The organism is Aeromonas sp. D3 (genome assembly GCF_027705025.1).
In the GTDB taxonomy this organism is placed as follows: Bacteria; Pseudomonadota; Gammaproteobacteria; order Enterobacterales; family Aeromonadaceae; genus Aeromonas; species Aeromonas salmonicida.
Genome location: NZ_JAPDBE010000025.1, coordinates 1 through 57,671 on the forward strand (window position 1 = coordinate 1; position 57,671 = coordinate 57,671).

50 protein-coding genes and 1 tRNA gene (1 of these 51 running past the window's edge) are annotated in these 57,671 nt (G+C 60.0%); 27 read left to right on the plus strand and 24 right to left on the minus strand.

Features of this window, described 5'->3' with window-relative positions; genetic code table 11:
- Positions 1–43: 43 nt before the first annotated feature.
- The 3 genes from OKC28_RS14590 to OKC28_RS14600 form a co-directional block, all read right to left on the minus strand.
- Entirely contained in the window at positions 44–181 is a 138-nt protein-coding gene (locus OKC28_RS14590; RefSeq protein ID WP_270689936.1) for a hypothetical protein, read from the minus strand.
- A 485-nt stretch (positions 182–666) separates the two neighbouring features.
- A complete protein-coding gene (locus tag OKC28_RS14595; RefSeq protein WP_212539914.1) occupies positions 667–1,257 on the minus strand; it encodes a HEPN domain-containing protein in 591 nt (196 codons plus the stop codon).
- Between the two features lie 75 nt (positions 1,258–1,332).
- On the minus strand, positions 1,333–1,695 hold the full coding sequence (locus OKC28_RS14600) for a VOC family protein (protein WP_256684236.1): 363 nt from the start codon (positions 1,693–1,695) through the stop codon (positions 1,333–1,335).
- A gap of 444 nt (positions 1,696–2,139) precedes the next feature.
- Between OKC28_RS14600 and OKC28_RS14605 the strand changes: the two genes are divergently transcribed.
- The gene (locus OKC28_RS14605) at positions 2,140–2,970 is read left to right on the plus strand and encodes a MetQ/NlpA family ABC transporter substrate-binding protein (RefSeq protein ID WP_270689939.1); all 831 of its coding nucleotides are present in this window, start codon (positions 2,140–2,142) and stop codon (positions 2,968–2,970) included.
- Positions 2,971–3,054: 84 nt separating this feature from the next.
- Here OKC28_RS14605 and OKC28_RS14610 read toward each other — a convergent pair whose 3' ends face one another.
- Positions 3,055–3,777: a phosphatase PAP2 family protein gene (locus OKC28_RS14610; protein WP_256684234.1), complete on the minus strand. Its 723-nt coding sequence runs from the start codon at positions 3,775–3,777 to the stop codon at positions 3,055–3,057.
- Between the two features lie 370 nt (positions 3,778–4,147).
- Between OKC28_RS14610 and OKC28_RS14615 the strand changes: the two genes are divergently transcribed.
- The 7 genes from OKC28_RS14615 (at position 4,148) to dedD (ending at position 13,077) form a co-directional block, all read left to right on the plus strand.
- Entirely contained in the window at positions 4,148–5,281 is a 1,134-nt protein-coding gene (locus OKC28_RS14615) for a 4-phosphoerythronate dehydrogenase (protein ID WP_270689941.1), read from the plus strand.
- Positions 5,282–5,448: 167 nt separating this feature from the next.
- A complete protein-coding gene (locus OKC28_RS14620; RefSeq protein WP_005310564.1) occupies positions 5,449–6,465 on the plus strand; it encodes an aspartate-semialdehyde dehydrogenase in 1,017 nt (338 codons plus the stop codon).
- A gap of 278 nt (positions 6,466–6,743) precedes the next feature.
- A complete protein-coding gene (locus OKC28_RS14625; protein WP_270689944.1) occupies positions 6,744–8,885 on the plus strand; it encodes a FimV/HubP family polar landmark protein in 2,142 nt (713 codons plus the stop codon).
- Positions 8,886–9,051: 166 nt separating this feature from the next.
- Entirely contained in the window at positions 9,052–9,861 is an 810-nt protein-coding gene (truA, locus tag OKC28_RS14630) for a tRNA pseudouridine(38-40) synthase TruA (RefSeq protein ID WP_021140877.1), read from the plus strand.
- A gap of 119 nt (positions 9,862–9,980) precedes the next feature.
- A complete protein-coding gene (gene accD / locus OKC28_RS14635; protein WP_005310570.1) occupies positions 9,981–10,844 on the plus strand; it encodes an acetyl-CoA carboxylase, carboxyltransferase subunit beta in 864 nt (287 codons plus the stop codon).
- 2 nt (positions 10,845–10,846) lie between these two features.
- Positions 10,847–12,106: a bifunctional tetrahydrofolate synthase/dihydrofolate synthase gene (folC, locus tag OKC28_RS14640; protein WP_270689947.1), complete on the plus strand. Its 1,260-nt coding sequence runs from the start codon at positions 10,847–10,849 to the stop codon at positions 12,104–12,106.
- 200 nt (positions 12,107–12,306) lie between these two features.
- Positions 12,307–13,077 (plus strand): cell division protein DedD, encoded by a 771-nt coding sequence (gene dedD, locus OKC28_RS14645; protein WP_256684222.1) that lies wholly within the window; start codon positions 12,307–12,309, stop codon positions 13,075–13,077.
- Positions 13,078–13,135: 58 nt separating this feature from the next.
- On the opposite strand, the gene OKC28_RS14650 is transcribed toward dedD, so the two are convergent.
- The 3 genes from OKC28_RS14650 to OKC28_RS14660 form a co-directional block, all read right to left on the minus strand.
- On the minus strand, positions 13,136–13,477 hold the full coding sequence (locus OKC28_RS14650; RefSeq protein WP_005310577.1) for a TusE/DsrC/DsvC family sulfur relay protein: 342 nt from the start codon (positions 13,475–13,477) through the stop codon (positions 13,136–13,138).
- Between the two features lie 26 nt (positions 13,478–13,503).
- Positions 13,504–15,657, minus strand: coding sequence for a YccS family putative transporter (yccS, locus tag OKC28_RS14655; protein ID WP_270689950.1), 2,154 nt, complete (start codon positions 15,655–15,657; stop codon positions 13,504–13,506).
- A gap of 164 nt (positions 15,658–15,821) precedes the next feature.
- The gene (locus OKC28_RS14660) at positions 15,822–16,478 is read right to left on the minus strand and encodes a Bax inhibitor-1/YccA family protein (RefSeq protein ID WP_011898838.1); all 657 of its coding nucleotides are present in this window, start codon (positions 16,476–16,478) and stop codon (positions 15,822–15,824) included.
- A 185-nt stretch (positions 16,479–16,663) separates the two neighbouring features.
- Here OKC28_RS14660 and OKC28_RS14665 point away from each other — a divergent pair.
- Positions 16,664–16,751, plus strand: a tRNA-Ser gene (locus tag OKC28_RS14665).
- Positions 16,752–16,850: 99 nt separating this feature from the next.
- Here OKC28_RS14665 and OKC28_RS14670 read toward each other — a convergent pair.
- The 6 genes from OKC28_RS14670 to OKC28_RS14695 all read right to left on the minus strand — a co-directional run bounded on the left by OKC28_RS14670 (position 16,851) and on the right by OKC28_RS14695 (position 22,345).
- A complete protein-coding gene (locus OKC28_RS14670) occupies positions 16,851–17,312 on the minus strand; it encodes a hypothetical protein (RefSeq protein ID WP_270689953.1) in 462 nt (153 codons plus the stop codon).
- A complete protein-coding gene (locus tag OKC28_RS14675; RefSeq protein ID WP_270689955.1) occupies positions 17,240–17,530 on the minus strand; it encodes a hypothetical protein in 291 nt (96 codons plus the stop codon). Before OKC28_RS14675 ends, OKC28_RS14670 begins: the two co-directional genes overlap by 73 nt.
- 69 nt (positions 17,531–17,599) lie before the next feature.
- The gene (locus OKC28_RS14680; protein WP_270689957.1) at positions 17,600–17,791 is read right to left on the minus strand and encodes a hypothetical protein; all 192 of its coding nucleotides are present in this window, start codon (positions 17,789–17,791) and stop codon (positions 17,600–17,602) included.
- Positions 17,792–18,037 carry a hypothetical protein gene (locus tag OKC28_RS14685; protein ID WP_270689959.1) on the minus strand — a complete coding sequence of 82 codons (246 nt, stop codon included), beginning with the start codon at positions 18,035–18,037 and terminating at the stop codon, positions 17,792–17,794. It abuts the gene before it with no gap.
- Between the two features lie 18 nt (positions 18,038–18,055).
- Entirely contained in the window at positions 18,056–21,175 is a 3,120-nt protein-coding gene (locus OKC28_RS14690) for a multidrug efflux RND transporter permease subunit (protein WP_270689961.1), read from the minus strand.
- A gap of 15 nt (positions 21,176–21,190) precedes the next feature.
- The gene (locus OKC28_RS14695; protein ID WP_270689963.1) at positions 21,191–22,345 is read right to left on the minus strand and encodes an efflux RND transporter periplasmic adaptor subunit; all 1,155 of its coding nucleotides are present in this window, start codon (positions 22,343–22,345) and stop codon (positions 21,191–21,193) included.
- Positions 22,346–22,502: 157 nt separating this feature from the next.
- Between OKC28_RS14695 and OKC28_RS14700 the strand changes: the two genes are divergently transcribed.
- The 3 genes from OKC28_RS14700 (at position 22,503) to OKC28_RS14710 (ending at position 25,989) form a co-directional block, all read left to right on the plus strand.
- Positions 22,503–23,231 carry a response regulator gene (locus OKC28_RS14700; RefSeq protein WP_270689965.1) on the plus strand — a complete coding sequence of 243 codons (729 nt, stop codon included), beginning with the start codon at positions 22,503–22,505 and terminating at the stop codon, positions 23,229–23,231.
- Positions 23,228–24,298 carry an ATP-binding protein gene (locus tag OKC28_RS14705; protein ID WP_270689967.1) on the plus strand — a complete coding sequence of 357 codons (1,071 nt, stop codon included), beginning with the start codon at positions 23,228–23,230 and terminating at the stop codon, positions 24,296–24,298. Before OKC28_RS14700 ends, OKC28_RS14705 begins: the two co-directional genes overlap by 4 nt.
- Positions 24,299–24,435: 137 nt before the next feature.
- Entirely contained in the window at positions 24,436–25,989 is a 1,554-nt protein-coding gene (locus OKC28_RS14710; RefSeq protein WP_270689969.1) for a methyl-accepting chemotaxis protein, read from the plus strand.
- Positions 25,990–26,123: 134 nt separating this feature from the next.
- Here OKC28_RS14710 and OKC28_RS14715 read toward each other — a convergent pair whose 3' ends face one another.
- Positions 26,124–27,707 (minus strand): GGDEF domain-containing protein, encoded by a 1,584-nt coding sequence (locus tag OKC28_RS14715; protein WP_270689971.1) that lies wholly within the window; start codon positions 27,705–27,707, stop codon positions 26,124–26,126.
- An 89-nt stretch (positions 27,708–27,796) separates the two neighbouring features.
- Between OKC28_RS14715 and OKC28_RS14720 the strand changes: the two genes are divergently transcribed.
- From OKC28_RS14720 to maiA, 6 genes are all read left to right on the plus strand, one after another.
- Positions 27,797–28,456, plus strand: coding sequence for a TIGR01621 family pseudouridine synthase (locus OKC28_RS14720; RefSeq protein WP_125600530.1), 660 nt, complete (start codon positions 27,797–27,799; stop codon positions 28,454–28,456).
- A 17-nt stretch (positions 28,457–28,473) separates the two neighbouring features.
- Positions 28,474–29,106, plus strand: coding sequence for an HAD family hydrolase (locus tag OKC28_RS14725; RefSeq protein ID WP_155604063.1), 633 nt, complete (start codon positions 28,474–28,476; stop codon positions 29,104–29,106).
- 258 nt (positions 29,107–29,364) lie between these two features.
- The gene (gene hppD / locus OKC28_RS14730; protein ID WP_270689976.1) at positions 29,365–30,477 is read left to right on the plus strand and encodes a 4-hydroxyphenylpyruvate dioxygenase; all 1,113 of its coding nucleotides are present in this window, start codon (positions 29,365–29,367) and stop codon (positions 30,475–30,477) included.
- A complete protein-coding gene (locus OKC28_RS14735; protein ID WP_270689978.1) occupies positions 30,470–31,627 on the plus strand; it encodes a homogentisate 1,2-dioxygenase in 1,158 nt (385 codons plus the stop codon). Before hppD ends, OKC28_RS14735 begins: the two co-directional genes overlap by 8 nt.
- Before the next feature lie 8 nt (positions 31,628–31,635).
- The gene (locus OKC28_RS14740; protein ID WP_270689980.1) at positions 31,636–32,634 is read left to right on the plus strand and encodes a fumarylacetoacetate hydrolase family protein; all 999 of its coding nucleotides are present in this window, start codon (positions 31,636–31,638) and stop codon (positions 32,632–32,634) included.
- Between the two features lie 73 nt (positions 32,635–32,707).
- The gene (gene maiA / locus OKC28_RS14745; RefSeq protein WP_256684149.1) at positions 32,708–33,346 is read left to right on the plus strand and encodes a maleylacetoacetate isomerase; all 639 of its coding nucleotides are present in this window, start codon (positions 32,708–32,710) and stop codon (positions 33,344–33,346) included.
- A gap of 98 nt (positions 33,347–33,444) precedes the next feature.
- On the opposite strand, the gene OKC28_RS14750 is transcribed toward maiA, so the two are convergent.
- From OKC28_RS14750 to OKC28_RS14770, 5 genes are all read right to left on the minus strand, one after another.
- Entirely contained in the window at positions 33,445–33,945 is a 501-nt protein-coding gene (locus tag OKC28_RS14750) for a thioredoxin family protein (protein ID WP_270689983.1), read from the minus strand.
- Positions 33,946–34,161: 216 nt separating this feature from the next.
- Positions 34,162–35,826 (minus strand): asparagine synthase B, encoded by a 1,665-nt coding sequence (gene asnB, locus OKC28_RS14755; RefSeq protein ID WP_270689985.1) that lies wholly within the window; start codon positions 35,824–35,826, stop codon positions 34,162–34,164.
- A gap of 193 nt (positions 35,827–36,019) precedes the next feature.
- Positions 36,020–36,388, minus strand: coding sequence for a cupin domain-containing protein (locus OKC28_RS14760; RefSeq protein WP_265456000.1), 369 nt, complete (start codon positions 36,386–36,388; stop codon positions 36,020–36,022).
- A gap of 89 nt (positions 36,389–36,477) precedes the next feature.
- Positions 36,478–38,097: a cation:proton antiporter family protein gene (locus OKC28_RS14765; RefSeq protein ID WP_270689988.1), complete on the minus strand. Its 1,620-nt coding sequence runs from the start codon at positions 38,095–38,097 to the stop codon at positions 36,478–36,480.
- Between the two features lie 20 nt (positions 38,098–38,117).
- Positions 38,118–38,867: an HAD-IIA family hydrolase gene (locus OKC28_RS14770; RefSeq protein WP_021140410.1), complete on the minus strand. Its 750-nt coding sequence runs from the start codon at positions 38,865–38,867 to the stop codon at positions 38,118–38,120.
- Between the two features lie 219 nt (positions 38,868–39,086).
- Here OKC28_RS14770 and OKC28_RS14775 point away from each other — a divergent pair, with 219 nt between their 5' ends.
- Positions 39,087–40,106, plus strand: a complete 1,020-nt coding sequence (locus OKC28_RS14775) for an adenosine deaminase (protein WP_270689992.1) — start codon at positions 39,087–39,089, stop codon at positions 40,104–40,106.
- A gap of 101 nt (positions 40,107–40,207) precedes the next feature.
- On the opposite strand, the gene OKC28_RS14780 is transcribed toward OKC28_RS14775, so the two are convergent.
- The 3 genes from OKC28_RS14780 to OKC28_RS14790 all read right to left on the minus strand — a co-directional run bounded on the left by OKC28_RS14780 (position 40,208) and on the right by OKC28_RS14790 (position 44,254).
- On the minus strand, positions 40,208–41,329 hold the full coding sequence (locus tag OKC28_RS14780; protein WP_270689994.1) for an alkene reductase: 1,122 nt from the start codon (positions 41,327–41,329) through the stop codon (positions 40,208–40,210).
- Between the two features lie 176 nt (positions 41,330–41,505).
- Complete coding sequence (locus tag OKC28_RS14785) at positions 41,506–43,041, minus strand: TerC family protein (RefSeq protein WP_219615541.1); 1,536 nt, start codon at positions 43,039–43,041, stop codon at positions 41,506–41,508.
- Positions 43,042–43,327: 286 nt separating this feature from the next.
- Positions 43,328–44,254: a cation diffusion facilitator family transporter gene (locus OKC28_RS14790; RefSeq protein ID WP_059169658.1), complete on the minus strand. Its 927-nt coding sequence runs from the start codon at positions 44,252–44,254 to the stop codon at positions 43,328–43,330.
- A 169-nt stretch (positions 44,255–44,423) separates the two neighbouring features.
- Between OKC28_RS14790 and ydiJ the strand changes: the two genes are divergently transcribed.
- From ydiJ to phnE, 7 genes are all read left to right on the plus strand, one after another.
- Complete coding sequence (gene ydiJ, locus OKC28_RS14795; protein WP_270689997.1) at positions 44,424–47,501, plus strand: D-2-hydroxyglutarate dehydrogenase YdiJ; 3,078 nt, start codon at positions 44,424–44,426, stop codon at positions 47,499–47,501.
- Entirely contained in the window at positions 47,501–47,989 is a 489-nt protein-coding gene (locus OKC28_RS14800) for a hypothetical protein (RefSeq protein ID WP_270689999.1), read from the plus strand. The genes ydiJ and OKC28_RS14800 overlap by 1 nt, the downstream gene beginning before the upstream one ends.
- Positions 47,990–48,093: 104 nt before the next feature.
- A complete protein-coding gene (locus OKC28_RS14805; RefSeq protein WP_265434584.1) occupies positions 48,094–48,555 on the plus strand; it encodes a hotdog fold thioesterase in 462 nt (153 codons plus the stop codon).
- A 181-nt stretch (positions 48,556–48,736) separates the two neighbouring features.
- Entirely contained in the window at positions 48,737–50,614 is a 1,878-nt protein-coding gene (locus OKC28_RS14810; RefSeq protein WP_017412353.1) for a DEAD/DEAH box helicase, read from the plus strand.
- Positions 50,615–50,895: 281 nt separating this feature from the next.
- Positions 50,896–51,729 carry a phosphonate ABC transporter ATP-binding protein gene (gene phnC / locus OKC28_RS14815; protein ID WP_212539941.1) on the plus strand — a complete coding sequence of 278 codons (834 nt, stop codon included), beginning with the start codon at positions 50,896–50,898 and terminating at the stop codon, positions 51,727–51,729.
- Between the two features lie 55 nt (positions 51,730–51,784).
- Entirely contained in the window at positions 51,785–52,768 is a 984-nt protein-coding gene (gene phnD / locus OKC28_RS14820; protein WP_270690004.1) for a phosphonate ABC transporter substrate-binding protein, read from the plus strand.
- A gap of 60 nt (positions 52,769–52,828) precedes the next feature.
- Complete coding sequence (gene phnE / locus OKC28_RS14825; protein ID WP_040094714.1) at positions 52,829–53,626, plus strand: phosphonate ABC transporter, permease protein PhnE; 798 nt, start codon at positions 52,829–52,831, stop codon at positions 53,624–53,626.
- A 70-nt stretch (positions 53,627–53,696) separates the two neighbouring features.
- Here the strand turns inward: phnE and OKC28_RS14830 are convergent, their stop codons facing one another.
- Positions 53,697–55,019, minus strand: coding sequence for a Na+/H+ antiporter family protein (locus OKC28_RS14830; protein WP_099992771.1), 1,323 nt, complete (start codon positions 55,017–55,019; stop codon positions 53,697–53,699).
- A gap of 251 nt (positions 55,020–55,270) precedes the next feature.
- Complete coding sequence (rnt, locus tag OKC28_RS14835) at positions 55,271–55,942, minus strand: ribonuclease T (protein WP_005310637.1); 672 nt, start codon at positions 55,940–55,942, stop codon at positions 55,271–55,273.
- Positions 55,943–56,090: 148 nt separating this feature from the next.
- Here rnt and OKC28_RS14840 point away from each other — a divergent pair, with 148 nt between their 5' ends.
- A protein-coding gene (locus OKC28_RS14840; RefSeq protein WP_125608864.1) for a methyl-accepting chemotaxis protein crosses the window boundary here: on the plus strand, positions 56,091–57,671 show its 5' portion. It continues 393 nt past the right edge of the window; the window shows 1,581 of its 1,974 coding nt (coding positions 1–1,581); it begins with the start codon at positions 56,091–56,093; its stop codon lies beyond the right edge, outside the window.

The window sequence follows — 57,671 nt, forward strand, 5'->3', positions numbered from 1 at the left end:
GAGCCGGCTGGAATGACGACTATCGGGCTCAGTTATTCTTTGGTTAAAATATCAACAAAGTGTGCTCCCACCCTGGGCTGACCATGACGACCGACCATGCAACAAACGCTATCAGGGCCAAAGAAAAAAGCGTCGAAGCGATGAAGATGCCTTTGGCGATCAGCTGTTGTTTGGGGCTCATGAATACTCCTTGAATAGGGTGTGGTCTTGCTCCCTGCTCGTGATTTAGCGTTCCTTCCATGTTGTTCGCTATTGACATGGTGGCGTATAAAATATGAGTCACGGCACCCTGTCGATGAGGCTTATAAAACTACCGGCAATGCCAGCATCAGTCAAAAATAAAGTAATTCAAATTGTAAATTCAGTGACAGCCAGAAAAATTCTAGAACGCCGGTTGAAGTACTCAATCTCGACCTGTTAGCCAGAGAATAATCAGCTTGTTACATCAACCAAAGCGACGGTTAAATGCCTCCTTGCTAACTTTTCTCTCCATCTGAGAGTTGCATTTTGGACAAAGCGTTTGCTTATTTCCATCGATTGTCCATTTATAATATGTCTTCTTTATAGACTGCCCACAAATACTGCAAGATGATGGCTTTCCAAAAAAATACCTATCACGGCAAAAATAATTATTGCAACCAACCATTCCATTCGTATATTCCTCAGTCAAGTTGAAAGCTGGTTATGACGTTCAAAAACAGTTGTGTGGTGCAGATCAATCTTTTCATTGATATAACAGTCGGTAGACTTGACCAGATCTCTGATAAATCTGATCACTTTTTCTAGTTCATCACGCTTTATAAGATGAGGAGCCGGTACGCCAGTGCTGATTGGCTTTGAACGATGTGCTGCATCACCGCGTTTTTTAATCCATTGATTGAGTGTTGAGCGGGCTTTATCTGGTTCGTAATTCGGCCAGCGCCACCCCTCGGTCACATCAAAGCCAAGATAATCCATGAATATTTTTTTCGTTTTATCTGAATTTGGATTATGAAAGGATTTTAAATCTGTATGCAATTTCTTCAGGATGAAGTCCCCCAGGTAACTACCCTGCACTATGGCTAGTTTTTTATGCATTTCCTCAACCAATCTATCTTCCACATAAGTTTCCCAAGCGGTGAGCGCCATTACCAGTCCGGCTCTTTTTAAAACTTCACTGCTGGGTGGTGGTGGGTTGGCGTTGATACTATCAAAATGAGCTAGCAGCTCTTCAGCATCTTTAATTGAATATTCGAATCCTTGAATCGCTTTTGACATATTCCTTGTCCCTGTTTGTAACGTTAGTTTCTTGTTCAGGCATTTAGGACTGCTCAACATCGACATGTATCATCATTAAATATATGCCACTGCCTCTACATTGTTCCCATCAGGATCAAGCAAGAATGCGGCGTAATAATCAGGAGCATAGTGGGCACGAAAGCCGGGTTGTCCGTTGCAGCGAAAACCCGCCTGGATACCCGCCAGGTGAAAAGCATCGACTTGTGCCTGAGTCGTGGCGCTGAAGGCAAGATGGCAGTGTGTATGTCGTTCGCCCCTTTCGATCAAAAAGCTCACCTTGTCACGGCCGTTCAGGCCAAAACCGGCAGCAGCGTCATCTGCCCACTTGAGTTCCACATGCAGTGGATGGAGTACTGTTTGGTAGAAGCGCTTGCAGTCGTCAAAATGCACTGTCTTGATTTCAACGTGATCGATCACGGTAACTCCTCGACGGATTGAATAAGACTATCTCCTGCTATGCGAGCTATCAGGGATCTGTTGCCAAGATAGACGCTACCGCCCCTGAATGACGCTGCCAGTGAGCGCCTTCTTCAGCAAGGTGAGCCTGACAAAGGGCTCTGGCCACCCAGACCCGACTGATGATCACAATAAGCCAGTTGAGGCCGGTTCGGGGAGGGGGCAAAAGCAATACTGTGTGGTTTATCAAAGATTTTCTGCATCAAGGCCAGCAAGGCATGAAGTGTGGGCTTGGCTGTTGCCTGGTTAAGCTTGCCCTGTTTTGTCGCTTGGCGACGGGAAGAGGCTCTGTTATGGTGGCTGAATTAGCCGTTTGGATGGCTAGATGGTTGTGGCGAGAAGCCCATTGTGGTCGTCGCCGTCATCCTGCCACCTTTTGATGATTATTTTGACAGGGAGTTCCTTATGCAGCGTCGTTCCTTTTTTACCCTCTCAGCGCTGGCACTGCTGGCCAGCAGCCTGCCGTTTTCCGTTCTTGCCGCCGATCCGGCCAAGAAAGAGATAGTGATTGGCACGACAGTGGGGGATTTTGCCGACATGGTGACCGACTCCATCAAGCCGCAGCTGGAGGCCAAGGGCTACAAGGTCAAACTGGTGGAGTTCACCGATTACGTGACCCCCAATATCGCCCTGGCCGATGGCTCGCTCGATGTGAACTGCTTCCAGCACAAACCCTATCTGGAGAGTTTTTCAAAAGACAGGGGCCTGTCACTGGCTCCCATCACCCAGGTGCCGACCGGTCCCATGGGTCTCTACGCCGGCAAGCTGGGCGAGCTGAAGGCGTTGAAAGAGGGGAGCACGGTCGCCATCCCCAACGACCCGACCAATCAGGCGCGTGCTCTGCTGATGCTGCAGGATCTGGGTTGGCTCACCCTCAAGGAGGGGATCAACCCGCTCAAGGCAAGCGAGTTTGATGTGGCGAAAAATCCGCACAATATCAAGCTGATCCAGCTGGAAGCTGCGCAACTGCCGCGTTCGCGGGAGGACGTGGACTTCTCCGTCATCAACGGCAACTTCGCCGCCTCCAGCGGCATTGCGTTCAGCGAGGGTCTGTTCCTCGAGCGCAGCTACAACTTCATCAACTGGGTGGTGGTGAAAAGCGCCGATGCCGATCAGCCATTCGCCAAGGACGTGGCGGCGGCTTACAACTCTCCCGAGTTCAAGGCCTATGCCGCCAAGCGCTTCGTTGGTTACAAGTATCCCGAGGGCTGGCAGGGGCAGAGTGCCAGCAACTGAGCATGGCTATCGGTATGTGACGTTATCGCACCAACAAAAACGGGCACCAGAAGGTGCCCGTTTTTGTTGGCATGGTCACAGACGTCAGTAGCGGCGCAGCCACCAGCGGGCGGCAAACAGGGCGGTCAGGCTGCCGAGCAGGGCGCTCGCCAGCACGTCCAGCGGCCAGTGCATGCCGATCAGCATACGCGACAGGCCTATGCCCAGTGCCCACAGTGGCAGCAGCCAGACCCCTGAAGGGGCACGGGCCAGCCAGATCAGGCCGAAGAACTGGGCGAGACTCATGGCGGCGATGCTGTGGCCGGAGGGAAAGGCGTAGTTCACTTCTGCCTGCCAGTGGTCCGTGAGCCATTCGGGCAGGGCCAGCAAGAGGCTCGCCGCATGCACCTGTTCGCTGCGTACCTCGACACTGCCTGAGTAGAACTGCTGGATGGCGGGGATCAGACTCTGGCCCTCCAGCCAGAGCAAATAAGGGCGCGGCTCCTGGGTCAGGTGCTTGATGATGCTTTTGATGGCCCAGTCGCCAGCGAGCATGGCAAACAGGGCGCAGACCAATGCCAGCATGGCGGGCAGGCTCAGCGTCAGCTTGTGTCGGGTCAGCAGCAAGAGGGCGGCAATGCTGATGGCAATGCCGGGCACATCCACCATGCGGGTGAGGGCGTAGGGCCACCACAACCAGCCCGATTGCAGGGCCTGGCTCATAAAGGGTTGCCAGGGCAGGCAGGCCAACAACAGTAGCGGCAGGATCAGGGCGGCGCTGAAACCAAGCACCTGACGGCGCGGTAGCGAAGAGGCATGAGTCGGCATAACAAGGCTCGTAACAGGTGCGCGTTAAACGGGCAGGAAAAAAGAGGCGTCATTGTGCCAGCCTCGGCGGGTCGGTCAAGTCGCGCTGGTCTGGCTGTAACATGGGCTTACAAATGAGTGTCACCCGGGCCGACATGGCAATGCGGGCGTGGGGTCATCAGCATCTGCGCATCTTGGCGGTTTGCCCAGGCACTGTGGTGCGATGGTGGTGAAAGGGGGTCGGCGAACAGGCATCTGAACATCTGGCCGGTTTGGGCAGGCCGGGCGGTGTGATTGTGGTGAAAAGTCATGGGCGAATAAGCATCTGAAAGTTCTGCTGGTTTGGGCTAGAATGGCGCGCCTGTGGCCGGTTGCGAAGTGAGAGAGCCCGATGAAGATCGTCGTTGATGAAAATATGCCCCACGCCCTTGAGCTGTTTGCCGAATTTGGCGAGGTGATCCCCTTGCCAGGACGGCAGATGCAGGCGGCGGATCTGCAAGATGCCGATGTGCTGCTGGTGCGCTCCGTGACCCGGGTCGATGCCGAGCTCCTCGCCACCAGCCCGCGGCTCAGGTTCGTCGGCACCGCCACCATAGGTACCGATCACGTCGACAAGGCGCTGCTGGCGGCGCGTAACATTCCCTTCTTCAGTGCGCCCGGCTGCAACAAGTATTCGGTCGGCGATTATGTGCTCTCTGCCCTGCTGGTGCTGGCCGAGCGTCATGAGCTCAACTTGCGCGAGATGAGCCTCGCCGTCATAGGGGCGGGCAATACCGGTGAATGCGTGGCGTGCAAGGCCGAGGCCCTCGGTATGCGGGTGCTGCGCTGCGATCCGCCGCGGGCTCGAGTCGCCGGGCAGGCAGGCGAGACAGGCGCATTCGTCGACTACCAGACGGCACTCGGTGCCGACATCGTCAGCTTCCACGTGCCCATCACCCGCGAGGGGCCGGATGCTACTTTTCACCTGCTGGATGAGCAGGTGATCGCCGCGCGCCCTGCCGGGCAGATCCTCGTCAACGCCTCCCGTGGCGAGGTGTGGGACAACCAGGCGCTGCTCGCTCGCCAGCAAGGGCTTGAGCCCCTGCGGCTGGTGATGGATGTGTGGGAAGGGGAGCCAGAGCCCCTGCGTGCCCTGGTACCCCATACCGAGATAGCGACCCCTCACATCGCAGGCTACAGCCTGGAGGGCAAGGCGCGCGGCACCTGGATGCTCTATCAGGCGCTTTGTCAGCAGTTGGGCCGCGCGGCGCGCCAGGATCTGCAATCCTTGCTGCCAGCCCCCGAGGTGCGCGCACTGACACCGGGTCAACCGGCGGATCCGGCGCTTATCAAACAGCTGGTGCACCTTATTTACGATGTGCGCCGCGACGATGCCCGTTTTCGCAACCGGATTGAGCTGCCCGGCAGCTTCGATGAACAGCGCAAGCACTATCCGGAGCGGCGCGAGCTATCCTCTTTGCACGTCAGCGGCCCCTTCGCCAGCGATACCCTGGCCCGGCTCGGTTTCACCGTCCAACCCGGCTAAACCAGATTCAACAGATCCAAACGGCTGGGGTAAGCGGCTTCGACGCCGACCCCGCCCGTCTCTGGCTTGGTGTCATGCCGAGCCCTCTATCAGGCAGGTTCGCCTGCCAACGGTGATGCCAGCGTGCGTTGCCGGCACTATTTGCAATACCACAGGAGAGAACATCAGTGAGTCAGCAATTCAACGTAGCGGTATTGGGCGCCAGCGGCGCCGTGGGTCAGGCCATGATTGAAATTCTGGAGGAGCGCGCCTTCCCGGTCGGTACCCTCTATCCGCTGGCATCCAGCCGCAGCGCCGGTGATACAGTGCGCTTTTGTGGCAAGAATCTCGAAATCAAGGATGTGGAAGAGTTTGACTGGAGTCAGGTGCAGATTGCGCTCTTCTCCGCCGGTGCCGAGGTTTCTGCCAAATGGGCGCCGATCGCCGCCGAGCACGGCTGCATCGTCATCGACAACACCTCCTGCTTCCGTTACGACGAAGATATCCCCTTGGTGATCCCGGAAGTCAATCCGGGCGCGTTGGCGGATTTTCGCAATCGCAACATCATCGCCAACCCGAACTGCTCCACCATCCAGATGCTGGTTGCGCTCAAGCCCTTGCACGACGAGGTCGGGATCGCCCGCATCAACGTGGCGACCTACCAGTCCGTCTCCGGCTCAGGCAAGGAAGGGGTAAGCGAGCTGGCCGGCCAGACCGCGCAGCTGCTCAACGGGCGTCCGGTGGAGCCGACCATCTATCCGCACCAGATCGCCTTCAATCTCATTCCGCAGATCGACAGCTTCACCGACAACGGCTACACCCGTGAAGAGATGAAGATGGTGTGGGAAACCCAGAAGATCCTGGGGGATGCCAGCATAGCCGTGAACCCCACCTGCGTGCGGGTGCCCGTCTTCTATGGCCATGCCGAAGCGGTGCACGTCGAGCTGCATCAACCGCTCGATGCGGATCAGGTCAAGGAGCTGCTGCGCAACGCCCCGGGCGTGACCCTGTTCGATGACGAAACGGACTATCCGACCCCGGTGCGCGATGCCACCGGCAAGGATGAGGTGCTGGTTGGCCGTGTCCGTCAGGATATTTCTCACCCCAGCGGTATCAATATGTGGATCGTGGCCGATAACGTTCGTAAGGGCGCCGCGACCAACAGTGTGCAGATTGCCGAACTGCTGGTGCGCGATTACCTCTGATCTGCGGATCTGCCGGCCCGGTGGAGGGCAAGTTCCATCGGGCCTGTCCCTTGCCACCCGCGTGCGGTGTGGATGTGACCGGGGCCGCACTCTATGGCCCCGAGAATTTTTCGTGATATCAACTGATTAAGTTTTTTCCTACACTCAGGAACAAGTTGGGTGCTAAATGTGTCTGACTGCTGGCTTGCAACCTGAGCCTGATTTATATTGAACCGACTGTTTTGGGGTAACTATCCAGATTTTTCAATGTGATAGGGCCGTCATACGAAGGAACGAATATGGGACATTCCCGCATAACATTGGCAATGCTACTCGCATTGGGTCTGCTGGGCACCGCTCAGGCTGAAGACCCGGCGCGGGAGCCTTTTTTTGTTGAGCTCAAAGGCCCGGATGAACCGGCTCCGCCTGCCGTCAATTCCCAGCCGCTGGCACAACCTGTCGCCGCTCCCCGCGCCACGTCCCAGCCCAGCCGTCCCACTGCCCAGCCGATTGTGCGGCAGGTCGCGAGCAATGCCGGCAGTTATGGCCCTGTCCGTCCAACCGATACCCTCTGGAGTCTGGCGAGCAAACATCGCCCCTCCAATCGCGTCAGCGTCTACCAGACCATGGTGGCGATTTACGAGAAAAACCCCCGCAGCTTTGCCGATGGCAACATCAATCACATACTGGTGGGATCCCGCATTCTGCTGCCTACCGCCGCGGAAGCGAGTGTCATCACCGATGCCCAGGCCCGCCAGCGTTTCAATAGCGACAACGCCAGCTGGAAAGGGCTGAGCCCGAAATACCTGGCCAGCAAGCAAACTCAGCCAGCCAAACCGGCCGCGCCCAAGGTTGCTGCCGCGCCCGCCAAGGCACCCGCACCCAAAGCGGCGCCCATTCCTGCGCCGGCCCCCAAGGTCGCTGCGCCTCAACCTGCAACCGAAGTGAAAGAGGTTGCCAAGGCTGCCGAGCCGGTACCAAGCCAGGCACCCGCTACCAGCGCCCCTGCACCACTGCCTGCCGATCTTGGCAAGCCGGTCGGCCAGCCCTCTACCGAAATGGCACTGGCGCTGGAAGATGCCAATGCCCAGCTCGGTCAGGTCACAGAGATGAACCACAGGCTCAAGCTGCGGTTGCAATCCCTGACCGAAGAGGTGGAAACCCTCAAGGCCCAGTTGCTGGAGCAGACAGCGCTGCAAAAAGAGATTGCCGAGCTCAAGACCAAACCTGTTCCGCCGGTTGCGGCGACGCCTGAACCCAAGCAGCACTGGCTGATGGATTTGCTCTCCTCACCGCTCAACCTCGCCATGATCATACTGCTGCCGGTCTTGCTGGTGTTGGCGCTGGTGACGCTCTGGCTGCGTGCCCGTGCCCGCCGCGAGCTGGAAGAGCAGGAGAAGAGCCTCTCCGAATCGACCTCCATGGTGATGGATCAGGAACACAGCGAGTTTGATGACCTGTTCAGCGCCGATATCACCGATGATGAGCCGGTTCGTCCCATGCCGGATCTCAACACTCCGGATGGTTACATGGCGGTGGAAGAGCCGGCGGCCCCTGCTGACATAGTGTTCAGCGATGACGGCGAGATGGAGCTGGCCGGTTTTGAGGCGGAACCTGCGCCCAAAGCGGCCGGTCGTGATCCGGATCTGGTGCCAGACCTGGATCTTGCCGACGATGAAGCCATTGCACTCGATGTTGAGCCGGATCTTGATCTCGCCAACGAGTTCAACCCGCCCGCCAAGGCTGGCAATGAGGTCATGAGTGAAGAGGAGCTGCAGGCGGCGCTGTTTGCCGAGCTGGATGCCGACCTGACCGCCGATCTGGATCTGGATGCGGACGATGATGGCCAGCCGGATGCCGACGCCCCCATCAGTGACGAAGAACTTGCCGCCTTTGATTTGAGCGACTTTGAGAGCGCCTTTGCCGAGGCTGAAGCTGACCAGGAAAGTGCGAAACAGAGCGCCGCCGATACCAGCGCCGACGAGATGCTGGCGGAGCTGGGCCTGGCGCCGACCGAGGCGGTGGAACCGGATCTCGCGTTGGATCCCAACGAGCTGGCACTCTCCGATTTTGAGGATGCCTTCGCCGAGGTGGAATCCCATGAGGGCGATGTGAAGCCCCGTGAACAGGCCAACGAGAGTGGTTATGTCGAGATAGACAAGCTGCTGGCCGAAGCCGATGCCACCACCACGGAGCAGGAACCCTATCAGGGCTTCTCGCTGGATGTGGGACTGGACGGCTTCCCCGAGGTGCTGCCGGAGTCCACCGGCTTTGACGTGGATGCCGACGACGGCGGTGTGGGTGCCAAGCTGGATCTGGCCCGGGCCTACCTCGAGATCGACGACAAAGACAGTGCTCGCGAACTGCTGCAAGAGGCGGCAGAGCAGGGAAGTGATCACCAGCGTGCCGAGGCGGAGAAGTTGCTCAAGCGCCTGGGATAAACGCCTCTCTGGCGTTAGGACCTTGAGAAGGGCAGCCTGCGGGCTGCCCTTCTCTATTGGTGACTGTGCGGGCGGGCTTGCGGTTTTTGGGACTTTTCACCCCGAGCGCGTATAATCCGCCCCGTTTCTTTCATCGCCTCTTTTCACCATAAGACAAGTGTTACCCATGCGAATCGCCCTAGGTATTGAATATGACGGCAGCCGGTATTTCGGCTGGCAGCGTCAGCGAGAAGTGATCAGCGTGCAGGCTGAGCTGGAGAAAGCCCTCAGCCGGATCGCCAACCACCCGGTTTCCATTCAGTGCGCAGGTCGCACCGATGCCGGTGTGCATGCCACCGGTCAGGTGATCCATTTCGATACCCACGCCATCCGCAGCGAATCGGCCTGGACCCTGGGGCTCAACTCAAACCTGCCGCCGGATATCGCCGTGCGTTGGGTCAAGGAGGTGGACGAGACGTTCCACGCCCGTTTCAGCGCCACCGCCCGTCGCTACCGTTATGTCATCTATAACCACAACTACCGCCCTGCCATCCTCGGCAGCGGTGTCAGTCACTATCACGAGACCATAGATGCAGGGTTGATGCACCAGGCGGGTCAATGCCTGCTGGGGGAGCAGGACTTTACCTCGTTTCGGGCCATCGGGTGCCAGTCCAAGACACCGTGGCGCAATGTGACGCACCTGTGCGTCAGCCGCTCCGGCCCCTACATCGTGCTCGACATCAAGGCCAACGCCTTCTTGCACCATATGGTGCGCAACATCACAGGTTCCCTGCTACTGGTGGGGCAGGGGTTAAAGCCGGTGGAGTGGATTGCCGAGCTGCTGGCCGCCAAGGATCGCAACCAGGCCGGGCCGACCGCCAAGGCCGGTGGACTCTATCTGGTCGACGTGGATTACCCGGCGGAACTGGCGTTGCCACAGCTGCCGCTCGGCCCGCTCTGGCTGCCGGACTCGGCACCGGGTACGACCAGTTTTTAGTAACTGGCCCCGAAAATTTGTGGTTTAATGATCCGTCATTTATTGCCATCGAGCTATTAAGTCATTGAACAATCTAGGCTCGATGCGTTTTGTCAGGCACAAAAGCATTAAGGAATTCCATGAGCTGGCTTGAGAAGATCCTTCCCAAGAGCAAGATAACTACACCTCGTCGTCACAACATTCCGGAAGGGGTGTGGACCAAGTGCAGTGCTTGTGAACAGGTGCTCTACCGGGCAGAGTTGGAGCGCAACCTCGAAGTGTGCCCCAAGTGTGATCATCATATGCGCATCAGCGCCCGTGCCCGTCTCGAGAGTTTTCTCGATGAGCAGGGCCGTACCGAAGTCGGTGCCGAGCTGGAGCCGCAGGATATCTTGAAATTCAAGGATTCCAAGCGCTACAAGGATCGTTTGTCCGCCGCTCAGAAAGCGACGGGAGAGAAAGATGCGCTGGTGGTGATGAAGGGGACCCTCAAGGGGGTACCGGTCGTCGCCTGTTCATTCGAGTTCTCCTTCATCGGTGGCTCCATGTCCTCCGTGGTCGGTGCCCGTTTCGTACGCGCCGTCGAGGAGTGCATCAAGGAAGGTCGCGGTCTGGTCTGCTTCTCCGCGTCAGGCGGTGCTCGCATGCAGGAAGCGCTCTTCTCCCTGATGCAGATGGCCAAGACCAGTGCTGCGCTGGACAGGCTCACCAAGGCGGGCCTGCCCTATATCTCTGTGCTGACCGACCCCACCATGGGTGGTGTATCTGCCAGTCTGGCCATGCTGGGTGATATCAATGTGGGCGAGCCCAAGGCGCTGATCGGCTTTGCCGGCCCGCGCGTCATCGAGCAGACAGTGCGCGAGAAGCTGCCGGAAGGCTTCCAGCGCTCCGAGTTTCTGCTGGAGAAGGGTGCCATCGATCTCATCATAGATCGCCGCGAGATGCGTAACCGTTTGGCCAGCCTGCTCGCCAAAATGCTGAATACTCACGTCATCGAAGAGTGAAGATGAGTTCAAACATGCAACAATCCCAAAGCCGGTCGCTGGTCGACTGGCTTTCTTATTTGGAGCAGATCCACCCCGTCAACATCGACATGGGGCTGGATCGGGTCGGTGCCGTTGCCCGTCGCATGGGCCTCACCCAGTTGCCGTTCAAGGTGATCACGGTCGCTGGCACCAATGGCAAGGGTTCCAGCTGCGCCATGGCGGCCAGCATTCTGATGGCGGCGGGCTACAAGGTCGGTGTCTACTCCTCTCCCCATCTGCTGCGCTTTACCGAGCGGGTACGCATCAATGGACAAGAGCTGGCCGACGACGATCATCGCGCTGCCTTTGCCGAGGTGGAAACTGCCCGCGGCGAGATAGCGCTCACCTTCTTCGAGTTTGCCACCCTGGCGGGCCTCTGGCTCTTTCGCCGCGCCGCGCCGGATGTGCTGCTGCTGGAAGTGGGGCTGGGAGGTCGGCTCGACGCCACCAATGTGGTGGAGTCCGATGTGGCCATGATCACCTCCATTGCGCTTGATCACTGCGACTGGCTGGGGGATACCCGCGAAGCGGTGGCCGTGGAGAAGGCCGGAGTGTATCGCGCCGGCAAACCCGCCATCAGCGGTGAACCCAAGCCTCCTGCCACTATCGCCAGCGAGGCGCAGCGCATAGGTGCCTGCCTGCGTCAGGTCGGTGTTGACTTCTCTGGCAAAGAGCATGAGACCAGCTGGGATTACCTGGGTCTGCACCAGTGGCGGGATCTGCCCAAACCAACACTGCCGCTGATGAACGCTGTAACCATGCTGGCGGCGCTGGAATCCCTCGGCTTGCCGCTACCTGAGTCTGCAATCCGTGACGGGCTGGCCAATGCCCGGCTGGCGGGGCGGATGCAGCGGCTGCAAAGCGAGCCTCTGGTCATCGTCGATGTGGCCCACAATCCCCATTCGGCGGCCTACCTTGCCAGCCAGTTGCGCCAGATCCCCTGCAAGGGCAAGCGCCGCGCTGTGGTCGGCATGCTCAAAGACAAGGACATGGCGGGTTCGCTCGCCGAGCTTGATGGTCTGATCGACGCATGGTTTCTGGCCAGTCTCACCGGTCCGCGCGCCGCTACCGCCGAGCAGCTCGCCGCTGCCCTGGGGGAGGGCAAGGGAGAGGCTCTGCGCTTTGATGATGTCAGCGCCGCCTATCAGGCTGCGTTGGCCGCATCGAGTCCTGATGATATGGTCATTGTGTTTGGTTCGTTTTACACTGTCGCCGACATTCTGGCGGGCACTGCGTCCTGATCGGCACAGGGCCGGTTGAACGGCACGGCTTCAGGCTGATTTTGCCAGGTCAAACCTTCTTCGGCGCGCCATCGGCCAAGCAACATGGGTAGGCGTTGACTTGGCTTCGAAGTCTCAACACAGAGTGGCTTGAAGGGACCGTCCATCATTGATGTCCGCAAAATTGCAATTAATTCTAAGTAACATGGGTGGGGATTAACTTGGCTTCGAAGTTTCAAAACAGATTGGTAGGCACCGTCATCCTGGTGGCCCTGGTTGTCATTTTTCTGCCGGATCTGATGGATGGCAACAAGCTGGAGCAAAAGGACGAGGCGTTTGCCAAGATCCCGCTGCGTCCCGAGCTTGAACCCGCCAAACCGGCATTGCAGGTCTCGGCCGCCAGTACCTTGCCGGCGGAACACCTGGCCAGCCAGCAGCAGGCCTCTGCCGCCGAGCAGTGGCAGGTCGAAGAGGTCTCGGATCCCGTGACGCTCGCCACCAACAAGAACCCATCGGCGGCGCAGGCACAGCAGCCAGCTACCAAGCCCGTTGCTCAGCCAGTGGTCAAGCCCAAGCCCGAGGTGATCGCCAAGAAGCCGGTGGAGTCACCCAAGCCCAAGCCGGTACCACCCAAACCGGTGGAAGTGAAAAAGCCGGTGGAAACCAAGCCACAGGTAGGCCAGATCAAGTCGATGGATGACCTCATCGCGAGCAAGATGGCGCCGCAGACACAGGCGCCTGCTGCCTCGTCGCAGGGCAGCTGGATCTTGCAGCTTGGTGCTTTCAAAAACGTGGACAGCGTCAATGCGCTGGTGAGCAAGTTGCGGGCGGCGGGCTATTCGGCCCAGACTTCGCCGCGTACGCCGGTGCAGGGCCAGCTCAACCGGGTCTTCATCGGGCCGGATGTTTCCAGGGCCAAGCTGCAGGGCATGCAGGGCCGGATTGGCCAGATGACAGGACTCAGTGGATCCGTTGTTGCCTATAAACCCTGATAGTTCAACGAGATAAAAAAATACCGCGCTTCATTTCACAGATGGGCGCGGTATTTTTTTAGATGCATTTCACCGGTTTTGGCAGGCCGCCTATCTTGGTGGCCTGTTTGGCTGGCCCCTCAGGAAACAGCTTGTAGAGGTAGCGGCTGTTGCCTTTTTCCGGGCCGTACTGTTTTTCCATCGCCTTGACCAGAGCGCGGATGGCAGGGGAGGTGTTGAACTCCAGATAGAAAGCTCGCACGAAACGCACCACCTCCCAGTGAGGCTCTTCCATCACTATGCCTTCCTGCTCGGCCAGCACTTGTGCCAGTTCCTCGCTCCAGTCACTGCTGTTCAGTAGATAGCCCTTGGCATCGGTTTCGATGGTTTGGCCGTTGAATTCCAGCTGATGCTCAGCCATAAGAGGGCTCCTCGCAAATAGGGCTATCAGGATTGGGCGGGCATGGTAGCGCCTTGGCCCCCGGTGAGCAACCGGCTCTCGTTGGCCAGGGTGAGCAACTCGTCCGCCAGCTGGCTGATCAGGGTGAGCTGCTGGGTCAGCATCAGCTGCTCCTCGCTGCTGTCCGGCGTGATGACGGGGCACTGTCCTTCGATCTGTGCAGGCATCTCGCCCGCCAGATGGCCAGCGGCCCGCTCCAGGGTGTGGCTCAGGTGGCGGCTGATCTCGTCGAGTTCGCTGATGGCTTCCAGCTTGTCGCGATGGGCACCCAGCGCCGAGATGTAGGAGAGCAGGGCGTGGTTGCGCCAGGTGAGCGTGAAGCAGAGATCGAGGAAGCGGCGGCGCTTTTGCGGCTCCACCAGCATGCTCTGCCAGGCCATGGCCAGCTCGCTGTCGGCCAGATGGGCGCTCTTGCGGGCTACCCGGTAGTCGATGGATTCATCCCTTTGCTGTTGCAGGCTGGCGAGCACGGCCGCCAAGTAGCGGGCGTTGGCTGACAGGGAGTTGGCGATAAGCGTCGGCAGCCGTTTGTACTGCCAGTCCGGCCAGAGCCAGGCCACCAGTGCGTAGGAGAGCAGGCAGCCGAGGAAAGTGTCGAGCAGGCGCGGCCCCAGAATGGCAAAGCCGATGCCGTCCAGCAGGTTGAAGGCCATCAGTACATAGAGGGTGATGAAGCAGACGGCGGCGCTGTAGTTGCTGCGTACCTGGGTGAAGAACAGGAAGGCGGCGAGCCCCATTACCACCAGTTGAACATGCAATTCGGGGAACAGCCAGAGCACGGGGACGCCCACCAGCAGGCCGGCGAAGGTACCGAGCATCCGCTGTACCAGCCGGCGGCGGGTGGCGCTGTAGCTGGGTTGGCAGACAAACAGCACCGTCAGCAGGATCCAGTAACCCTTATCAAGGCTGAAGGTCTGCAAGATGCCGTAACCTACCACCAACCCGAGCGACAGGCGCAGGGCATGGCGAAACATCATGGAGTCCGGGCTGAGGTGCTGCTTGAGCTGAGCCAGCAATGGCAGGCGGACAGGACGCGCCAGAGGCGGCAAGCTCTGTGGGGCCTGCGTCGGATTTTGCAGCTCCTCGGCGCTGCCCAGCAGCTGGTTGATGCTGGCCAGATTGCGGCGCAGGAACTTCATCGGCGTCAGCAATGTCTTGGGGTAGTGCTGCTTGAGGTGGGTGAACTCCAGCTGATCGCCGAGAGCCTCCAGGGTCCAGTGGATGCGCTTGTTGTGGGCGTAGGGCTTGTGCACCAGGATGGCGTAACCGAGCCGCTGGCAGGCCTCCGACAGCTGCAGGAACACCTCCTGAAACCCGTCAAGGACGATACCCTGCTTGAGCTCTGCCTCCAGCCTGCTGTAGGGATAGTGGCTGGAAGTGGCACGCTCCTGGATTTCCAGCGCCAGCAGGTAGAGGCGCAGTAGGCTGGCAAGCTCGGGCGCCGCCTGATGGCGGGTGCTGAGGCGGGCGTTGAGCGCCGATTTGGTCAGTGTCAGCGCATTGACCAGATTGATGTTGAGCTGGGCCAGATTGTGGCGAATGGCCTGGGCGCCATGCTCGTCCGCTGGAAAAAAGCGAGATTTCTCCAGCAGATAGCGGCCGAGGGCAAAGTAACTCTGGGCAAGTTGCTCGTGCAGTGTCTTGTAGGGCAGCAGCCAGAGCCAAATGAGGGAGACCAGACCATACCAGAGTGCACCGGCGCACAATGCGAGCGGCTGGTAGAAGAGATCCGGCGCCTTGGCAGCCCCCAGCATGGTGTAGATGGCGATAAGCAGGGAGCCGAAGCTGATGGTGGCGTAGCGCTGACCGAGCGCCCCCACCATCACGAAGAGGAAGGTCGACCCCGCCAGCCCGATAGCAAACAGCCAGGGCGTCGGGAAGAGGTACTGCACACACAGAGAGGCAAACAGGAAGCAGAGCAACGTCATGGCGAGGTTCTTGACCCGGCCCCACAGGCTGTCGTCGGTTTCGGCGATGGCACCGGCCACCACCCCAAGGGAGAGCAGCACTGTGAGCTGGATATCACCGGTCGCCAGGGTGAAGGCGAGCAGCCCCGCCATGGCCAGCAAGACCTTGAGGGCGAAGTAGATGTGACTGTCAGTCAGCAGTCGGCGCAGCAGGCCAGAGAAATCCATCGGCATGAGACAAGAGCAACCCTTGAATGAAACGAGAACGGGATACTAACCCGCCAAGCGCGAAGCGGCCCTGATTTGGATCAGGGCCGCTTAGCTTCATATCCTTGATTTACAACTTATCCTGACAGAAACAGGCACCAATAAAAACCCCGCCGAAGCGGGGTCTTTCATTAGTTGCGGTTGCCGCCGAGCAGGCTCAGCAGGCTCAGGAAGATGTTGTAGATGGAGACATACAGGGTCACGGTGGCGGAGATGTAGTTGGTCTCGCCGCCACGGATGATCTGCTGGGTGGTCAGCAATATGGCGCCGGAGGAGAACAGCATGAACATGGCGGACAGGGCCAGGCTCAGGGCGCTCATCTGCAGGAAGATGTTGGCGACCATGGCCACCAGCAGCACCCAGAAGCCGACGAACAGCATGCCACCGATAAAGGAGAGGTCACGCTTGGTGGTCAGGGCATAAGCGGACAGTCCGAAGAAGGTCAAGGCTGTGCCGCCGAGCGCCGTCATCACTATCTCGCCACCACCATTGTTCATGTACATGTTGATGATGGGGCCCAGGCTGTAGCCGAGCAGGCCGGTCAGGGCGAAGGTGAACACCAGGCCCATGCCATTGTCCTGGTTCTTCTGGGTCAGGAACATCAGGCCATACACACCGATGAGGAACACGGCCCAGTGCAGGGGCGGCATGTTCATCACGGTGGCGATCCCGGCCACAACGGCAGAGAAGCCAAGAGTGAGGGAGAGCAGCATATAGGTGTTGCGCAGCACCTTGTTGGTATCACGCGCGGCACTCTGGGTGCCGGTATAGATAGAACGGGTATCCATCTTGGGTGTCCTCTTGATTTCCGGGGTGAGGCGGTACATTCCGCTTCGTTATCGCATTGTATGCACTCAATGTTGGGATGACGAGCGCTGATTTCAAGCGCCACCCCAGCCTGTTGCCCCCTACTATCCCAGAACAAATATGTATTGCATATGAACATGGGCTTGACGTAGTATGCACGCCGTTCGGAGGGGTGGCAGAGCGGCTGAATGCACCGGTCTTGAAAACCGGCGATGGGCGACCATCCGTGGGTTCAAATCCCACCTCCTCCGCCAGACATTGAAGCCCATCTCATTTCATGAGATGGGCTTTTTCGTATTCGCGTGCCACAGGTCGGCGTCATTGACTGATAACTTGAACGGTTTCTCTCTCACTTAGCCATCTCTTCGATAGCTGCCAAGCATGATGAAAACCACAACGGCAAGGCAACCAGTCAGACCAGCGGATGTCATTAACAAGGTCGAATGGGTCGTCGAGAATGCCGCTTTCGCTGCCTCGATGAGCGCGGTTGCCGGAGGCTCCGCCAGCATCCGTGCGACAAGATAGCTGTCGCCGATGGATTGCACGGCTTGATCCTTGAGTGGTTCGGCCAGCGTGGAGGGCAGCAGGATGGCGCGGCTGAATACACTGGACATAAAGACGCCGAAGAAGGTGATCCCGAGCGCGTAGGCGGTTGCTTCCAGCGAGTCTGCGGCGACCCCCTTGTCTGCCTCCACCGATCCCATGATGGCAATGAAAGAAACCGTCAGGCCGATGCTGAGGGTTAGCTCCAGCAGGGCCAGCAGGTCGGTACCCAGAAATCTGGGCTGTGAAAGTCGGCTTGTGCCAGATAGCACAAAGCCACCGCAGACAATGCCTGCGATGAGCTGGCGACGGTGCGCAGACCGCAGAGGTTGAAGAGGTAACCCGCGACCGGGCCGCCCACGGCGGCTGCGGCCATGATGGGGATCATGAATATGCTGGCTTGCAGCGGCGTATTGCCCAGCACGTATTGCAGCTCCTGCGCCAGCGTCAGTTCGACACCTGCCAGGGCGCCTGTTGCCACCACCGCCATGATCATCCCTGCGAGGATCGCCGGGCGCGAGAATAACGACAGATCCAGCATAGGGGCGGCCGAGCGCAACTACAAGCGCGCAAACAGGGTCAGTAGCCCGGCGCCACCGAGCGCCGCGGCGAGTGCCATCCCCGGGGTGTGAGTGGCGCTGACGGCTGCCCCCGCAGCGCCGACAATGCCCCACAAACCCAGCGCCATGGCGCGCTCATCTTGGTCTTCGAAGGTGCGACGTATGGTGCCAAGCACGCATGGCATGATCATCTATCCTCCCAACGCCAGCAGCCCCGTGCACTGATGAGCATGGCTGGCGTCGGCGCAAAGGCGGCCAGCAGGGAGGCAACCCCGAAGATGGCAAGCCCGGTCGGTGAGCAACACACGCCGGTTGCCGATACGATCCGCCAGAGCGCCCATGGCCACCAGTAGTCCCGGCATCAGCAGCGGATAGATGTCGATGATCCAGAGCATCTGGGTAGTAGAGGCGCCGAGGGCCTGGGCCAGGGAGGGCACAGAGGTGGATCGCCGGCATCATGACGCCCCTCGCCGCGTTGTACGCCAGGCCTGAAGGCGCTCCTGCGCCCCTATGATGAAGACAAAAAACACCGGCACGAAGAAGATGGCCAGCAGGGTGCCGCTGATCATGCCGCCGAACACGCCGGTGCCGATGGCGTGCTGGGTCTCCGCGCTGGCGCCGCTGGCGAGCATCAAGGGCACCACACCGAGGGTGAAGGCGAGCGAGGTCATCAGGATGGGGCGCAGGCGCAGGCGTGCGGCGGTCACAGCCGCATCAAGCAGCGTGCGACCCTCGGCGTGTAACTGGCGTGCAAACTCCACGATGAGGATGGCATTTTTGGCCGACAGACCGATGATGGTGATCATGCCCACCTTGAAGAAGACGTCGTTGGGCATGCCGCGCAGCATCACCGCCGCCACGGCACCGAGCAACCCCAAGGGCACCACCAGCATCACGGAGAGCGGGATCGACCAGCTCTCGTAGAGCGCGGCCAGCACCAGGAAGACCACCAGCCCCGACAGCAGCATCAACAGGGGGGCTTGCGCCGCCGACTGGCGCTCCTGCAGCGACTGTCCCGTCCAGGCCAGGGCAGAGCCCGGCGGCAGCTGTGCCACTAGGCGCTCCATCTCCGCCATCGAGGCGCCGCTGGAAACTCCGGGGGCGGCACTCCCGGAGAGACGCACGGCGGGGAAGCCCTCAAAGCGCATCATCTGCTGCGGCGACTGGCGCCAGGTTGGCGTCACCACCTCCCGTAGGGGCACCATGCCGCCGCTGGCATTGCGCACTCGCAGGCCGAGCACGTCATCAAGCTGCATGCGTGCCTTGGCGTCGGCCTGCAGTATGACCTGCTGCATGTGCCCGCCGTTGGGGAAGTCGTTGATGTAGAGCGACCCCATAGCGGCTGACAGTGTGCTGCTCACGCTGGTGAACGAGAGTCCCATGGCCTCGGCCTTCTGCCGATTGATCTCAAGATGAATGCTCTCGCCGGGGGGCAGGCTGTCGGGATAGACATCGCTTACCACCTTGCTTTGGGCGGCCAGCGCCAGCAGTTGCGCCTGGGCGGCCAGCAGCGCGGTTTCCCCCTGGTTGGCTCTGTCCTGCAGGAAGAGCGTGAAACCCGAAGAGGTGCCCAGCTCGTCGATGGCTGGCGGCAACAGGCTCATCACAGTGCCTTCCTTGCTGTTGGCCATGGCGGCCTGTGCCAGGTCTGCCTCTTCGGCAGCCGTGGCGCCATGGCGCTGGTCCCAGTCTTTGAGCATGGTGAAGGCCATGGCCGCATTGGGGCCGGCGCCGGAGAAGCTGAAGCCCTGCACCACCAGGTTGGTGTCCAGCGCCTCGCGAGAGGCCACATGGGCCTCGAACTCCTTGATGACGGCCAGGGTGCGCTCGCTGGTGGCGCCGGTCGGCAACTGGATGGAGGTCATGAAGTAGCCCTGATCCTCGTCCGGCAGGAAAGAGGAGGGCAGCTGGGCGGCGGCGCTGGCCAGCACGGCGCAGAGGGCGGCAAAGGCCACCATCATGCGTCCGCTACGCCCGACCAGCCGGGTTACCCGGGCGCCGTAGCCTGCCGTGAGCCGCTCGACGCCCCGGTTGAAGGCGCCGAAGAAACCGCGTTTTTCATGGTGATCCGGGCTGACCGGACGCAGCAATGTGGCGCAGAGTGCGGGTGTCAGGGTCAGGGCGAGGAAGGCGGAAATCAGGATCGAGACCGCCATCGACAGAGTGAACTGCTGGTAGATGATCCCCACGGAGCCGCTACCGAATGCCATGGGAATGAACACCGCCGTGAGCACCAGGGTGATGCCGATCACCGCCCCGGTGATCTCTTTCATGGCCTGCGATGTCGCTTCCCGGGGCGAGAGCCCTCGGGTGGCCATCAGGCGCTCGACGTTCTCCACCACCACTATGGCGTCGTCGACTATGATGCCGATGGCCAGCACCATGCCGAACATGGTCAGGGAGTTGATGGAAAAGCCGGCGAGCAGCATCACCGCGAAGGTGCCCAGCAGGGCGATGGGGGCGACGATGGTCGGGATCAGGGTGTAGCGCAGGTTCTGCAGGAAGAGGAACATCACCAGGAACACCAGCACCATGGCTTCCAGCAGGGTGTGGATCACCTTGTCGATGGAGACCTTGACGAAGGGAGCCGAGTCGAACGGGATCGAGTAGGCCATGCCTGCCGGCAGGGTGGGGGCGAGCTGGGCGAGACGGGTGCGCACCGCATCTGCGGTACGCACGGCGTTGGCGCCGGGGGAGAGCTGGATGGCGGCGCTGGTGGCGGCCACGCCGTTCTCCCGGTTGGAAAAGGCGTAGGATTGCGCCCCCAGCTCGACCCGTGCCACATCACCCAGCACCAGCTTGGCTCCATCGCCACCGGCTCGCAGCACTATGGCGGCGAACGCCTCGGGGGTTGTCAGCTGTCCTTGAACCGTGAGGGGAACCGTCAGGCGCTGCCCCGGCAGGGCGGGTTCGTCGCCGAGGCGCCCCGGTGCAATCTGCACGTTCTGCTGCTCGATGGCCTGCGCCACCTCGCTGATGGTTAGCCCGTAGGCGGCGAGTTTGGCCGGATCTACCCAGATGCGCATAGCCTGCTCGGCGCCGAACAGCTGTACTCGTCCCACCCCGTCGATGCGGCGCAGCTCCTGCACAATATTGCGTGCCATGTAGTCGTTGAGGGCAACCTCATCGAAGCGGCCATCCGGTGAGGTCATGCCGACCATCATCAGAAAGCCGGATGAGGCGGACTCCACCTGCAGGCCGGTTTGCCGCACCGCTTGTGGCAAGCGAGGCTCGACCGCCTTGATGCGGTTTTGCACGTCCATCTGGGCAAGCTCCGGATCGGTGCCCGGCTTGAAGGTGGCAGTGATCTGCGCGCTGCCCGAGGCGTCCACAGAGGACTCGAAGTAGAGCAGGTTCTTCACTCCCGACAGCTCGCGCTCGATAAGGCTCACCACCGCATCATTCAGGGTCTGCGGCGTGGCGCCCGGATAGGTGGCATAGAGGGTCACCGACACCGGCGCCACCGAGGGATAGCGGGAGATGGGGAGCTTGGGGATGGCGATGACCCCTGCCAGCACGATGAACAGGGCGATCACCCAGGCAAACACCGGGCGATGGATAAAAAACTGCGGCATGGATAACTCTCCGATTCAGCGAATGCCACCGTCAGCCGGTTGGCCGACAGCGGGTGGTTGCCAGGGGGAAGCTGTGACCTGAACCCCCGGGGTCAGACGGTCGATCCCTTCGATCACCACCTGTTGCCCGGCACTGAGCCCGGACGCGATGCGGTACTGGCTATTCACCAGTTCAGCGGTGTTGACCGGAACCAGCTGTGCCTGCCCCTGGTCATCCAGCACCCACACGCTGGTCTGACCCGATTTGCGAACTACCGCCTGCTGGGGCACGGTCAGGGCGTTGGCATAGCGGGCCCGGGGGATGCGCGCCTGCACATAGAGGCCGGGCAACAGCCGCCTCTCGGGATTGTCCACCAGCACCCGCAGCAGCACGTCGCCGGTCCCGGCATCGACCTCGATGCCGGAGAAGAGGATGCGCCCATGCATGCCCAGCGGTGTGCCATTGCAGCCGAGGATCTCCACCGCCAGTTTCGGTGCCGTTGAGCCAGCCTGTTGGCGCAGGGATTCCAGCACCGAGGCCGGTTGGCGCACATCGACGTAGACCTGATCAATCTGCTGGATCCTGGCCATGGGGGTGGCATCGGTGGGCGACACCAGGGCCCCTTCACTCACCAGCGCCTGATCGATGCGTCCGGCGATGGGGGCCTCCACGCTGGCAAATTGCAGGTTCAGCTGGTGCCGGGCCAGGGTCGCCCTGGCCTGGGCTACATCGGCGGCCGCCTGATCCCGCAGGGAGACCGCATCGTCATAGGTCTGGCGGCTGATGGCGTCGGTGTGCAGCAGCGGCTTCAGGCGCTCAATCTGGATGCGGGCGCGGGCCAGCACGGCCTCGGCCCGTTGCAATGCGGCGGCGCTGTCGACATCGGCCTTGAAGGGGGCCGGGTTTATCTGGAACAGCACGCTGCCTGCGCCGATTTCGGCGCCCTGCTCGAACAGGCGGCGCTGTACTATGCCGCTGATCTGGGCACGAATGTCGGCGCTGCGCAGCGCCGCCACCCGGGCGGGGAGATCCTCGCTGATGACCAGGTCCTGACCTGCCAGTGTCATCACCGACACCTGTAGCGGTGTTGGTGCATCTTGCGCTTGCGGCGCGCCATCGCAACCCGCCAACCCGAATGCGGCAATGACTGCGAGCAGGGCGCCCGTATACCGCTGTTTGACAAACATCATCCACTCACCTCGTTAAACCGTCTCTCCGGTGTGATGTGACCGTGAGAGCGCATCGAGCGGGCATTATGGATAGCTGCTATTGCGAATGATTCGAGGCTTTGTGGAGAATCCGTGGAGGCGGTGATAAAGTTCAACCCCACCTTTTTCGAGTCCGACTATGTCCCATCTCAATGCGTCCGCCAGCCCGGCGGTCCAGTCACTGGTACTGATTGCAGAAGATGAAGCCGAGATCGCCGACATCCTCGCCGCTTACCTGCAACGTCATGGATTGCGCACCCTGCACGCCGCCGATGGCCGTGAAGCGCTGGCCATGCATCAGGCATTCAAACCCGATCTTCTGCTGCTGGATGTGCAGATGCCGCAGCTCGATGGCTGGCAGGTGCTCAGCGAGATCCGGGCCCGTGGCGATACGCCGGTGATCATGCTGACCGCCCTGGATCAGGATCTCGACAAGCTGATGGGACTGCGCATGGGGGCGGATGACTATGTGGTCAAACCCTTCAATCCGGCCGAAGTGGTAGCCCGGGTGCAGGCGGTGCTCAGGCGTACCCGGGCCGTAAAGCCTGCCACGACGAACGTGCTGCGGGTCGGCCAGTTTCAGATCGATCTGGAGAGCCACGAGGCCAGCATTTTCCGCGATGAGCAGCAGCAGGTGCTGGAGCTGACCCTGACCGAGTTCAAGCTGCTCGCCTCCCTGATGCGGGCGCCGAAACGGGTGTTCAGCCGTGCCGAATTGCTGATCCACTGCCTGCCCGAGGGGGATACCCAGGAGCGTACGGTGGACAGTCACATCAGCAAGTTGCGCAAAAAACTGGAGACACACGGCATTCAAGGTGTGCCCGCCAGTGTCTGGGGCGTTGGCTATCGCTTCGGTAGCAACACATGAAACCGACACCTGGCCTGCGCAGGCAGATCATCCACTCCCTGGGACTGATGGCGCTCGGCATCATCTCCCTTGCGGTGATAGGCACCTATGTCTTCTACGCCATTGCAGTGACTTATGTGCCGGGCAGCATCTCCGAGAGCTGGATTCCCTCCAAGGTCGAGATGATCTGGATCGGCTCGACCATTCTCATTGCATTGGGAATGGCGCTGTACGTGGCTGTTCGCCTCTCTCGCCGCATACTGACCCCGCTCAACTCGGTGGCGAACAGCCTGCGCGAGGTGGCAGAGGGCAGGCTTGACGCCCGCGTGCCGATGGATGAACAGGCGATCGGGGAGACGGCGCAACTGGTGCGCGACTTCAACACCATGGCCGAACGTCTGCAGAGCATGACCCGTGAGCGGGAGTTCTGGAATGCCGCCATCGCCCACGAATTGCGCACTCCCGTCACCATTTTGCGCGGCCGCTTGCAGGGGCTGGCCGAAGGGGTGTTTCCTCCCAGCAGCGAACTCTTCCAAGGCTTGCTGCGTCAGGTGGAAGGTCTCAATCACCTGATCGAAGACTTGCGGGTATTGAGCCTCAACGACAGCGGTCACCTGGAGTTGCAACGGACAGAGGTCCGGCTGGCCGATGAGCTCGCCGTCGTGCTTGAGGCGTTTGCCAGCCCTCTGGCGGCGAGCGGATTTGTATTGAAGCGTGAGCTGGATAGCGAACTTCATGTCTGCTGCGATCTGTTTCGCATCCGTCAGGCCCTGATGGCGCTGCTGGAGAATGCCCGGAAGCACGCGCTGCCGGGCCTGCTGACTGTGCGTCTGTATCGCTCAGACAGCCTGTGCGTCCTGAGTGTGGAAGATGAAGGCCCGGGCATCAGCGAGGAGGTGGCGGCCTACATTTTCGATGCGTTTCGCCGGGGGGATCCGTCACGCTCGCGCAAGAGCGGCGGTAGTGGACTTGGACTCGCCGTGGTCAAGGCCATTGCCGAGGCGCACGGTGGTAGTGCGGTTTGCCAGCCCACCGGGCGGGGCGGCACCACATTCCTGCTTTCCTGGCCAATTCAGGCCACGTCCTGATCGCCCTGCAGTCAGCATCCATTTGACGACATAATCTGCGCCAGCCTGCATATTTCATATTCTGCTTTTACGCGCCTTTACAGCCCTGATTTCCTTACCAACACTTGGTTGAGTGATTGCTCAGGAGGGAGTGGAGTATGCGTGAAACAAAGACACATCTCGTTGATCAGGAGGTAGATTTCCCTGCCGATGAACAGCTGGTATCCACCACGGATCTGCGTGGCGTCATCACTTATGCCAACGATCATTTCTGCCGGGTTGCCGGTTACAGCCGTGCCGAACTGATAGGCCAGCACCACAATATGGTGCGCCATCCCGACATGCCCAAGGCCGCCTTTGCCGATCTGTGGGGCAAGCTCAAGCAGGGGCAGCCATGGCGCGGCATGGTGAAGAACCGTTGCCAGGATGGTCGCTACTATTGGGTCGATGCCTATGTCACCCCCATCTTCGAGCAGGGCAAGATAAGTGGCTATCAGTCGGTGCGTTGCCGTGCCGATCCGCAGATGAAGGAGATTGCCGCCAGGACTTATGCCCGCCTGCGCGCCGCCGAGCAGGGAGGGCGCAAGCCCCGTATTTCCCTGTCACGGCTGCGCCATCTGGTTGCCGGTGCAGGATTGCTGGCGCTGGCCTGGCTGGGTGCCGTGCAGCTGGGAGCCTGGGCTCCGCTCTATATGGCTTTGCCACTCCTGCTGCTGGGAGGTCTCTACCGCCACGAGCTCATCACGACTCCGCGCTATTTGCAGCAGCTGGCCGATGAATATGACAGTCTGACCCGGCTTATCTACTCGGGTCAGGAGCCCAGCGCCATCGCCGATTTTCACATCAAGTTGCTGCAGGCCCGCATCCGGACCGTGCTGGGGCGGGTAGACGATGCCACCCACGCCCTGCAGGATCTGGCCGTACACCTGAAGAGCGCCTCCAGTGAGGTCAGCTCGGACATTGCCGAGCAGGATGCCCAGACCCAGCAGATGGCGGCGGCCATTACCGAGATGGCGAGCACGGCGCAGGAGATTGCCCGCAACATTCAGGACACCAACAGCCAGGTTGCTCAGGCCAAGGCTCACTGCCAGCACACGGACAAGCAGTTGCTCGACACGGAGCGCAAGATAACCGAGCTCGCGACGCAGGCGGAGCATGCGTTTGCTTCTGCGGTAGCGCTGGCCAGCGAATCGGATCGTATCGGGGTCTTGATGGGCGAAATTCAGGGCATCGCCGATCAGACCAACCTGCTGGCGCTCAACGCCGCCATCGAAGCGGCCAGAGCGGGAGAGCAGGGGCGGGGGTTTGCGGTGGTGGCGGACGAGGTACGTACCCTGTCAACCCGGACCCACAAGGCGACCGAGCAGATCCAGAGCAGCATAGGGCAGATCCAGCGCACCCTGAACGGCTGGAAGGGGATGATGCAGAACAACCTGCAACAGACGCAGTCTTGCGTTGAGATGACCCGGCAAGGTTCCGGCAGCCTGCATCAGGTACTGGCCGAGATTGAACTGGTGATGGATTTCTCTGCCCAGATCTCGGCGGCGGCGGAGCAGCAACAGGCGGTAGTCGAAAACATCAGCCAGAACGTCAATCTCATCTCACAGCACTCCCACGCCAACAGCAACAAGATGCAGGATGTGGATGAGTCGAGCGAGATACTGCTGACCAAGGCCAGACAGCTCAAATCCTTGGGGCAGACCTTCGGCTGATGCTCCCGCGCGCTCACCAAAAGCAACAGGGCCACCCATAGCGGTGGCCTTGTTGCTTGTACTGTCCTGCGTCTTGGTGCTGCCCGCTTGATGCTGTGAGGTGCAGCCTGGCTGACCGGGTCCGGATGAAGGGCTTAGGGGGGCGCCGCCGCCAGTTCGATCCCCTTGTCGTTGTACATGGCGCGATCGGCGTGGATAAGCCACTGCTCGGCACGCCAGCCCGGCTGGTATTGGCTGACCCCGACGCTGATGCCAACCTCGAGTTGATGCTCCTTGACCTGAAAAGGCTGGGCCATAGCCATTCTGATCACCTCGGCAATGGCCTCGGCATCGATCAGGTCGTGATCGGGGAGCAGTAGAACGAACTCGTCACCGGCCAGTCTGGCGAAGAAGCGCTGGTGGTTGAGGCTGCGGGTGATCCGCTCCGCCAGCTGGCAGAGGATGGCATCGCCATGGCTGTGGCCAAAGCCGTCGTTGACCTGTTTGAAGTTGTTGAGATCACAAAACAGCAGGCAGCCGGGGTTGGGGCTGCTTATCTGCGCCTCCAGCCGCTCCATCAGGCTCAGACGGTTGGGCAGGCCGGTGAGCGGGTCCTGCCTTGCCAGCTGCAATATCTCCTCTTCCCGCTGCTGGCGCAGGGCAATCTCGCGATTGAGCCGTTTGTTGCACACCAGCAGGTAGACCGCCAGCAGCAATATGAGCACGCAGGCGGCCAGACTCAGCAAAAACCAGGGACGCCAGAATACCCACTGCTCGGAGGGGGCCTGATAGAGAAAGTCAGTCAGCGGCACGGGTCGCTTGATGAGCCCGATTTCGGCCAGCTGCTCCATGATGTGGGTGACGCGATCCGGGTTCATATACCCGATCTCCACATAGAGCGGTTGTATCATTTCCTTGCTTACCTGCAGCTCGTACTCCATGTGGGCCTGACTGCGGTTGACGCCGTATTCACTGCGCAGCAGGGCGATGGCCTCCTGGGGGTGGGCGAGGGCATAGCGCCACCCTTCAAGGCTGGCGGTCCGAAACCGCTCTACCCTGCCCGGATGGGCCTGCTCCTGCGCCTGAGTGGTGAAGAGTATGTCGCTGTAAAAGTCGATGCCGTAATTGCGCGGGTTGATGACGGAGACGGGAATGCCGCGCTCTTCCAGATAGAAAGGCTCGTTGCTGAGATAGGCGTTGAAGATATCGACCCTGCCCTCGACGAGATCATCGATATTGACCGAGGTCTGGATCGGGGTTAGTTGGCTTTCATTGAGGCCTTGATAGAAAAGTGTCGCCAGCAACTCGGCATCCTGATGGGCGGAAAACATCATGATCCGTTTGCCACGCATGCCATCAACAGTGAGAATGCCGCTGTCACGACGGGCCAGGAAGATGGACGGCGAGTGCTGAAAGACGCTGGCGAGTGCCAGCAGTGGCTTGCCATTGGCATAGGCGGTCAGTACCTCTGTGTTGCCGACGCCAAAGTCGGCACGACCGCTTTGCACCTCGTCCACCGGGCTTATTCCCTTGCCACCGGGCCTTATCTCCACGTCCAGTCCGGCTTTGGCATAGAAGCCCTTGGCCTTGGCCATGTGATAGCCCACAAACTGGGGCTGGTGCAGCCAGCGCAACTGGAGCACCACCCGCTCCGGGGCTTCAAGGGAGGATTCATTGGCCAGGAGGGGCCCGATATAACTGGCGCCAATCAGCAGCAACCAAAGCAAGTATCTCTTCATCCGTGCGATTCTTGTTCTGAGTATTCATGGGGGGCGACCCCTTGATGGAGTCATATTCTTGTAATGAAACACATTCTAAAAGGTTATAGATGTACCGGATACTAGCGCAGCACAAAGATTTTATGTTGATCAACAAAGGGCCGGGCCTTGGCATGCATGACGAAGCCGGTGAGTCGGGTCTGGTCAATCCGGGGCTGGTCAGTCGCGTCAAGGCCGACACAGGGCAGGTGCTTTATCCCGTTCATCGGCTCGACAAGATGACCTCAGGTCTGGTGTTGCTGGCGCGTACCACGGCGGCGAACCGGGCACTCAGCATGGCATTTGCGGAGCGACAGGTGAGCAAGCAGTATCTGGCCCTCTCCGATCGCAAGCCCAAAAAGAAGCAGGGCTGGGTAAAAGGGGACATGCAAAAAGGGCGGGGTGGCAGCTGGATGCTGGCGCGCAGCCTGGACAACCCCGCCATCAGCTGGTTTGACTCTGTGCCGGTGCGCGAGGGGTTGCGGCTCTATCGCATCAAGCCCCAGACCGGCAAGACCCACCAGATCCGGGTTGCCTTGAAAAGCATAGGGGCACCCATTCTGGGGGATGAGCGTTACGGCGGCACGGCGGCTGACCGAGGCTACCTGCATGCCTGGCGCCTGAGTTTCACCCTGGCAGATGAAGCATTCGATTTTATCTGCCCTCCCGATGAGGGGGCCATGTTTCTCACCCCCGAGCTCCATGTCGCCATCGCCGGATTGAGCGAGTGAGGGGAGGACAAGACACTATGCGTACAGACTGGATCCTGGCTGACTTTGACGACACCCTGGCCCCGGGCGACAGCCACGCCGGCTTGTTGCGCTATATACTGCGCCGTCGCCTCTGGCCACTCTTGCTGCTGCCGGTGATCGCACTGGGTGGCCTGGTTTACCTAGTGCCAAGCCGGCGCAGGCAGGGGATTTCGCTGATCTGGTGGGCCATCACACTGGGGCTTTCGCCACTGGGCTGGCGCAAACTGGTGCGGGCCTATTGCCGCACCCGGCCTGGGCTGTTTTGCGAGGCGCGCGCCTTGCTGATGAAAGACGGTGATCGCTGCTGGGTGATCTCCGCCAGCCCTCGCGCCCTGGTGCGCGGGCAACTCCATCAACAGTTGCCTGGCAAGCTGCCCCATCGCACCCTGGGCTCGCGGATGCACTACCGCTTGGGCGGCTTGATGCCGCGCTTTTACTGCCACGGTCAGCACAAGATACTACCCGAGATCCGCGCCCTCACTGTGACGCTGGCCCTGAGTGACAGTCTGCACGATCTGCCGCTGCTGGCGCAGGGCGCAGAGGCCTGGCTCATCAATCCCACCCCGCTTCGTCTGCAAAAGGCGCAGGCCTGTTTGCCCCACATCATGACCAAACGCTGGCGACTGTAAGGCAAAGCTGACAGCCCTGCGGGTCGCCATGGGGCGATCCGCAAGGCTGCGGCTTGAATGTCACAATCTATTTACATCTTTTGGTGGAGGACCCCGAGAAACTATCTGAAACCCGCCTCTTCTCTTCTGCCGCGCACCTGCATCTAATGAAACAAGTTGTTAACAAGACCTGCTTGACGGGATCGACGGTCAGGCCGTCGCCCCGGGTCAATCCGCTTTAACCACTTTCAGTCATCAGCACATTGCAAGGAGCGCATCATGACGACCACTTCCTCCTCTTCCCGTTCCCACACCATCAATCCCCTCGGCTCGGATGGCTTCGAATTCGTCGAGTACACGGCGCCGGATGCCAAGGGCATTGCCGCCCTCAAGGCGTTGTTCGTTTCACTGGGGTTTGCCGAAGTGGCAAAGCACAAGCACAAGCAGTGCTGGCTCTATCGTCAGGGTGACATCAACTTCGTGGTCAACGCCGAGCCCGACTCCCAGGCGGAGCAGTTCGCCAGCCTGCACGGGCCCAGCGTGTGCGGCATGGCATTTCGGGTGGCGGATGCGGGCAAGGCCCAGCAATACGCCATCACCAAGGGGGCCAAGCCCTTCGTCGGCAAGATAGGGCCCATGGAGCTCAATATTCCCGCCATCTATGGCATAGGCGAGAGCACACTGTCGTTTGTCGACCGCTACGGCGACAAGGGCTCCATCTATGATGTGGATTTCGTGTTTTACCCCGACTGGCAGGCGCGCATGGCCGAGGTGGATGCGGGGCTCTACGAGATCGATCACCTGACCCACAACGTCCAGCGTGGCAACATGGATGTCTGGTCGAACTTCTATGAGCGGATCGGCAATTTCCGGGAAATTCGCTACTTCGACATAGAGGGCAAGCTGACCGGCCTGCACTCTCGTGCCATGACGGCCCCCTGTGGCAAAATCCGCATTCCCATCAACGAATCCTCCGATGACAAGTCCCAAATTGAGGAGTACCTGCGTCAGTACAAGGGGGAGGGGATCCAGCACATAGCACTCGCTTCCAGCGACATCTACCAGACCATACGTACCCTGCGTGGCCGTGGTACCGGTTTTATGCCGACCCCGGACACCTACTACGAGAAGGTCAACAGCCGGGTCGAGGGCCATCAGGAAGATCTGGCCTCCCTCAAGGATCTGCAGATCCTCATCGATGGTTCTCCCACCAAGGACGGCATACTGCTGCAGATCTTCACCGACACCGTCATAGGCCCGGTGTTCTTCGAGATCATTCAGCGCAAGGGCAATGAAGGGTTTGGCGAGGGCAATTTCCAGGCACTGTTCGAATCCATTGAACTGGACCAGATCCGCCGTGGTGTGCTGCATGGAGAACCCAGCGATGCGTAACTGGATAAGCTTTCCCCATCGGGAGGGGACCCACTCCCGTCAGGCGCATGCCGACCTGCCAGAGCAGGCCATCTATGAGCGCGAACTGGGGCGGGCCGGCTTCTTCGGCCCCGCCACCCACATGCACCACAAGCATGCTCCCACTGACTGGACCAACTGGGAGGGGCCGCTGCGGCCGAGGGCGTTTGACTTGAACGGTCTGCAGGAGGAGGTGAGTTCCCTCTCCCCCTGGGTGATGCCCGATATTCTGCACAATGCTCACTGCCGCTACCGGATGTGGCGTTTGCACGAGCCTATGCCGTTTCTGGTGCGCAATGCCGACGGTGACGAGCTGCTGTTCATCCACGAGGGCAGTGGCGAGTTTTATTGCGACTACGGCCACCTGACCTTGCGGGACGGCGACTATGTAGTGATCCCCCGTGGCACCATGTGGCGCATCGAGCCCACGGCGCCCATGTTCATTTTGATGATAGAGGCGACCAATGACAGCTATCAGCTGCCGGACAAGGGGCTGGTGGGCAATCACGCCATCTTTGACCCGGCGGCGCTGGATGTGCCCGCCATCAATGAACGCTTTCTGGCCCAGCAGGATGAAAATCCCTGGTCGCTGCAGGTCAAGCGCCACAATCAGGTGTCGGTCATCACCTGGCCCTTCAATCCGCTGGATGCCCAGGGCTGGCACGGGGACTTGTGCGTGGTGCGCCTCAACTGGCGCGACATTCGCCCGCTGATGAGCCACCGCTACCACTTGCCGCCCTCGGCCCATTCCACCTTCGTGGCGAGCCGGTTCGTCATCTGTACCTTCGTGCCGCGCCCCATAGAGAGTGACCCCGGCGCCCTCAAGGTGCCCTTCTACCACAGCAACGACGACTACGACGAGGTGCTCTTCTACCACGCAGGGGACTTCTTCAGTCGGGACAATATCGAGCGGGGCATGGTCACCTTCCACCCCGCCGGCTTTACCCACGGCCCCCATCCCAAGGCGTTTGCGGCGGGGCAGGCCTATGCCAAGAAGTTCACCGACGAGGTGGCCGTGATGCTGGATACACGCGATGCACTGAACGTCGGCAGCCTGTGCGAAGGGATAGAAAACCCGCGCTACGTCAGCAGCTGGCAGCGTCCCGAACTTTCGACTACCACTGGCAAATAAGGATTTTTATGAAACTTGCAACCTTGAACAATGGCAAGCGCGATGGCGCCCTGGTGGTGGTCAGCCGTGACTTGAGCCGCGCGGTGCGGGTGCCATCCATCGCCCTCACTCTGCAGTCGGCGCTGGATGAGTGGGCACAAACGGCCCCGCACCTTGCAACCGTCTATCAGACCCTCAACGATGGCACCTGTGCCGATGCCTTCCCGTTTGATGAGAGTGAGTGTCTCTCGCCCTTGCCCCGCGCCTACCAGTGGGCCGACGGCAGCGCCTACGTCAACCACGTCGAGCTGGTGCGCAAGGCCCGCGGTGCCGAGATGCCGGAAAGCTTCTGGCACGATCCCCTGATCTACCAGGGCGGCTCGGACTGTTTTCTGGCCCCCCGTGGTCCCATCGTCATGGGCTCGGAGGCTTGGGGTATCGATTTTGAGTCGGAAGTGGCCATCATTACCGACGACGTGCCCATGGGCACCAGCCCGCAGGCGGCCGCTGCCCACGTCAAGTTGTTGATGCTGGTGAACGACGTGAGCCTGCGCAACCTTATTCCGGGCGAGCTGGCCAAGGGCTTTGGCTTCTTCCAGTCCAAACCGTCGAGCGCCTTCTCGCCGGTGGCCATCACGCCGGACGAGTTGGGCAGTGACTGGCAGGATGGCAAGGTGCATCTGCCGCTGGAAACCCATCTCAACGGTACCCTGTTCGGTGCGCCCAATGCCGGGGTGGACATGACCTTCAACTTCTTCGAGCTGATTGCCCATGCTGCCAAAACCCGGTCGCTCGGGGCGGGCTGCATCATAGGCTCGGGGACCGTCTCCAACTATGACCGCAGTGCCGGGTCCTCCTGCCTCGCCGAGCTGCGCATGTTGGAAATTATCGAGTCAGGTCAAGCCACTACACCCTTTCTGCGCTTTGGTGATACAGTGTCCATCGCGATGCAGGATCGTAACGGGATGAGTCTGTTTGGCACCATTTTGCAAAAAGTTGCGCAACAGGATGTCAGCCAGATGACGTGAAGGAGCCAGTGCGGACACAGGGCCGACTGGTGAACGGCAGGTGCCCGTGCACCTGCCAACACAGGGACAGATTATGTTGCAGTTGTTTGGATATTGGCGTTCATCGGCAAGTTATCGGGTACGGATAGTCATGCAGCTCAAGGGGCTCGATTATGAGTATCACCCGGTCAACTTGAGGCAGGGCGAGCAGCGCGAGAAGGCCTATCATCGTGTCAATCCCCAGGGGCTGGTGCCCTTTCTTATCGACGGGGATGTGCAGTTCGGTCAGTCGGTTGCCATTATGGAGTACCTTGACGAAACCTATCCTGCCTATCCGCTGATGCCCTCGGCCGCCCAGGCGCGGGCCAGGGTGCGCCAGATAGTCAACATGATCGCCTGCGACACGCACCCGCTCGACAACCTGCGGGTACTCACCTATCTGGAGCAGGATCTGGGGCTGGGCAAGGCGCAGCGTGATGCCTGGTATCGCCACTGGATTGACGAAACCTTCAGGGTGCTCGAACCCTTGCTGATGACCACGGCCGGCGTCTATAGCGTCGGCAACGAGGTGACCCTGGCCGACTGCATGCTGGTGCCTCAGGTCTACAACGCCCGCCGCTACGACATGACGCTGGATGAGTACCCCACCATTGCGCGTATCGTCGCCAACTGCGAGCAGCTGCAGGCCTTTATCAAGGCCGCCCCCGCCAATCAGCCGGATGCGCAGCCTTGATATTTGACTGACTCGAAAGCGTTTTTTGAAACCCGTCGCCCCGCCCCCTTGTCTCCAACAGTGCGGGGCGATGGCGTTATGGGATGAGTCGAGACAACTCAGCTGCGTTCAGATGGTGGCTGGAAGAAGGCGATAAACTTGCCGAATTTCACCTCGTCATAGCTCTTTTCCTTCTCCAGCAGCCCGGTATTGACCGATTCCAGCAGCTTGCCCTTGGTATCCAGCACGTAGAAGTGGGGCACCCCCAGGTACTCGGGGTAGCGTTTCAGGAAGGGCTCGTTCTTGTTCGCCTTGCTGACGTTCACCTTGACCACCACGAAGGTCTGGTTGAACTGACTGGCAAGGGTTGGCTCCCGGTCCAGGAAGTGGTTCATCTCCTGGCACCAGCTGCACCATTCTCCGCCCACCAGCAGCAACACCTTCTTGCCCTCCCTCTGTGCCTTGGCGGTGGCGGAGGCCAGATCCTGCGCCGGATCCCGCTGCTCGTCATATCCCTGACTGTAATCGGGCAGCGCCTTGGCCCAGAGATGGCCGGCGCTGTACGCCTCGCCATGGAACAGGGCCGTGCCAAGCACCAGCGGCAATAGCAGTCGTTTCATCTTTTTCTCCTTGTGTTGTTATTCGTTGCTTCCAAGCCGGAACAATGTGACACGAGCGAGCCCCTTCGCCAAGCAGCAAGCGTGGCAGGGAATATGCGAAAAATGGGAATGGATAGACGCGGAAAAACAAAAGCCCCTCAGCTGAGTGAGGGGCTTGGTAATGATGGACTGGCTTGGTCGCTGGTATTTGCTTATCTGCGCATACCCGTCAGCCTGTCAGTAACTCTGCTGGTGGACGTCCATCACGGCGCGACCTGAGGGGTCTGCCATCTCCTTGAACTTGGCATCCCACTCCAAGGCGGTCGGAGTGGAGCAGGCGACCGACTTGCCGTAGGGCACGGTACGGGCGGCGGACTCCAGCGGGAAGTGCTCGTCGAAGATGGCGCGATAAAAATAGGCCTCCTTGGTGAGCGGTGTGTTGACGGGGAAGCGGAACGCCGCCGCCTCGAACATCTGATCCGTCACTTCGACCTCGACCATGGCCTTGAGGCTGTCAATCCAGGAGTAACCCACGCCATCGGAGAACTGCTCCTTCTGGCGCCAGGCCACTTCGTGGGGCAACAGCTCCTCGAACGCTTCACGCAGTATGTGCTTCTCGATCTTGCCGTTGCCACACATCTTGTCGGCAGGGTTGAGGCGCATCGCCACGTCCATGAACTCCTTGTCGAGGAAGGGCACGCGGCCTTCCACGCCCCAGGCGGCCATGGACTTGTTGGCCCGCAGGCAGTCATACAGGTGCAGGGAAGCGAGCTTGCGCACGTTCTCTTCGTGGAACTCTTTGGCGTTGGGCGCCTTGTGGAAGTAGAGGTAACCACCGAACAGCTCGTCGGAACCTTCACCGGAGAGCACCATCTTGATGCCCATCGCCTTGATATAACGGGCCATCAGGTACATGGGGGTAGAAGCGCGGATGGTGGTGACGTCATAGGTCTCGAGGTGATAGATGACGTCCGGCAGGGCATCCAGCCCCTCTTGTACCGAGAAGTGGATCTGATGGTGAACCGTGCCCAGATGGTCGGCCACCTTGCGGGCGGCGGCGAGATCCGGCGAGCCTTCCAGCCCCACGGCAAAGGAGTGCAGCTGCGGCCACCAGGCGGCACTGTTGCCATCGTCCTCCACCCGGCGGGCGGCGTAGATCTTGGCAATGGCGGAGATGACGGACGAATCCAGTCCGCCGGAGAGCAGCACACCATAGGGCACGTCGCACATCAGCTGACGCTTGACGGCCGCTTCCAGCGCGGCTTTCAGTTCCGCTCTGTCGCTGACCTTGTGCTCGACCGCGTCGTACTCCATCCAGTCGCGCTTGTACCACTGTTTGAGCTCGCCATCCTTGCTCCAGAGGTAATGTCCCGGCGGGAAGGTTTCGACGCTCTTGCAAACCGGCACCAGGGCTTTCATCTCGGAGGCGACATAGAAGTTGCCGTGCTCGTCGCGACCGGTATAGAGGGGGATGATCCCCATGTGGTCACGACCAATCAGGTAGGCATCCTGCTCGGCGTCATAGAGGATGAAGGCGAAGATGCCGTTGAGATCGTCCAAAAAGGCGGGGCCCTTCTCCTTGTAGAGTGCCAGCAGCACCTCGCAGTCGGAGTGGGTCTGGAACTGGAAGTCGACCTTGAGGTTTTTTTCGAGTTCCTTGTGGTTGTAGATCTCGCCGTTGACGGCCAATACGTGAGTGCGCTCCGGGTTGTAGAGCGGCTGGGCGCCATTGCCCGGATCGACGATGGCCAGGCGCTCGTGCACCAGTATGGCTTTGTCTGAGCTGTAGATGCCGGACCAGTCAGGACCGCGGTGACGCAATCGCTTGGACATCTCCAGGGCCGATTTGCGCAAGGCTGCTGCATCGGATTTGATGTCCAGAATGCCGAAAATAGAACACATTGGCGGTAATCCTCTTGATTTTTATAGGAGCCCCCCACATACGGGCTCGAAATTCCATTTACATTCCTCGTCAATCACAATGCCTAGCGCAAAAACCTTTTGCAAGCGGGAAAACCGCAGAAAATCATGCCGTAAACGTCAAGCAGACGAGCAGATGGGCCGAGTGGAAAAACAGGGCGAGTTGACGCCAACGTCAAGTGGTGGCGGGCTCGAAGATCACATAGACCTTGCGACAGGGGGTGAGTGTCTCCCACTCCCCGACAAAGCCGGCCGGAATAACGAACTGATCCCCCGGTTTGAGGGCAAGTTGACCCCCCAGGCTGTCGTGGATCACCACATCCCCTTCCAGCAGCTGGCAATATTCGTGCTCCGTGTAGTGGATGGCCCAGCGCCCCGGCTCGCAGGCCCAGAAACCCACGTGAAACTGCTGGCTGGGATCCGAGTAGTGGTTCCAGAGGCTTTGTTCAGGGTTGCCGGCCTTGATACGCTCGGCTGGGGGCGTGAGCGGGGTGGGGGAGACGGCGTGCTGGTTGAGCAGTACCCAGTCGTTGAGGGTTTTCATGGTGCATCCTTGCCAATGGTGAGTGAGATATTGAGAGTGCGGGGCCATCCAGGCCCCGCATTCGTTTAGTTTGTTTAACAATGTTGACATTAAGTTAAACGAGGAGGCCCCCCGTTGACAAGGGTTGCCTCTGTGTCGAGTGGCTGCAACTGCCTGATGACGTGGCGAGCGAAGCCGCTGCCTGCCTCGTCGTAGACGTTGAACACCGCATCGACGCCCTGTTCACGCAGGGAGGCGATGTCATCCTCGAAGCGGACTATGGCTGCTATCTTGCCGTGAAAACCGTGGCTGCGCAGCTTGTCGATGGCGTAGAGGTTGCCCGAGTGGTGGGGCATGGCGAGGATCACCAGCTGAACCTGATGGGAGAGGATCACCTTGTCCCAGAAGTCGGTATCGGTGGCATCCCCTTCCAGCACGTTCATCCCCTGTTCGCGCAGCAGGGGTGCCTTGTCCCCGTTGTTTTCGACCCCCAGTATGACGTTGCCGTATTTGCGCTCCAGCTCATGATAGGCGCCCTGTCCGATGCGCCCCATGCCGAGGATGATCACCTCTGCATCCCCCAGTTCGATGGGCCTGTCATCCAGGTGCAGGGTGTCCGATTGCAGGCGGCGCAACCAGGGGCCTATGTGCTGATAGATCCACTCGCTGTAGCTATTGAGCGGGGCCGACAGCATGAAGCTGCCCGCCAGCGCCAGCGAGAGGGCGACCAGCCATTCGTGGGAGAGCCAGCCCGCCTTGGCGGCGATGGCGGCCACGATCAGGCCGAACTCAGAGTAGTTGGTGAGTGCCAGCGTCGAGAGCAACGCGGTTCGCACCCGCAGCCGGGCACCGCTGTAGACCAGATAGTAGAGGGCGCTTTTGAGCGGCAGTGCCAACATCAGCACCAGCGCCATCCACATGGTTTCCTGGGTCGGCATGCCGTTGAGGCCGATGGAGAGGAAAAAGCAGATGAGGAACAGATCCTTGAGGCTGAACAGGGATTTTGCCATCCCCGCCGCCGCCGGGTGGGAAGCCAGCAGCATGCCGATCACCAGAGCCCCCAAGTCCGGCTTCAAGCCGACAGCCTCAAAGGCGGCGGCCCCCAGTACCAGGGCCAGGGTGATCCCCATCAGCATCTGCAATTCACCGTGACCGGCCCGCTCCAGCAGCTTGAACAGCAGGGGCCGCAGGAAGGGCAGCGCCAGTATCCAGAGCGCCCAGATACTGGGCAATTTGCCGGTGGAGGCGGTCAGAAAACCCACCGCGAAGATGTCCTGCATGATCAGCACCCCTATGGCCAGCTTGGCATAGAGGGCATTCATGTCGCTGCGATCTTCCAGCACCTTGACCGCAAAGACGGTGCTGGAGAAGGAGAGGGCAAACCCAAGCATGATGGCGTGGGGCCACTCCAGATCCTGCATCAAGGTCATGCCGACCCCTTTGCAGGCGAGCAGGATCACCCAGAACAGGCCGCTGGAGAGCAGGATATGGACGGTGGCAGTGCCCCACACGTCACGGCGCAGCAAGGTCTTGATGTTGAGCTTGAGGCCTATGGTGAACAGCATCAGGGTCACCCCCAGCTCGGCCACCGTGGTCAGTACCTCGGAGCTTTGATAGCCGAGGCCATTGAGCACAAAACCGGCGGCGAGAAAGTCGATCAGGGGCGGCAGCCCCACCAGGTTGACCAGCATGCCGCAGGCGAAGGCGACGGCAATGAAGAGCGGTTCCATGGATGACTCCTGTGATCACATCAGACGATATCGATATCCACGACTGAGTCGAAGATGTGGTTCGGGCGAAACGGCATGCGATCGATATCCGCGACCTTGCTCACCCCGGAGAGCACCAGCACGGTTTCAAGACCGGCCTGGAAGCCCGCCAGAATATCGGTGCGCAGGTTGTCGCCGATGATGATGGTGTCGTCGGAGTGGGCCTCCATCCGGTTCAATGCCGCGCGAATGATCCAGGCGCTCGGCTTGCCCACATAAAATGGCTTCTTGCCCGTCATCCGCTCTATGGGAGCGCAGAGGGCGCCGCAGGCAGGATGCATCATGGGGCCATGGGTATCGGGGTTGGTAGCGATGAAGCGGGCCCCCTGATCCACGAACTTGGCCCCCAGCTGCATCATGGTCCAGTTGTAGTTGCGGGTCTCGCCCACGACCACGAAGTCGGGGTCTATGTCGGTGATGGTGAAACCGGCCTTGTAGAGCTCGTGGGTCAGGGCCCCTTCGCCAATCACATAGGCCTTCTTGCCATCCTGGCGTTTGAGAAAATCGGCTGTGCCCATGGCGGAGGTGTAGAAGCACTCCTCCGGCACTTCGATCCCGGCGGAGCGGAAGCGGTTTTGCAGATCTTTCTGGGTCTGGGCCGGGTAGTTGGTGAGGAACAAAAGCTTGCTGCCCTGCTCCAGCAGGCGATGGACGAAGCGGTCGGCACCGGGGATGAGATCGTTGTTGTGCAGAATGACGCCGTCGATGTCACAGATGACGCTTTTTTTCATGGGAACTCCTTTGTATAGGGCACAAGAGTGAACGCGGGGCGGACGCCAACTCTTAATATCTTCAATCAGTTATGTTGTTTTTGTGACGCCATTATAAGTCGGTTTGATGACAAGTCTCCCCCTACCAGGCGAGATAGGTACACAATGAAAAGGGAGAGGGAAGGGATCCGCTCTGCAAGTGGCAGGTCTCGCTGTCTGTGTGCTGATGGAGCCATCATCATGGATAACTTTATTGCCGGTTTGCCCAAGCTGGAGTTGCACCTGCATATAGAGGGGTCACTCGAGCCGGAGCTGATGTGTATGCTGGCCGCCCGCAACGGGGTGGCGCTGCCCTGGTCTGACGTGGGGAGCGTGCGCGCCGCCTATGACTTTGACTGTCTGCAATCCTTCCTTGATCTCTACTACCTTGGCGCCAGCGTACTCATCACAGAGCAGGATTTTTTCGATCTCACCTGGGCCTATCTCAAGCGCTGTGCCGCCGACAAGGTGGTGCATGTGGAGATCTTCTTCGATCCGCAAACCCACACCGCCCGAGGCATCCCCTTTGCCACCGTGCTGGGGGGCATAGAACGGGCGCTGCAGGCGGGGGAGCGGGAGCTGGGCATCAGCTGGCGGCTTATCATGAGTTTTCTGCGTCATCTGAGTGAAGAGGCAGCGTTCGCCACCCTGGATGACGCCATGCCTTTTCTCGCCCGCATTCACGGCATTGGTCTCGATTCGGGGGAGAAGGGCAATCCCCCCGCCAAGTTTGCCCGGGTCTTTGCCCGTTGTCGCGAGCTGGGGCTGCCTGTGGTGGCCCACGCAGGCGAAGAAGGGCCGGCCGAGTATATCTGGCAGGCCATCCATGAGCTGCAGGTACGCCGCATCGATCACGGGGTGCGCTGCGTCGATGATCCCGACCTGCTGCGTTATCTGGCCGATACCCGGTTGCCGCTCACCGTCTGCCCCCTTTCCAATACCCGTCTCAGGGTGTTTGAGCGAATGGCTTATCACAATGTGCTGACCCTGCTGGAGCAGGGGCTGTGCGTCACCATCAACTCCGACGATCCCGCCTATTTTGGCGGCTACATGGCAGCCAACTTCCACGCCCTGGCCCATGATCTTGGCGCCAGCATGAACCAGCTTTGCCGCTTGTCGCTCAATGCCGTCGAGGCGAGCTGGCTCAGCCTGGCGGACAAGGCGCGGTTGACCCGGGAAATAAGAAGCTACGCCGCCTGTTACGGTGTGGCCCTCTACTGACCTCTGGCTCGCTGACGCCACACCCCAAAAAACGCGCCCGCATCAATAGCGGGCGCGTTTTACTGTGCGGCTTTGTGACCGAGGTGGGCGGCTTGCCAGTCTCAGGCTGACTGCGTCTCGGCTAGCGCCTGATAGCTCGGGTAGTCGGTCAGTCCCTTCTCACCGCCGCCAAACAGGGTCGCCGGATCATGGGGCGCGAGGGGGTAGCCGTGGCGCAACCGGTTCGGCAGATCCGGGTTGGCCACGAAGGGACGACCAAAGCCAATCATGTCGGCCCAGCCCGCATTGAGAGCGGCACGCGCCCGCTCACCGTCATACTTGCCCGCATAGATGAGGGTGTTGGGGAAGGCATCTCGCAACCCCTGCTTGAAGTTTTCCGCCATCAGGGGCGCATCGTCCCAGTCCGCTTCGGCGATATGCAGATAGGTGACGTCCAGTTCACCCAGCAAGCGAGCGGCGGCCAGATAGGTCTCTTGCGGGTTGGCATCAACGGTGCCGTTGAGGGTGGTGAGCGGCGCAAGGCGCACTCCGACCCTGTCCGCCCCGATTTCGGCACTGACCGCTTGTGTCACCTCTTTGAGGAAACGCAGGCGATTTTCCAGTGAGCCACCGTAGTTGTCGGTGCGGGTATTGGACTCGGAGTCGAGGAACTGGTTGATGAGGTAACCGTTGGCAGCGTGCAGCTCTATGCCGTCAAAGCCGGCGTTCAGGGCATTGCGAGCCGCCTGGCGGAACTGGCCCACTACCGCATCTATGTCGCTCTGGGTCATGGCGCGCGGGGTTGTGGTCTCGACAAAACCGGGAGCATCGCTGCCGTTATCGACAAATACCCGCACCCCTTCTGCTCTGATGGCAGACGAAGAGATGGGCTGGGCCCCGCCGATATTGTCAGTATGCGTGACGCGCCCCACGTGCCAGAGCTGGGCAAAGATGGTGCCCCCCTTGGCATGGACAGCATCGGTCACCCCCTTCCAGCCCGCTACCTGCTCGGCGCTGTGGATCCCGGGGGTCCAGGCGTAGCCCTTGCCCAGCGGGTCTATCTGGGTGCCTTCGCTGATGATGAGGCCGGCCTCGGCGCGCTGGGCGTAATAGGTGGCCATAATGGCGTTGGCCACGTCACCGGGCTGGCTGGCGCGGGAGCGTGTCATGGGGGGCATGACGATGCGGTTGTTAAGGTGCAACTGGCCCAGACGCAGCGGGCAGAACAGGTTATCGTGGCTCATTTTGTGTTCCTCATGGTGGGATTGAGGTCACTCTAGTCCTGCTTTTATTTGTGAAAAAGAGGGGTAATTGCAGAAAAGAATTGCACTTGATGCAGCAATCAAGCATCAGCGGCAAACAGTCATAAAAAAGAGGGCCGCTTGGCCCTCTTTTTTGGTTGGTCGTGCGGTTCGTGTGATCAGGGGTTCAACGGTGTGACGCGCACCCGTTCGATGCGACGCTCGCTGACTTCGATCACCTCGAAGTGCAACTGCTGCAGTTGCAGCTGCTGGCCCGGAGTCGGCAGTGTGCCGAAGTGGGAGAGCAGCATGCCTGCGAGCGTCACGTATTCATCGCTGTCACTTACCAGTCCCTCGTATTCCAGCACCTGCTCCACATGGTGGATGTTGGTGCTGCCATTGATGAGCCAGCTCTCGCCATCGCGCACCATGTCCGGGGTTTCATCTTCATCAGGCAGCTCGCCGACGATGGCTTCCAGCAGATCGTGGGTGGTCACCAGACCCTGGATGACGCCAAACTCGTCGGCGACCAGAATGAGGCTGCCTTTGGCCTTGCGCAGCTCTGCCAGCAAGCGGATCACGTTGATGGTCTGGGGCACGATAATGGGGTCATTCTGTTTGGCCAGCTCGGTCAGGGACTGCCCCTCGTTGAGGGCAAACAGCAGATCCCGCGCCTTGAGCACGCCTATGACCTCGTCCAGATCGCCGTCACAAACCGGGAACAGGCTGTGGGGCTCCCGCTGCAACACGGCACGGATCTCTTCGACCGAGTCATTGACGTCGATCCAGGCCATGTCGGAGCGAGGGGTCATGATGGTGCGGATGGATCGATCGGCAAGGGACAGTACCCCGGTCACCATATAGCGCTCCTCTTCCCCGAAGCTCAGCGGCTCGGGTGTCGGTGCATCCAGATCATCATCCGGCCTGTCCTGATACGCCTTGCTGCCCATCAGTTTGAAGATGGCGGCCGTGGTGCGCTCGCGCAGGGGCAACTTGGCCTCATGACGCTCTGCGCTGCGCTGGGACAACTGGTTGAAGAACTCGATAAGCACGGAGAAACCGATAGCCGCGTAGAGGTAGCCCTTGGGAATGTGGAAGCCAAATCCTTCCGCCACCAGGCTGAAGCCTATCATCAGCAGGAAGCTCAGGCAGAGCACCACCACTGTGGGGTGGGCGTTGACGAAGCGGGTCAGCGGCTTTGACGCGAGCACCATCACCGCCATGGCGATGGTGACGGCCGCCATCATGACCCAGAGATGTTCCACCATGCCCACTGCCGTGATGATGGAGTCCAGCGAGAAGATGGCATCCAGCACCAGGATCTGGGTGATCACCACGCCAAAGCTGGCATAGACGCCGACCGGGCCATCTTCTGGCTGTTTGGATTCCAGCCGCTCATGGAGCTCGGTGGTGGCCTTGAACAGCAGGAACAGGCCGCCGCCCATCAGGATGAGATCCCGACCGGAGAAGGCAAAATCACCGAGGTGAAGGATGGGGGTGGTCAAGGTGACCAGCCATGACATCACGCTGAGCAGGGCCAGGCGCATCAGCAGCGCCAGTGACAGGCCTATGATACGGGCACGATCCCGCTGGGCGGGGGGCAGTTTTTTCACCAGGATGGCGATGAAGACCAGGTTGTCTATCCCGAGCACGATTTCCAGAATGATCAGGGTAAACAGACCAACCCAGATGTGGGGATCCAGCAGCAATTCCATGTAATGACCTCAATAAATACAGACAGAGCGGGTATCAGTCACGGCAACAGTGGCCGCGGCAGTGCAAGGCAATGGCGTTATTCAGAGGCGCTGATGAAGCAGGTAAAGACAGAGTTTGACAGGAAGAAACGAAAGGTAACTTCGGGGGTTGTCCATGATGGGCAATAAAACCTCGGGTTAAAAATGAGCCCTGATGATAGCGAGAATCGGCGCTTTGGCAAGAGCAGGGCGATGAAGATGTGATGACGCAGGGGAGGCAGCCTGGCTGCACTCCCCCTGTGGAGCGTTACAACCAGCGTTTTTCGCGGGTGAAGCAGACCGAGAGCCAGGCATCCCCCAGGGTATCGCCGAGGCGTGACCAGAGCTCCTGGCGCAGGGCATCCTGGCGCTCGACAGGCCACTCCTGCCCCGGTGCCACCAGTATGTTCAACTCCAGATCGAAGCGACGACCGCTCTTGGCCAGATGGCTGTAGCACTCGATGCCATGGCGCTGGCGCAGGGCTTCAATCTCGCTGGCGACCCGCTGGGACACATCGCCCTTGGGGGCAATCTTCAACACTTCTCGGAGATTGCGGCTCAGCACCTTGATGGGAATGAGGGTGGCGCACAGGGCCAGCAGAGAGACCAGCATGGGGTCTATGTAGCGGTTGTATTGACCATGGCCCATGGCATCGAGGCCCATGGCGACCAGAAAGCCCACCAGCAGGGTGGCGCTTAAAATGGTGTCGACCAGCCACTCTTCGGAATCGACGCGCACCAGCTCCGAGTTGAATCGCTTGGCCATTCGCGCCTCGACAACATAGATAAGTGCACACAAAAAGGTGGAGATGGCGGCGCAGATGAGGGCGTGACCGAGATCTATCTCGCGACCACCGGCCAGCAGGGAGGTGATGCCGCTGTAGAGGGCACCGAGACAGAGCAGCAAAATGATGATCCCGTTGATGACGTTGGCAATGGGCTCGAAGTGAGCGTAGCCATACTGAAAGCGGTCATCTGAGGGGCGGGTAACCAGGTAGGCGGTAACCAGACCAAGGCCTGTCATGCCCATGCTGAACAGGCTGAAGATGCCATCGAGCATGATGGCGTGGGAGCCAACCAGCAGACCATAGCCAATCCCGAAGATGGCAAAGGCGATGCTGCCGAACAGTGACAGGGTCAAGGCCTGTTTCTCTGTGGTAATAAACGTACTGATAACATGGCTGTGGTGAGCCATAACAATCCTCCTTTCAAATGGTGAATATTGCCAAGCGCAAGCGGTTTTCTAGCTGATATACTGCCCGCTCACATGTGAGCAGACTGGCCCTGATACCCGCAAAGAGGCAGCCAGGGCAGTCTTTGTCGCCGGAGTACCGGCATCAAGCAAAGGATGGGAACAAGGATTCATGATCCCGAGACTCGATTACCAGGACAGTTTGTCACCTACAACCCTGCAGTTTCTTGAGTTGCTGGCGCGATCAGCATTTCGTGGTGATATCGAAAAGTCTTATGCAAGCCGGTTGGCGATGGCGACGGATAACAGCGTCTATCAGGTCGTACCTCAGGCGGTGCTCTATCCGCGCAGTGCGGATGACATTGCAGTGATGCTCAAGTTGGCACGGGGGCCCGAGTACGCAGCCTTGAGTTTCTTCCCTCGCGGCGGCGGTACCGGCACCAATGGCCAATCCCTGGGCGGCGGCATTATCGTCGATCTCTCCCGCCATATGAACCAGGTCATGGAAATTAATCTGGAGGAGGGCTGGGTGCGCGCTCAGGCCGGGGTGGTCAAGGATCAGCTCAACGCCTATTTGAAACCCCACGGTTATTTCTTCTCGCCGGATCTCTCCACCTCCAATCGCGCCACTCTGGGCGGCATGGTCAACACCGATGCCTCCGGGCAGGGGTCGCTCGTCTACGGCAAAACCTCGGATCACGTGCTGGGCTTGAAAGCCGTGCTGGAAAACGGTGACATCATGGTCACAGAGCCGGTCAATGGCTCCCGTCTTGAAGACAAGCTGGCCCTCGAGAGTAGGGAAGGGGAGATCTACCGCACCCTGTATCGCATCGGCCGCGAGCGCCGCGCCGACATCGAAGCCACTTTCCCCAAGCTCAACCGTTTTCTGACCGGTTATGATCTCAAGCACCTCTATGCCCCCGACACCGACACCCTAGATGTGAGCCGGGTATTGTGCGGCTCGGAAGGCTCCCTGGGGTTTATCACCGAAGCCAGGCTCAATATCACACCGATCCCGCGTTACCGGACCCTGGTCAACGTCAAGTACGACAGCTTCCCCTCGGCCCTGCGCAATGCCCCCTTTATGGTGCAGGCGCAGGCCCTGTCGGTGGAGACGGTGGATTCCCGCGTGCTGGGACTGGCCCGGGCCGACATCATCTGGCACTCGGTCAAGGCATTCATTGAGGACGTGCCCGGCAAGGATCTGCAAGGGCTCAATATCGTCGAGTTTGCCGACACCGACGAACAAGAGCATCAGGCCAAAGTGGCTGAATTGTGCCGGCGCATCAATGGGCTGCTGGCGCAAGGGGAGGCGGGTGTCATCGGCTATCAGGTGTGCAGTCACCTGCCGAGCATCGAGACTATCTACGCCATGCGCAAGAAGTCGGTGGGGCTGCTTGGCAACGCCGAAGGGCGTAAAAAACCGGTGGCTTTCACCGAAGATACGGCAGTTCCCCCTGAGTCGCTCGCCGATTTCATCATGGAGTTTCGTGCCCTGCTCGACGGCCACGGCCTCGACTACGGCATGTTCGGCCACGTCGATGCGGGGGTATTGCACGTGCGTCCCGCGCTGGACTTGTGCGACCCCGAGCAGGAAGTGCTGCTGCGGCGCATCTCGGATCAGGTGGTGGCGCTCACCGCCAAATATGGCGGCTTGATGTGGGGGGAGCACGGCAAGGGTTTTCGCTCCGAATACAGCCCCGCCTTCTTCGGCGAGCTGTGGGAAGAGTTGCAGCGGGTCAAAGGCGCCTTTGACCCCGACAACCGCATCAACCCGGGCAAGATCTGCATGCCTTATGGCAGCGGAGCTTCGCTTGTGTCGGTAGACGGGCCCAAGCGCGGCAAGTTTGACCGCCAGATCCCCATCGCAGTGCGGGAAAGCTATACCCGCGCCATGGATTGCAACGGCAATGGCCTCTGTTTCACCTTCGAGACCGACTCCCCCATGTGTCCTTCGGTCAAGATCAGCAAAGACAGACGTCACTCTCCCAAGGGGCGTGCCGGCTTGATGCGTGAATGGTTGCGCCAGTTGGCGGAGCAGGGCTTCGATCCTCTGGCTGAAGAAGTGGCGTTGCAATCGGGTGGCCTGCGCTTCAAGGCGATCGTCGACAAGTTTCGCAACACCCTGGCCCGCGCCCGTGGCCAGTATGACTTTTCCCACGAGGTGATGGAGGCGATGGAGGGGTGTCTGGCGTGTAAAGCCTGTACCAGCCAGTGCCCCATCAAGGTGGATGTGCCCACCTTCCGTGCCCGTTTCATGCAGCTCTACCACAGTCGCTATCTGCGGGGCCCCAAGGATTACTTCGTTGGTACAGTGGAGAGTTATGCACCGCTGCTGGCCAAGGCGCCGAAACTGGTCAACTTTTTCCTGGAAAAAGAGTGGGCCCAGAAGGCGACCGAGAAGAGCATCGGCATGGTGGATGTGCCCTTGCTCTCGGTACCGACCCTGGCCGAATCCCTGCACGACAACAAGGCGCGCTATTTCGACCTGCCGGGCCTTGAGGCCATGAATGCCGAGCAGCGTGCCAGAGTGGTGCTGATCGTGCAGGATCCCTTCACCAGTTATTACGACGCCCCCGTGGTACGCGATCTGGTGAAACTTGCCAGCAAGCTTGGGCTGCAACCCTATCTGCTGCCATTCAAGCCCAACGGCAAGCCCCAGCACGTGAAGGGGTTCCTGCGCGCCTTCGCCCGCACCGCGGCCAACAGCGCCCAGTTCCTCAACAAGATAGCGGCGCTCGGCATCCCCATGGTGGGCGTCGATCCCTCTCTGGTGCTCTGCTATCGCGACGAATATGCCAAGGCCCTTGGCGCGGCCCGTGGCGATTTTCAGGTGTTGTTGCCCCAGGAGTGGCTGCTTTCTCTTCCGGCCGACTCCCTGCCCCTTGCCAAGCCCACCGCGGATGTCGATGAAAAAGGAGAGGCTGAGCCCTGGTATCTGTTTGCCCACTGCACCGAGAAGACGGCCAAGCCCTCGACTCACGGTGACTGGGGGACCCTGTTCAGCCGCTTCGGTGCTCGTCTGCAGCCTGTCTCTGTGGGCTGCTGCGGCATGGCCGGTACCTATGGCCACGATGCAAAACAGGTGGAGAACTCCAAGGGGATCTATGGCCTCAGCTGGGCAGAGCCTCTGTCGAGGTTGCCCAAAGATCGCTGTTTGGCTACCGGTTATTCGTGTCGCAGTCAGGTCAAGCGGATGGAGGGGGAGAAACTCAAGCATCCGCTGCAGGCGTTGCTGGAACTGCTCTGATGCTGACTTTTCCCAAGCGGTTTCGGGTGCCACAAGCCTACCGGCACCCGCACTTCCTGCTGTTGCCAGCCACCCCGGCCCAGGCCGTGGTGGAGTTTGTGGCCATGCAGCGTGAACGGGAGCAGCTTCATCAACTGTTTCGCCTCCAGGATGTCTGGCCCTCTGACCAATTCAGCCTGAGCCAGCATGAGGGGGATCTGGAGTGGCAGCAGGCCGAGTTTCTGGCCAAGCGCTCCTTTGCCTATGGCCTGTGGAGCCCGGATCGGGAGTTGCAGTTCTGGGGCGGCGTCTATCTCTACCCCTCGGTATTGCCGGAGGTGGAAGTGGAGCTCTTCTTCTGGAAGGTGGCCGACGCGCCGCTGACCGATGCCGAGCTGGAAACCGAGCTGCGTACCTGGCTTGGCAAGGCATGGCGCTGGTCTGCGCCGCGCCTGCCCGGGCGTGATACGCCCTGGAGTGAGTGGCCTGGCGTCACCTATCCCTGGTAATGCGATTATTTCCATGGGGCCTTGCCGCTGTGCTGCCGGGCCCCATCTTTGCTTCCTGCCGATTGTTTTAACCTGTTTCTCACATTAGAGGAGTCATCACCCCCATGAGTCACGATACTGCCCCCATCTGGCGCAAGCCCATGAGTCTGGAAGGGCTCAATGCCTCGTCGCGCAACACCCTGATGGCCCACCTCGATATCATCTACACGGATGTTGGCCCCGACTGGCTCGAAGCCACCATGCCGGTGGACCACAGAACCCATCAGCCCCTTGGCATGTTGCACGGCGGCGCCTCAGTAGTGCTGGCGGAGACGCTCGGGTCGCTGGCTGCCAATATGGCGGTCGGGCCGGACAGCTACTGTGTGGGACTGGAGGTGAACGCCAACCATCTGCGCGCCAAGCGGGAAGGGGTAGTCACAGGGCGTTGCTCGCCCCTGCATCTGGGGGCAAGGACCCAGGTGTGGCAGATTGAAATTCGGGATGAACGTGGGCGTTTGTTGTGCACCAGCCGGTTGACCATGGCGGTGCTCAAACACAAGCGGGACAAGGACTCCAGCGGGGAGTGACCAGCAATAACGCACCAGTAGTGCAAAATAAGCAAGCCATAGTCGCGAGATCCCTCTATAATTGCCAACGTCTTGAGAGGCTTATCACATTTTTCAAGACAGCAGAACAAAGTGGCGCTATAATCGCCGCCTTTTTGCTATTCCGCGGTGCTTAGCCGCCTGCCTTAATCTGGAAGAATCTATGTCTGATACCGAACAACTGCCCCTTTTTAGTGAGCTTGGACTGGCCGCGCCTGTATTGAAAGCGCTGCAAGACGTGGGCTATGAGCGCCCGTCACCGATCCAGGCCGCAGCAATTCCCCACCTCATGGCGGGACACGATCTGCTGGGGCAGGCGCAAACCGGTACAGGGAAGACCGCTGCTTTTGCCTTGCCTCTGTTGTCTCGTCTGGAAGCTGGTAACCGCAACACCCAGGTTTTGGTGCTGGCTCCGACCCGTGAACTGGCCCTGCAAGTTGCCGAGGCGTGCCAACGTTACGCCAAGCACATGCCTGACTTCCACGTCCTGCCCATCTACGGTGGCTCCTCTTACGAAACCCAGACCCGCGCCCTGCGTCGCGGTGCCCAGGTTGTCGTGGGTACTCCGGGCCGTGTGATGGACCTGATCCGTCGCAAGAACCTGGATCTTTCCGGTCTGAAAGCCCTGGTGCTGGACGAAGCTGATGAAATGCTGCGCATGGGCTTCATCGATGACGTGGACTGGATCATGGAACAGTGCCCGAGCACCCGTCAGGTTGCTCTCTTCTCTGCCACCATGCCGGACCAGATCCGCCGTGTTGCCCAGAAGCACCTGAAGCAGCCCAAAGAGATCAAAATCGTCTCTAAGACCTCCACTGCACCGACCATCCGTCAGCGCTACTGGCAGGTAACCGGTCTGCACAAGCTGGACGCCATGACCCGTCTGCTGGAAGTCGAGCCGTACGAAGCCGTACTGGTCTTCGTGCGTACCAAGAACGCTGCCGAAGAGCTGGCTGGCAAACTGGCCGCTCGTGGCCATGCTTGTGAAGCACTGCACGGTGACATCCCGCAGAAGCTGCGTGAGCGTACCGTTGACAAGCTGCGTCAAGGCCAGCTGGATATCCTGATCGCCACCGACGTTGTCGCCCGTGGTCTGGACGTCGAGCGCATCACCCACGTGGTGAACTACGACATTCCGTACGATACCGAATCCTACGTGCACCGTATCGGCCGTACCGGTCGTGCCGGTCGCAAGGGTGAGGCCATCCTGTTTGTTGCTCCCCGCGAGCGTCGTATGCTGCGCGCCATCGAGCACGCCACTCGTCAGGCCATCGAGCCGATGAAGATGCCGAGCACCGAGGACATCAACCAGCACCGTATGACCAAGTTCAAAGAGCGCATCCGGGAAACCATGATGGGCGAAGAGCTTGAGCTCTACCTGAACCTGGTGAACGAGCTGATCGAAGAAGATTCTGCCGATCCGCTGGAACTGGCTGCCGCCCTGGCCAAGCTGGTACAAGGTGATCAACCGCTGCTGCTGGATGACTCCATCCCTGAGCCGCAGTTCAGCAGCAATGATCGTGGTGGTCGTGATTTCGAACGCCGTGACGGTGGCAGTGATTTTGCTGACCGTGGTGATCGTCCTGCCCGTCGCATGCCGTCCCTCGAGCCGCGTCCGTTGAAAGACAACCCGGATGTCGAGATGGAGCGCTACCGCGTAGACGTGGGTGCCCATCACGGTGTCAAGCCGGGCCAGATCGTGGGCGCTATCGCCAACGAAGCGAACATCGAGAGCCGTTTCATCGGCAACATCGATATCGCTGATGACTTCTCCACCGTCGACCTGCCCAAGGGCATGACCGCCGATGTACTGGAAGTGATCAAGAAAGCCCGTGTTTGCCAGCGTCCGCTGATGATCACCCGCTACACAGAGGTGCCGGCCGGCAGCAATACCGCCCCCCGTCCGCCCCGCAGCGATCGTCCTTTCAACAAGGATCGCCGCCCCAGCGGTGACCGTCCGTTCAACAAGAGCGGGGAGCGCCGTGAAGGTGGCTTCAACAAGGATCGCAAGTTCGGTGGCAACAAGCGCCGCGACAGCTAAGTCCTGATTGCATTGATAAAAAGGCCGCTCATCGAGTGGCCTTTTTTGTTCAGGATTTTTTATGCGCATCGAACAGCGTATCGATTTTTCTCGCTCGGCCTAATGGCTCTGTTTACATCTTTTAGGCTTTGTTTCTCTGAGCTTCTCTCTTCTCCGTCGTTGTCACTGCCTGTCATCTTAGCGTCATTCAAATCCACTCAAGCTGACATAAAAGCTGACTACCTTGATGACCATCAATGGGCAGGGTTGCCCGAATCTGTCAATGGAGAGAAAGAGGCGTGATGAATCCTGTTATACGAGTCGAGGGTCTCAGCAAGAGCTTCCATGGCAAGCCGGCGCTCCATAATTTGAGTCTGACAGTGGAGGCCGGTGAGATGGTGGCGCTGATCGGTGCATCAGGCTCCGGCAAGTCAACCCTGTTGCGCCATCTGGCTGGACTGTGCCACGCCAACAGCGGGCCGGGCAGTCTGGTTCGGGTACTGGATCGCCAGGTGCAGCAGCAAGGCAAACTGAGCCCCCGCGTTCGCCAGGTACGTGCAGATATTGGTTATATCTTCCAGCAGTTCAATCTGGTGGGACGGCTGAGTGTGCTTCACAACGTGCTGCTCGGCACCTTGGGCAGGATCCCCCGCTGGCGAGGCTCTCTGGGGCTCTTCAGTGCAGAAGAGAAAGCCGATGCCATGCAGGCACTGGCTAGAGTTGGGCTGGCTGAACTGGCGATGCAGCGGGCTTCCACCCTCTCTGGCGGCCAGCAGCAGCGTGTTGCTATCGCACGGGCCCTGACTCAGCGAGCCGAGGTGATCCTGGCCGATGAACCTATCGCATCGCTGGATCCCGAGTCGGCCCGCAAAGTGATGTCCATTCTGGCAGACATCAATCGCCAGGATGGCAAGACGGTGGTGATCACCCTGCATCAGGTTGACTACGCCATGCGTTACTGCCAACGCGCGGTGGCCCTCAAGGGCGGGCACATTCACTTTGATGGTCCCATCTGCGATCTGACCCAGATGCAGCTGGACTCTCTTTATGGCGCAGCGTCCTACGACAGCGTCAATATTCTCTCCGAAGTTGCCTCCTCCAGGCATGAGTCCGGTTTGACCGAGGCTCTGGCCTGATCCTGTTTAGTGTTATTCAACCCATTAGCTGTTCAATACAAAGGAGTGTCAGTTCATGTTCAAGCGTATGCGTCACGTACTCGCGGCTTCTGCCCTGCTGGGTGGGGCCTTGGTCAGTGGCCAGGCCCAGGCGGCCGGGCAAGAGCTCAATTTCGGGATTATCTCTACCGAGTCGTCCCAGAATCTCAAGGCAATGTGGGATCCGTTCATCGCCGACATGAGCAAGCAGACCGGCCTCAAGGTCAACGCCTTTTTTGCCCCTGATTATGCGGGCATCATACAGGGCATGCGTTTCAACAAGGTGGACGTGGCCTGGTATGGCAACAAGGCAGCTATGGAAGCCGTGGATCGCGCCAACGGTGAAATCTTCGCTCAGACGGTCGCCGCCAACGGATCCGAGGGTTACTACAGTCTGGTGGTGGTCCACAAGGACAATCCGGTCAGCACCATCGACGACATGCTGGCCAAAGCCGGCGAGCTCACCTTCGCCAATGGTGACCCCAACTCAACTTCAGGTTACCTGGTGCCCGGCTATTACGTGTTTGCCAAGAACAATGCCGATCCTAGCCGTATCTTCAAACGCACCCTGAATGGCAGTCACGAGGTGAACGCCTTGTCCGTGGCCAACAAGCAGGTGGATGTGGGTACCTTCAACAGCGAGGGGATGGAAAGGCTGCAAGAGATGGCACCGGATAAAGCCGCTCAGCTGAAAGTGATCTGGACCTCACCCCTGATCCCTTCCGACCCCATGGTATGGCGCAAAGGGCTCGATGATGGGGCCAAGGAACGTATCCGCACCTTCTTCATGACCTATGGGGATCAACCCGCCGAGCAGCAGGTCCTGACCGGTTTGCAGTGGGCCAAGTTCAAGCCCTCTGACGATGATCAACTGTTGCCCATCCGTCAGCTGGAGCTTTTCAAGAAGCGTACCGAGGTGGCGAATGGCAACCTCAAAGAGAGCGATAAAGCCGCCCAGCTCAAGATACTGGACGAGCAACTGGCCCAGCTGGAGCAGCGCATGGCTGCCAGTGCCAGCTGATGTCAACCCGTGCCCCCGCCCGGGGGCACTTATCTTCACGATACCTTGTCGAGAGTCACTATGAGCAGTATCACTGCCGTTCCTCATCCCGCTGTCCCCAATAGCAAGCCATCCTGGCGCAGCTTGACAGGCTGGGGTCTCTTTATGGCCGTGTTGGCCTGGTCATGGCAAGGGGCTGAGATGAATCCGCTTGCCCTCTACCGGGATGCGGGCAACATGGCCCAGTTTGCCGCTGACTTCTTTCCTCCGGACTTTTCCCAGTGGCAGCTCTACCTGCGCGAGATGATAGTGACGGTTCAGATCGCTCTGTGGGGGACTGTACTTGCCATTATCTGCGCCATTCCCCTTGGCATCTTGTGTGCCGAGAACATAGTGCCCTGGTGGGTCTATCAACCGGTCCGCCGTCTGATGGATGCTTGTCGCTCCATCAATGAAATGGTGTTTGCCATGCTGTTTGTGGTGGCCGTGGGACTGGGGCCCTTTGCCGGTGTACTGGCGCTGTTTATCGGAACCACAGGGGTACTGGCCAAGCTGTTTGCCGAAGCGGTGGAAGCCATAGAGCCGGGTCCTGTGGAAGGGGTGCGGGCAACCGGCGCCAGTGCGCTGCAGGAGGTGATCTATGGGGTCATTCCCCAGGTGCTGCCGCTGTGGATCTCCTACTCCCTCTACCGCTTTGAGTCCAATGTCCGTTCCGCCACTGTGGTGGGCATGGTGGGTGCAGGTGGAATAGGGGTGATGCTGTGGGAAGCCATTCGCGGGTTTCAGTTTGGCCAGACCTGCGCCCTGCTGATCGTGATCATTCTGGTGGTGAGCATGCTGGACCTGCTTTCCCAGCGGCTGCGCAAACAGTTTATCTAAGGGCCTTGGTCCACAAAGTGAAAAGGCGACCCCGAGGTCGCCTTTTGCATGTCTGCATCTTGCTCGAGTGCTAGAGCACCATGGCCGCCACCCAGCCAAAGAGGATGAGCGGGATATTGTAGTGAATAAAAGTGGGCACCACGCTGTCCCAGATATGGTCGTGCTGACCATCGACATTGAGACCCGACGTGGGGCCCAGGGTCGAATCCGAGGCGGGTGAACCTGCATCCCCCAGCGCACCGGCGGCGCCAACCAGGGCCATGGTCGCCATGGGGGAGAAGCCGAGGTGGATACAGAGCGGCACATAGATGGTGGCTATGATGGGCACAGTGGAGAAGGAGGAGCCAATCCCCATGGTGATCAAGAGACCAACCAGCAGCATCAGGAAGGCGGCGAGGCCTTTTTGATCCCCGATCACCGCAGAGACGGATTGCACCAGGCTCTCCACCCCCTGGGTCGCCTTCATCACGGCGGCGAAGCCGGCGGCTGAGATCATGATGAAGCCGATGAGGGACATCATGCGCACGCCCTGGGTGAAGGCGTCCTGGCTCTCGCGAAACTTGATGACACCGCCACAGGTAAAGATGACAAAGCCTGCCAATGCACCCAGCACTATGCTGTTGGTCATCAGCTGCAGCCCGAGGGCGACGGCGATGGCCAGCAGGGCAACCCAGATATGGTTGAGATTGAGCTCGGTGGATTCGGGCTCGGCGGCCAGGATCTTGTCCATGTCATACTGGCGTGGCTTGCGGTAGGTGATGAACACGGCGACCAACAGACCAAGGAACATCCCAAGCACAGGGATTGCCATGGCCATCGGCAGCTGGCCAAGCTCGACCGGCACCCCGTTGTCGATCAGGTTCTTGGCCAGTATGTTGTTGAGGAAGATGCCACCAAAGCCCACCGGCAGCAGCATATAGGTCGCGGTCAGGCCGAAGGTGATGACGCAGGCCACCTGACGGCGGTCGATATTCATCTTGGCCATGACGTGCAGCAGCGGCGGGATCAGGATGGGAATAAAGGCGATGTGGACCGGGATCAGGTTCTGGGAGGCGACGGATACGCAAAGGACGGCGCCGAGCAGCAGTGTCTTGACCCAGAGGATGCGGGAGCTGCTGGCATCTTGCCCCAGCTGGTTGATCACCTTGCGGGCCAGCAGGTCGGTGATCCCGGAGCGGGAGATGGCGACCGCAAAGGCCCCCAGCATGGCATAGGAGAGAGCGATCTCTGCGCCACCGCCCAGGCCACCACTGAAGGTGCTGAGGGTGTCGGCCAGGGATAGGCCACCCAGCAGGCCACCTACGATGGCGCTGATGGAGAGCGAGACCACCACATTGATCCGCAGCAGGCTGAGCACCAGCATCAGCGAGACCGCGACAACAACAGGGTTCATGTGACTTCCTTTTAATGGTTATTGGTTGTCTGTCTTTTGAAAGGCAGTTAGTTTGCGAAAATCACGACAAATGTCGAGTAAAAAATCAGGCAAATGGCCTGTGAGACGCATCCCTGAAGGGTTGGGATGGGCGAGGGGAGCCGAGCGGTTGAAAACTGTGCTGCCCGGGTCTGTCTGCCATTCTGGTCAAACCACTTTGATGCCGTATCCCAATAGAAGAAGGCTGCCATGGCAGCCTTCTTGCTCGTTGCTTATCCCGCTTGTTCGTTCGCGTCATCGACGGGGGCATCATCCGGGTGGGCCGGCGGCCAGCCACCCAGGCTCTTCCAGCGGTTGACAATATGACAGAACAGCTCTGTGGTGCGTTCTGTGTCATAGAGGGCCGAGTGCGCCTCTTTATTGTCAAACGGGATGCGAGCGCTCTGGCACGCCTTGGCCAGCACTGTCTGACCCAGGGCCAGGCCGGAGAGGGCGGCAGTATCGAAGGTGGCAAACGGATGGAACGGATTGCGCTTGAGGCCGGCCCGCTCGGCAGCAGCCATGACGAAGCCATGATCGAAGGTGGCGTTGTGGGCCACTATGATGGCGCGGTTGCAGTCGCTCTCCTTCATCCCTTTGCGAATGCCCTTGAAAATCTCGGTCAGCGCCTCTTTCTCGCTGACGGCGCCGCGCAGCGGATTGAAGGGGTCTATGCCGGTGAACTCCAGCGCCGCCTTTTCCAGGTTGGCGCCTTCGAACGGCTCGACGTGAAAATGAAAGACCTGATCGGGAGCGAGCCAGCCATCCTCATCCATCTTGAGGGTATAGGCGGCTATCTCCAGCAAGGCGTCTGTCCTGGCATTGAACCCGGCGGTTTCAACATCGATGACGACGGGGTAAAAGCCACGAAAACGGCCCTTGAGAGTGTGTACAGCGTCGGTCATGGTATCTCGGTCGGCGTGAAATGAGGCGGCATTATGGCAAAAAAGCCAGCCTTTGTCCCCCATCAGCAGCCATGAGACGGACGTCAGATTCTATTCTCGGCACTCGTGCTTATAATTGACCACTTCAACAATGGAATGGGGAGAGGGGATGAACAAGCTGGGATTGGCACACAAGATGTTGCTGGTGGTCTGCCTGCCACTGCTGGCCTTGCTGTTTTTTTCTGGCCGATACGTGTATGAGCGTTATCAGGTCGAACAGGAGATGAGCCAGGCACAAGCGGCACTCTATGTCGTGCGGGAGGCGGCGCAACTGGCCCACGAGCTGCAAAAGGAGCGCGGCATGTCGGCAGGTTTCCTGGGCTCTGGTGGCAACAAGTTTCGCGACGCCCTGCCTGCCCAGCGCAAGCTGGTCGATACCCTGCTGGTCCGTTTTCACGAGGATCCCGCCTTGCTGGCGTTGGGAGAGGTACAACAGGCGCTGACCGGGCTCACCGCCATGCGTGAGCGGGTCGGCGCGCTGGGGGTTGAAGTGGCTGAGCAGGTTGGCTTTTACAGCCGTCTTATCAGCCAGCTGCTGGCCGTGGTGGACCAGGTCAGTCTCAACAGTCAGGATGCCACCATAGCGCTGCAGACCAATGCCTACGCCGCCTTCTTGCAGAGCAAGGAACGAATGGGGCTGGAGCGGGCTACCCTGAGCAATGTGTTCGGCCGTGACCACTTTACCCCTGCGCTGTTGCAGCAATTTATCTCCCTGCTGGCGGCCCAGAATACCTATCTCGAGCGTTTCCAGGCGGTGGCGAGCCCGTCACAACGTCAACTGCTGGCCGACAGCCTGGCCTCTCCCGTGGTAGCCAAGGTCGCCGCCATGGAGCAACTGGCGCTGGACAAAGCCACCACAGGCGGCTTCGGGGTCGATGCCGAAGCCTGGTTTGCCTTGAGTACCGACAAGATAGGTCTGCTCAAGGAGAGCGAAGATCGCCTTTATCAGCAGTTGTTCGAGCGGGTCGAGCAGATGCGGGCAAAGAGTGCCAGCGACTTCTGGTGGGCGGCGCTCGGTGTGCTGCTGTGCGTTGCGTTGACCACCTTCGTTTGCTGGCGGGTGGTGCGAGATCTGCACCTGGGTTTTATGGCGTTGCACCAGACCTTCAAACGGCTGGTACAGGAGAATGATCTGACGGTGCGGGTCAACTGGCGGTCCGGTGACGAACTGGGCGCCCTGGCGCAGGATCTGAACCATTTCCTCGCGCACCTTGAGGGGCTGTTGCTGGCGGTACGCCGCTCCTGCGAGGTGCTGGCCCGCAGCGCCGCCACCTCGGCAGGCGTGATCGCCGAGGTGAATGCTGGCGTCGTCAAAGGTTTCGGTCAGGTGGATCTGGTGGCGACGGCAGCCACCGAGATGGCTTCGACGGTGGCCGAGATTGCGCGCAATGCAACCCAGACGTCGCTGGCGACCCAGCAGGCTATCGGACGTGCCCGTCAGGGCGACAAGGAGGTGGATCAGACCATAGACGCCATCCAGCTGGTGGCGGGCACCCTGGCCAACACCCAGCAACTGGTGGATAGCTTGTATCAGGATACAGAGTCGGTCGGCGAGGCGCTTAATCTCATCAAGCAGATCTCGGATCGCACCAATCTGCTTGCCCTCAATGCAGCCATAGAGGCTGCCCGGGCCGGTGAATCTGGTCGTGGTTTTGCCGTGGTGGCGGAAGAGGTGAGGGCACTGGCCTCT

Excerpts from the sequence above, each read along its gene's own strand:
- OKC28_RS14590 (WP_270689936.1), bottom strand. The coding sequence starts at position 181 with ATGAGCCCCAAACAACAGCTGATCGCCAAAGGCATCTTCATCGCTTCG.
- OKC28_RS14595 (WP_212539914.1), bottom strand. The coding sequence starts at position 1,257 with ATGTCAAAAGCGATTCAAGGATTCGAATATTCAATTAAAGATGCTGAA.
- OKC28_RS14605 (WP_270689939.1), top strand. The coding sequence starts at position 2,140 with ATGCAGCGTCGTTCCTTTTTTACCCTCTCAGCGCTGGCACTGCTGGCC.
- OKC28_RS14610 (WP_256684234.1), bottom strand. The coding sequence starts at position 3,777 with ATGCCGACTCATGCCTCTTCGCTACCGCGCCGTCAGGTGCTTGGTTTC.
- OKC28_RS14615 (WP_270689941.1), top strand. The coding sequence starts at position 4,148 with ATGAAGATCGTCGTTGATGAAAATATGCCCCACGCCCTTGAGCTGTTT.
- OKC28_RS14625 (WP_270689944.1), top strand. The coding sequence starts at position 6,744 with ATGGGACATTCCCGCATAACATTGGCAATGCTACTCGCATTGGGTCTG.
- truA (WP_021140877.1), top strand. The coding sequence starts at position 9,052 with ATGCGAATCGCCCTAGGTATTGAATATGACGGCAGCCGGTATTTCGGC.
- accD (WP_005310570.1), top strand. The coding sequence starts at position 9,981 with ATGAGCTGGCTTGAGAAGATCCTTCCCAAGAGCAAGATAACTACACCT.
- folC (WP_270689947.1), top strand. The coding sequence starts at position 10,847 with ATGAGTTCAAACATGCAACAATCCCAAAGCCGGTCGCTGGTCGACTGG.
- OKC28_RS14650 (WP_005310577.1), bottom strand. The coding sequence starts at position 13,477 with ATGGCTGAGCATCAGCTGGAATTCAACGGCCAAACCATCGAAACCGAT.
- yccS (WP_270689950.1), bottom strand. The coding sequence starts at position 15,657 with ATGCCGATGGATTTCTCTGGCCTGCTGCGCCGACTGCTGACTGACAGT.
- OKC28_RS14660 (WP_011898838.1), bottom strand. The coding sequence starts at position 16,478 with ATGGATACCCGTTCTATCTATACCGGCACCCAGAGTGCCGCGCGTGAT.
- OKC28_RS14675 (WP_270689955.1), bottom strand. The coding sequence starts at position 17,530 with ATGGCGGTGGTGGCAACAGGCGCCCTGGCAGGTGTCGAACTGACGCTG.
- OKC28_RS14680 (WP_270689957.1), bottom strand. The coding sequence starts at position 17,791 with ATGATCATGCCATGCGTGCTTGGCACCATACGTCGCACCTTCGAAGAC.
- OKC28_RS14690 (WP_270689961.1), bottom strand. The coding sequence starts at position 21,175 with ATGCCGCAGTTTTTTATCCATCGCCCGGTGTTTGCCTGGGTGATCGCC.
- OKC28_RS14695 (WP_270689963.1), bottom strand. The coding sequence starts at position 22,345 with ATGATGTTTGTCAAACAGCGGTATACGGGCGCCCTGCTCGCAGTCATT.
- OKC28_RS14700 (WP_270689965.1), top strand. The coding sequence starts at position 22,503 with ATGTCCCATCTCAATGCGTCCGCCAGCCCGGCGGTCCAGTCACTGGTA.
- OKC28_RS14705 (WP_270689967.1), top strand. The coding sequence starts at position 23,228 with ATGAAACCGACACCTGGCCTGCGCAGGCAGATCATCCACTCCCTGGGA.
- OKC28_RS14710 (WP_270689969.1), top strand. The coding sequence starts at position 24,436 with ATGCGTGAAACAAAGACACATCTCGTTGATCAGGAGGTAGATTTCCCT.
- OKC28_RS14715 (WP_270689971.1), bottom strand. The coding sequence starts at position 27,707 with ATGAAGAGATACTTGCTTTGGTTGCTGCTGATTGGCGCCAGTTATATC.
- OKC28_RS14720 (WP_125600530.1), top strand. The coding sequence starts at position 27,797 with ATGTACCGGATACTAGCGCAGCACAAAGATTTTATGTTGATCAACAAA.
- OKC28_RS14725 (WP_155604063.1), top strand. The coding sequence starts at position 28,474 with ATGCGTACAGACTGGATCCTGGCTGACTTTGACGACACCCTGGCCCCG.
- hppD (WP_270689976.1), top strand. The coding sequence starts at position 29,365 with ATGACGACCACTTCCTCCTCTTCCCGTTCCCACACCATCAATCCCCTC.
- OKC28_RS14735 (WP_270689978.1), top strand. The coding sequence starts at position 30,470 with ATGCGTAACTGGATAAGCTTTCCCCATCGGGAGGGGACCCACTCCCGT.
- OKC28_RS14740 (WP_270689980.1), top strand. The coding sequence starts at position 31,636 with ATGAAACTTGCAACCTTGAACAATGGCAAGCGCGATGGCGCCCTGGTG.
- maiA (WP_256684149.1), top strand. The coding sequence starts at position 32,708 with ATGTTGCAGTTGTTTGGATATTGGCGTTCATCGGCAAGTTATCGGGTA.
- OKC28_RS14750 (WP_270689983.1), bottom strand. The coding sequence starts at position 33,945 with ATGAAACGACTGCTATTGCCGCTGGTGCTTGGCACGGCCCTGTTCCAT.
- asnB (WP_270689985.1), bottom strand. The coding sequence starts at position 35,826 with ATGTGTTCTATTTTCGGCATTCTGGACATCAAATCCGATGCAGCAGCC.
- OKC28_RS14760 (WP_265456000.1), bottom strand. The coding sequence starts at position 36,388 with ATGAAAACCCTCAACGACTGGGTACTGCTCAACCAGCACGCCGTCTCC.
- OKC28_RS14765 (WP_270689988.1), bottom strand. The coding sequence starts at position 38,097 with ATGGAACCGCTCTTCATTGCCGTCGCCTTCGCCTGCGGCATGCTGGTC.
- OKC28_RS14770 (WP_021140410.1), bottom strand. The coding sequence starts at position 38,867 with ATGAAAAAAAGCGTCATCTGTGACATCGACGGCGTCATTCTGCACAAC.
- OKC28_RS14775 (WP_270689992.1), top strand. The coding sequence starts at position 39,087 with ATGGATAACTTTATTGCCGGTTTGCCCAAGCTGGAGTTGCACCTGCAT.
- OKC28_RS14780 (WP_270689994.1), bottom strand. The coding sequence starts at position 41,329 with ATGAGCCACGATAACCTGTTCTGCCCGCTGCGTCTGGGCCAGTTGCAC.
- OKC28_RS14785 (WP_219615541.1), bottom strand. The coding sequence starts at position 43,041 with ATGGAATTGCTGCTGGATCCCCACATCTGGGTTGGTCTGTTTACCCTG.
- OKC28_RS14790 (WP_059169658.1), bottom strand. The coding sequence starts at position 44,254 with ATGGCTCACCACAGCCATGTTATCAGTACGTTTATTACCACAGAGAAA.
- ydiJ (WP_270689997.1), top strand. The coding sequence starts at position 44,424 with ATGATCCCGAGACTCGATTACCAGGACAGTTTGTCACCTACAACCCTG.
- OKC28_RS14800 (WP_270689999.1), top strand. The coding sequence starts at position 47,501 with ATGCTGACTTTTCCCAAGCGGTTTCGGGTGCCACAAGCCTACCGGCAC.
- OKC28_RS14805 (WP_265434584.1), top strand. The coding sequence starts at position 48,094 with ATGAGTCACGATACTGCCCCCATCTGGCGCAAGCCCATGAGTCTGGAA.
- OKC28_RS14810 (WP_017412353.1), top strand. The coding sequence starts at position 48,737 with ATGTCTGATACCGAACAACTGCCCCTTTTTAGTGAGCTTGGACTGGCC.
- phnC (WP_212539941.1), top strand. The coding sequence starts at position 50,896 with ATGAATCCTGTTATACGAGTCGAGGGTCTCAGCAAGAGCTTCCATGGC.
- phnD (WP_270690004.1), top strand. The coding sequence starts at position 51,785 with ATGTTCAAGCGTATGCGTCACGTACTCGCGGCTTCTGCCCTGCTGGGT.
- phnE (WP_040094714.1), top strand. The coding sequence starts at position 52,829 with ATGAGCAGTATCACTGCCGTTCCTCATCCCGCTGTCCCCAATAGCAAG.
- OKC28_RS14830 (WP_099992771.1), bottom strand. The coding sequence starts at position 55,019 with ATGAACCCTGTTGTTGTCGCGGTCTCGCTGATGCTGGTGCTCAGCCTG.
- rnt (WP_005310637.1), bottom strand. The coding sequence starts at position 55,942 with ATGACCGACGCTGTACACACTCTCAAGGGCCGTTTTCGTGGCTTTTAC.